This is a genomic window from Nocardia sienata NBRC 100364, assembly GCF_001613205.1.
Lineage (GTDB): Bacteria > Actinomycetota > Actinomycetes > Mycobacteriales > Mycobacteriaceae > Nocardia > Nocardia sienata.
This window is the reverse complement of record NZ_BDBX01000010.1, coordinates 1-57671: the sequence shown is the minus strand read 5'-3', so window position 1 is coordinate 57671 and position 57671 is coordinate 1. Positions and strand designations below refer to the sequence as shown.

The 57671-nt window shown below is 69.4% G+C and carries 50 protein-coding genes (1 of these 50 running past the window's edge); 20 read left to right on the top strand and 30 right to left on the bottom strand.

Translation table 11 applies throughout. From position 1 onward, the window contains the following. Window positions 1–334 carry the 5' portion of a winged helix-turn-helix transcriptional regulator gene (locus NS4_RS09135; RefSeq protein WP_063059085.1) on the bottom strand. 101 nt of this gene lie to the left of the window's left edge, so 334 of the gene's 435 nt are visible here — the first part of the coding sequence; it begins with the start codon at window positions 332–334; its stop codon lies off the left edge, out of view. A 128-nt stretch (window positions 335–462) separates the two neighbouring features. On the opposite strand from NS4_RS09135, the gene NS4_RS09130 reads away from it, so the two are divergent. Further along, window positions 463–1335, top strand: coding sequence for an aldo/keto reductase family oxidoreductase (locus NS4_RS09130; RefSeq protein ID WP_063059169.1), 873 nt, complete (start codon window positions 463–465; stop codon window positions 1333–1335). Between the two features lie 103 nt (window positions 1336–1438). Here NS4_RS09130 and NS4_RS09125 read toward each other — a convergent pair whose 3' ends face one another. After that, a complete protein-coding gene (locus NS4_RS09125) occupies window positions 1439–2458 on the bottom strand; it encodes a polysaccharide deacetylase family protein (RefSeq protein WP_063059084.1) in 1020 nt (339 codons plus the stop codon). A gap of 118 nt (window positions 2459–2576) precedes the next feature. Here NS4_RS09125 and NS4_RS09120 point away from each other — a divergent pair, with 118 nt between their 5' ends. The 3 genes from NS4_RS09120 to NS4_RS09110 all read left to right on the top strand — a co-directional run bounded on the left by NS4_RS09120 (window position 2577) and on the right by NS4_RS09110 (window position 6872). After that, window positions 2577–4169 carry a putative glycoside hydrolase gene (locus NS4_RS09120; RefSeq protein WP_084487044.1) on the top strand — a complete coding sequence of 531 codons (1593 nt, stop codon included), beginning with the start codon at window positions 2577–2579 and terminating at the stop codon, window positions 4167–4169. A 102-nt stretch (window positions 4170–4271) separates the two neighbouring features. Next, the gene (locus NS4_RS09115; protein ID WP_063059083.1) at window positions 4272–6062 is read left to right on the top strand and encodes a cutinase family protein; all 1791 of its coding nucleotides are present in this window, start codon (window positions 4272–4274) and stop codon (window positions 6060–6062) included. A 312-nt stretch (window positions 6063–6374) separates the two neighbouring features. Next, on the top strand, window positions 6375–6872 hold the full coding sequence (locus tag NS4_RS09110; protein WP_063059167.1) for a nucleoside deaminase: 498 nt from the start codon (window positions 6375–6377) through the stop codon (window positions 6870–6872). 13 nt (window positions 6873–6885) lie between these two features. Here the strand turns inward: NS4_RS09110 and NS4_RS09105 are convergent, their stop codons facing one another. The 3 genes from NS4_RS09105 to NS4_RS09095 form a co-directional block, all read right to left on the bottom strand. Next, window positions 6886–7530, bottom strand: coding sequence for a methyltransferase domain-containing protein (locus NS4_RS09105; protein ID WP_063059082.1), 645 nt, complete (start codon window positions 7528–7530; stop codon window positions 6886–6888). Then, window positions 7527–8195, bottom strand: coding sequence for a TIGR04282 family arsenosugar biosynthesis glycosyltransferase (locus tag NS4_RS09100; protein ID WP_063059081.1), 669 nt, complete (start codon window positions 8193–8195; stop codon window positions 7527–7529). Before NS4_RS09100 ends, NS4_RS09105 begins: the two co-directional genes overlap by 4 nt. A gap of 62 nt (window positions 8196–8257) precedes the next feature. Beyond that, window positions 8258–8929, bottom strand: a complete 672-nt coding sequence (locus NS4_RS09095) for a glycosyltransferase family 2 protein (protein ID WP_063059080.1) — start codon at window positions 8927–8929, stop codon at window positions 8258–8260. 113 nt (window positions 8930–9042) lie between these two features. Between NS4_RS09095 and NS4_RS09090 the strand changes: the two genes are divergently transcribed. Genes NS4_RS09090 through NS4_RS09080 form a run of 3 tightly spaced genes read left to right on the top strand, consistent with a single transcriptional unit; the run spans window position 9043 to window position 12137 of the window. After that, window positions 9043–10467: a hypothetical protein gene (locus tag NS4_RS09090; RefSeq protein ID WP_063059079.1), complete on the top strand. Its 1425-nt coding sequence runs from the start codon at window positions 9043–9045 to the stop codon at window positions 10465–10467. Between the two features lie 19 nt (window positions 10468–10486). Then, window positions 10487–11224 carry a histidine kinase dimerization/phospho-acceptor domain-containing protein gene (locus NS4_RS09085; RefSeq protein ID WP_169811744.1) on the top strand — a complete coding sequence of 246 codons (738 nt, stop codon included), beginning with the start codon at window positions 10487–10489 and terminating at the stop codon, window positions 11222–11224. A gap of 4 nt (window positions 11225–11228) precedes the next feature. Further along, window positions 11229–12137, top strand: coding sequence for a polysaccharide deacetylase family protein (locus NS4_RS09080; RefSeq protein ID WP_063059077.1), 909 nt, complete (start codon window positions 11229–11231; stop codon window positions 12135–12137). A 47-nt stretch (window positions 12138–12184) separates the two neighbouring features. Here the strand turns inward: NS4_RS09080 and NS4_RS09075 are convergent, their stop codons facing one another. Next, window positions 12185–13138: a dipeptidase gene (locus NS4_RS09075; RefSeq protein ID WP_245665203.1), complete on the bottom strand. Its 954-nt coding sequence runs from the start codon at window positions 13136–13138 to the stop codon at window positions 12185–12187. Between the two features lie 227 nt (window positions 13139–13365). Further along, entirely contained in the window at window positions 13366–14412 is a 1047-nt protein-coding gene (locus NS4_RS09070) for an NAD-dependent epimerase/dehydratase family protein (protein WP_063059075.1), read from the bottom strand. Between the two features lie 178 nt (window positions 14413–14590). On the opposite strand from NS4_RS09070, the gene NS4_RS09065 reads away from it, so the two are divergent. Next, entirely contained in the window at window positions 14591–15586 is a 996-nt protein-coding gene (locus NS4_RS09065; RefSeq protein WP_063059074.1) for a zinc-binding dehydrogenase, read from the top strand. A gap of 36 nt (window positions 15587–15622) precedes the next feature. On the opposite strand, the gene NS4_RS09060 is transcribed toward NS4_RS09065, so the two are convergent. From NS4_RS09060 to NS4_RS09050, 3 genes are read right to left on the bottom strand one after another with little or no spacing between them, the layout of a single operon-like run. Next, the gene (locus NS4_RS09060) at window positions 15623–16168 is read right to left on the bottom strand and encodes an SRPBCC domain-containing protein (RefSeq protein ID WP_063059073.1); all 546 of its coding nucleotides are present in this window, start codon (window positions 16166–16168) and stop codon (window positions 15623–15625) included. Further along, window positions 16165–16509 carry an ArsR/SmtB family transcription factor gene (locus tag NS4_RS09055; RefSeq protein ID WP_063059072.1) on the bottom strand — a complete coding sequence of 115 codons (345 nt, stop codon included), beginning with the start codon at window positions 16507–16509 and terminating at the stop codon, window positions 16165–16167. The genes NS4_RS09060 and NS4_RS09055 overlap by 4 nt, the downstream gene beginning before the upstream one ends. 49 nt (window positions 16510–16558) lie before the next feature. Then, window positions 16559–17374 carry a nucleotidyltransferase domain-containing protein gene (locus NS4_RS09050; RefSeq protein ID WP_174552078.1) on the bottom strand — a complete coding sequence of 272 codons (816 nt, stop codon included), beginning with the start codon at window positions 17372–17374 and terminating at the stop codon, window positions 16559–16561. Between the two features lie 152 nt (window positions 17375–17526). On the opposite strand from NS4_RS09050, the gene NS4_RS09045 reads away from it, so the two are divergent. Further along, window positions 17527–18288 (top strand): ankyrin repeat domain-containing protein, encoded by a 762-nt coding sequence (locus tag NS4_RS09045; protein ID WP_084487043.1) that lies wholly within the window; start codon window positions 17527–17529, stop codon window positions 18286–18288. Between the two features lie 187 nt (window positions 18289–18475). On the opposite strand, the gene NS4_RS09040 is transcribed toward NS4_RS09045, so the two are convergent. Continuing rightward, window positions 18476–18964, bottom strand: coding sequence for an FBP domain-containing protein (locus NS4_RS09040; RefSeq protein ID WP_063059070.1), 489 nt, complete (start codon window positions 18962–18964; stop codon window positions 18476–18478). Window positions 18965–19212: 248 nt separating this feature from the next. Here NS4_RS09040 and NS4_RS09035 point away from each other — a divergent pair, with 248 nt between their 5' ends. From NS4_RS09035 to NS4_RS09020, 3 genes are all read left to right on the top strand, one after another. Next, window positions 19213–20679, top strand: coding sequence for a flavin-containing monooxygenase (locus tag NS4_RS09035; RefSeq protein WP_063059069.1), 1467 nt, complete (start codon window positions 19213–19215; stop codon window positions 20677–20679). 67 nt (window positions 20680–20746) lie between these two features. Further along, complete coding sequence (gene zapE, locus NS4_RS09030) at window positions 20747–21856, top strand: cell division protein ZapE (protein ID WP_084487042.1); 1110 nt, start codon at window positions 20747–20749, stop codon at window positions 21854–21856. 481 nt (window positions 21857–22337) lie between these two features. Continuing rightward, window positions 22338–23477: a nuclease-related domain-containing protein gene (locus NS4_RS09020; RefSeq protein WP_157105961.1), complete on the top strand. Its 1140-nt coding sequence runs from the start codon at window positions 22338–22340 to the stop codon at window positions 23475–23477. A gap of 23 nt (window positions 23478–23500) precedes the next feature. Here the strand turns inward: NS4_RS09020 and NS4_RS09015 are convergent, their stop codons facing one another. The 3 genes from NS4_RS09015 to NS4_RS09005 all read right to left on the bottom strand — a co-directional run bounded on the left by NS4_RS09015 (window position 23501) and on the right by NS4_RS09005 (window position 27629). Then, window positions 23501–26332, bottom strand: coding sequence for a M48 family metalloprotease (locus NS4_RS09015; protein WP_063059066.1), 2832 nt, complete (start codon window positions 26330–26332; stop codon window positions 23501–23503). Window positions 26333–26359: 27 nt separating this feature from the next. After that, window positions 26360–26923, bottom strand: coding sequence for a hypothetical protein (locus NS4_RS09010; RefSeq protein WP_157105960.1), 564 nt, complete (start codon window positions 26921–26923; stop codon window positions 26360–26362). Window positions 26924–27113: 190 nt separating this feature from the next. After that, window positions 27114–27629: an MmpS family transport accessory protein gene (locus NS4_RS09005; protein WP_063059064.1), complete on the bottom strand. Its 516-nt coding sequence runs from the start codon at window positions 27627–27629 to the stop codon at window positions 27114–27116. Between the two features lie 266 nt (window positions 27630–27895). Here NS4_RS09005 and NS4_RS09000 point away from each other — a divergent pair, with 266 nt between their 5' ends. Then, window positions 27896–30064 (top strand): elongation factor G-like protein EF-G2, encoded by a 2169-nt coding sequence (locus NS4_RS09000; RefSeq protein WP_063059063.1) that lies wholly within the window; start codon window positions 27896–27898, stop codon window positions 30062–30064. Window positions 30065–30153: 89 nt separating this feature from the next. On the opposite strand, the gene NS4_RS08995 is transcribed toward NS4_RS09000, so the two are convergent. From NS4_RS08995 to NS4_RS08985, 3 genes are all read right to left on the bottom strand, one after another. Continuing rightward, window positions 30154–30780: a lysophospholipid acyltransferase family protein gene (locus NS4_RS08995; RefSeq protein ID WP_245665201.1), complete on the bottom strand. Its 627-nt coding sequence runs from the start codon at window positions 30778–30780 to the stop codon at window positions 30154–30156. Between the two features lie 172 nt (window positions 30781–30952). Further along, on the bottom strand, window positions 30953–32251 hold the full coding sequence (locus NS4_RS08990; protein WP_063059062.1) for an RNA polymerase sigma factor: 1299 nt from the start codon (window positions 32249–32251) through the stop codon (window positions 30953–30955). Between the two features lie 9 nt (window positions 32252–32260). Further along, entirely contained in the window at window positions 32261–32680 is a 420-nt protein-coding gene (locus NS4_RS08985) for a YciI family protein (RefSeq protein ID WP_063059061.1), read from the bottom strand. A gap of 376 nt (window positions 32681–33056) precedes the next feature. Here NS4_RS08985 and NS4_RS08980 point away from each other — a divergent pair, with 376 nt between their 5' ends. Then, window positions 33057–33407 carry a DUF7144 family membrane protein gene (locus NS4_RS08980; protein WP_157105971.1) on the top strand — a complete coding sequence of 117 codons (351 nt, stop codon included), beginning with the start codon at window positions 33057–33059 and terminating at the stop codon, window positions 33405–33407. Window positions 33408–33754: 347 nt separating this feature from the next. On the opposite strand, the gene NS4_RS08975 is transcribed toward NS4_RS08980, so the two are convergent. Next, window positions 33755–34606, bottom strand: coding sequence for an alpha/beta fold hydrolase (locus NS4_RS08975; RefSeq protein WP_063059059.1), 852 nt, complete (start codon window positions 34604–34606; stop codon window positions 33755–33757). Between the two features lie 53 nt (window positions 34607–34659). Between NS4_RS08975 and NS4_RS08970 the strand changes: the two genes are divergently transcribed. After that, window positions 34660–35283, top strand: coding sequence for a TetR/AcrR family transcriptional regulator (locus NS4_RS08970; protein ID WP_245665199.1), 624 nt, complete (start codon window positions 34660–34662; stop codon window positions 35281–35283). Window positions 35284–35299: 16 nt separating this feature from the next. Here NS4_RS08970 and NS4_RS08965 read toward each other — a convergent pair whose 3' ends face one another. The 5 genes from NS4_RS08965 to aztA form a co-directional block, all read right to left on the bottom strand. Further along, window positions 35300–38638 (bottom strand): acetyl-CoA carboxylase family protein, encoded by a 3339-nt coding sequence (locus NS4_RS08965; RefSeq protein WP_063059058.1) that lies wholly within the window; start codon window positions 38636–38638, stop codon window positions 35300–35302. Window positions 38639–38734: 96 nt separating this feature from the next. After that, complete coding sequence (locus NS4_RS08960; protein WP_063059057.1) at window positions 38735–40021, bottom strand: acyl-CoA dehydrogenase family protein; 1287 nt, start codon at window positions 40019–40021, stop codon at window positions 38735–38737. Between the two features lie 8 nt (window positions 40022–40029). Further along, window positions 40030–41031 carry a phosphotransferase family protein gene (locus NS4_RS08955; RefSeq protein WP_063059056.1) on the bottom strand — a complete coding sequence of 334 codons (1002 nt, stop codon included), beginning with the start codon at window positions 41029–41031 and terminating at the stop codon, window positions 40030–40032. Then, window positions 41028–41324 (bottom strand): DUF6285 domain-containing protein, encoded by a 297-nt coding sequence (locus NS4_RS08950; RefSeq protein ID WP_063059055.1) that lies wholly within the window; start codon window positions 41322–41324, stop codon window positions 41028–41030. Before NS4_RS08950 ends, NS4_RS08955 begins: the two co-directional genes overlap by 4 nt. 234 nt (window positions 41325–41558) lie before the next feature. After that, a complete protein-coding gene (aztA, locus tag NS4_RS08945) occupies window positions 41559–42230 on the bottom strand; it encodes a zinc ABC transporter ATP-binding protein AztA (protein WP_063059054.1) in 672 nt (223 codons plus the stop codon). 71 nt (window positions 42231–42301) lie between these two features. Here aztA and aztB point away from each other — a divergent pair, with 71 nt between their 5' ends. The 5 genes from aztB (at window position 42302) to NS4_RS08920 (ending at window position 48889) form a co-directional block, all read left to right on the top strand. Continuing rightward, the gene (gene aztB / locus NS4_RS08940; protein WP_245665197.1) at window positions 42302–44329 is read left to right on the top strand and encodes a zinc ABC transporter permease AztB; all 2028 of its coding nucleotides are present in this window, start codon (window positions 42302–42304) and stop codon (window positions 44327–44329) included. Continuing rightward, on the top strand, window positions 44326–45243 hold the full coding sequence (gene aztC / locus NS4_RS08935) for a zinc ABC transporter substrate-binding protein AztC (protein WP_063059052.1): 918 nt from the start codon (window positions 44326–44328) through the stop codon (window positions 45241–45243). The genes aztB and aztC overlap by 4 nt, the downstream gene beginning before the upstream one ends. 57 nt (window positions 45244–45300) lie before the next feature. After that, a complete protein-coding gene (aztD, locus tag NS4_RS08930) occupies window positions 45301–46455 on the top strand; it encodes a zinc metallochaperone AztD (protein ID WP_063059051.1) in 1155 nt (384 codons plus the stop codon). A gap of 218 nt (window positions 46456–46673) precedes the next feature. Further along, window positions 46674–47984 (top strand): TerD family protein, encoded by a 1311-nt coding sequence (locus tag NS4_RS08925; protein WP_169811743.1) that lies wholly within the window; start codon window positions 46674–46676, stop codon window positions 47982–47984. A gap of 140 nt (window positions 47985–48124) precedes the next feature. Then, the gene (locus NS4_RS08920; RefSeq protein ID WP_245665195.1) at window positions 48125–48889 is read left to right on the top strand and encodes a FadR/GntR family transcriptional regulator; all 765 of its coding nucleotides are present in this window, start codon (window positions 48125–48127) and stop codon (window positions 48887–48889) included. Here the strand turns inward: NS4_RS08920 and NS4_RS08915 are convergent, their stop codons facing one another. From NS4_RS08915 to NS4_RS08885, 7 genes are all read right to left on the bottom strand, one after another. Then, window positions 48890–49795: an acyl-CoA thioesterase gene (locus tag NS4_RS08915; protein WP_245665193.1), complete on the bottom strand. Its 906-nt coding sequence runs from the start codon at window positions 49793–49795 to the stop codon at window positions 48890–48892. After that, window positions 49792–50187, bottom strand: a complete 396-nt coding sequence (locus NS4_RS08910; RefSeq protein ID WP_063059048.1) for a DUF427 domain-containing protein — start codon at window positions 50185–50187, stop codon at window positions 49792–49794. Before NS4_RS08910 ends, NS4_RS08915 begins: the two co-directional genes overlap by 4 nt. 158 nt (window positions 50188–50345) lie before the next feature. Beyond that, window positions 50346–51782: an aldehyde dehydrogenase family protein gene (locus tag NS4_RS08905; RefSeq protein WP_063059047.1), complete on the bottom strand. Its 1437-nt coding sequence runs from the start codon at window positions 51780–51782 to the stop codon at window positions 50346–50348. Beyond that, a complete protein-coding gene (locus NS4_RS08900; protein ID WP_063059046.1) occupies window positions 51782–53488 on the bottom strand; it encodes a thiamine pyrophosphate-binding protein in 1707 nt (568 codons plus the stop codon). Before NS4_RS08900 ends, NS4_RS08905 begins: the two co-directional genes overlap by 1 nt. A gap of 2 nt (window positions 53489–53490) precedes the next feature. Then, entirely contained in the window at window positions 53491–54405 is a 915-nt protein-coding gene (locus NS4_RS08895; RefSeq protein ID WP_063059045.1) for an SDR family NAD(P)-dependent oxidoreductase, read from the bottom strand. Between the two features lie 29 nt (window positions 54406–54434). Further along, entirely contained in the window at window positions 54435–56258 is a 1824-nt protein-coding gene (locus tag NS4_RS08890) for a flavin-containing monooxygenase (protein WP_063059044.1), read from the bottom strand. 40 nt (window positions 56259–56298) lie between these two features. Beyond that, window positions 56299–57618 (bottom strand): aromatic ring-hydroxylating oxygenase subunit alpha, encoded by a 1320-nt coding sequence (locus tag NS4_RS08885; protein WP_063059162.1) that lies wholly within the window; start codon window positions 57616–57618, stop codon window positions 56299–56301. Between the last annotated feature and the right edge of the window lie 53 nt (window positions 57619–57671).

Sequence of the window (57671 nt, the reverse complement as noted above, 5' to 3'; positions counted from 1 at the left end):
GGCCGAGATCGGTCAGCTCGTAGGAGACGGTGACAGGGACAGTCGGGGTCACGGTGCGGGTGAGCAGGCCATCACGCTCCAGTGATCGCAGCGTCTGGGTCAGCATCTTCTGGCTGACCCCCGACAGCCGGCGAGAGAGCTCGGAGTAACGCAGCGCCCGCGCAGCGTCGGAGGCATCGGGCCCACCGGAACTGTCGCCACCCAGCGCGCACAGAATCAGTACGACCCACTTGTCCGAGATCCGGTCGAGCAGCCGGCGGCTCGGGCATGCCGCCAGAAATGCGTTGAACTCCGTCTTCGCCTGCGCCCGCTCGGCATCCTTCGTCGTCGGCACTGACCTCACACCTCACCTGTAGACGGGTTACGCACTCTCGAGTGCCTACTTCCCATGAGGAAGTAGCTCTCCAATAATCGTGCGGACAGGCCGGAAGCGCCACCCGCTGCACGATGAAGGGCACCACCATGAACACATCCATCACCTCCCTCCCCGGCGGTACCCGGGCCCTGGGAGACTGCACCGTCACCCGGTTCGGGTACGGCGCGATGCAACTCGCGGGGCCCGGGGTCATGGGACCGCCCGCCGACCGCGACGAAGCCCTGGCCGTGCTGCGGGAGGCCGTCGACCTCGGCATCACCCATATCGACACCAGCGACGCCTATGGGCCTTACATCACCAACGAGCTGATCCGCGAGGCACTGCACCCATACCCCGAGTCGCTGTTCATCGCCACCAAGGTGGGCGCGTACCGGGATGCCCGGGGCGGCTGGCCCCCGGCACGGCGCCCCGAAGAGCTACGCGAGCAGGTCCACCAGAACCTCGAGCACCTCGGTGTCGAAGCACTCGACCTGGTCAACCTGCGCATGGGCGACGCCGAAGGTCGCCGGCCCGGGTCGCTCGCCGAAGCATTCGCAACACTCGCCGAACTCCGGCAGCAGGGCCTGATCCGTCACCTCGGGGTCAGCAACGTAACCGAGGAGCAGGTCGCCGAGGCGCGGACCATCGCTCCGATCGTCTGCGTGCAGAACATGTACAACCTCGCCCACCGTCACGACGACGATATCGTCGACCGCCTCGCCGCCGACGATATCGCCTACGTGCCGTTCTTCCCGCTCGGCGGCTTCACACCACTGCAGTCGGAAACGCTCGCGAAGGTCGCCTCCCGGCTGGGAGCCGCACCGATGTCGGTCGCACTGGCCTGGTTGCTGCAGCGCTCACCGAACATCCTGCTCATCCCCGGCACCTCATCGACAGCGCATCTACACGAGAACATCGTCGGCGCGCGGCTCGTGCTCTCCGATGAGGACGTGGCCGAACTGAACAGCATCGGCCGCTGAACGACACGACTTCACCGGCGGCGGGCAATCCCGAGCGCGGACGCCGATCGCAACAGGGCCCGTGCCCGGGCGTACACGCTCGAGGGGCGCACCCACCGTCCCGTCAGTACGGGGTGGCCCGCTCGGCCCAGCGCGGGGCGAGGTCACCGGCCGCAGTACGGGGGAACGAGATCCGCTGCGGGTCGCCGTCGGAAGTGAACCGTGCCTCGGGGTTCGCCGCGAGTTCGTCGAGCCAGTAGGCGGAGTCGAACGGCACCCGGCCGAGACCGGACCGGATCCGCGGCACCGCGGCGGGGTCCACCGCGCCGAACGGTGAGGGGGCGGGGTTCGCGCCGACCAGCATCGCGGCCTCGAACCGGTAGCCGGTTCCGCCCGAGCTCCCCGCGAGAGCCAGGGCGGGATCGGCCGGGGACGAGCCCAACGGCAGGGCCATGGTGCGCACCTCGGTACCCGGGGCGGCGGCCGCGATCGTCCGCACGTTCTGCGCCAGTTCCCGTTGCACACCGGCGGCATCCAGCGAGCCGAGGTCTTGATGGGTCGCGGTGTGCGCGCCGATCTCGTAGCCGCGGCCGGCCAGCCACGGCAGGGCGCGCGGATCACCGCCGAAGGGATCGTCGGTGACGTAGAAGGTGGCGCGGGCGGGAAAGTCCGGATGCCGGGCCGCGAATTCCTCCAGGACGGCCACCGCGCAATCCGGAGCGGGTACGCCGTCGGGGGTGAACCGCAGCTGGCTGGTGGTGGAATCGTCGAAGGTGAGCACCACCGGATGGGTTCCGGCCGGGATGTCCACCGTTCCCGCGGCGTACTGCGCGGCGGTGATCGGCCGGTATCCCTCCCGGTACAGCCGGTCGAGTTCGGCGCGGAACTCGGCGGGCGTCTGGTCGTATTCGCCGCCCGGTCGTGGCGAGAGCTGGTGGTACATCAGTATCGGGACCACGCCGAGTTCGTCGGCACCGACGGCCGCCGGGTCCGGCCGAGGTGGGGTGGTCACCGCCGGCGACGGGACCGCCGGGATGGTCTGCGGCGGTTGCGCACCGGGTGTCACCTCGCAGGCCGTGGCCGCCGCGCACACCACCGCCACCGCCGCGACCGCCCGTACGACTGTTCCCGGGAACCGCACCATCGCCCGAATGTTACGTGCCGGCAACGATTTACGTTTCGTCTCCGGCAAAGAGATTGAGCGGCGCGTGATCTGTCCATATTGACGGGACAGTGTTCGTGGGAGTTGATGCGTTGTGCTCATGCGGTTCCGGGCAGCCGATCGTAAACGATTGGTGATCTCGGTTTTCGGTGTTGTCCTGGCAGTTCTGTTGGTCGCGGTCGGCGTCGGAGCCGGCCGCTCGCCGGCACCGGCACTACCCCTGAGCGGCCTACCGCCGGGCCCGGTCGGCGCCGCCGCTCTCCCGGATCTGGTGCTGCGCGTGGATGCCAGCGGGCACGACCCGCGGGCGGTGGTACTCGCCGTGGACGGCGGGACGGTCAACGGCACGGTGGAGGGCGAGACGGTGCTCTACCGCCCGGAGGGCCTGGCCGACGGCGAGCACAGCTTCACCGCGCGGATCCCGGCCGGTGGGCCACTCGGGTGGTTGCGCGCCGAACCCGCCGTGTCGGCGACGTTCACCGTCGACACCACCGCCCCGGCCCTGGAGATAGCGCCACCGCCCGCCGTGGACTCCTACCGCGACCCCGTCACGGTGCGCGGGCGGGCGCCCGACGCCGTGCGCGTCTCGATCGGCACCCGGCAGGTCACCCCCGCACCCGACGGCAGCTTCGAGACCGAGCTGCCGCATCATCCCTCCGGCGCCGCGGTGGTCGCGGTCGACGCCGCGGGTAACGAGACGAGCCGGCCGCTGGCCGCGGGTATCGATCTGCCACGGATGCGCGCGGTCCACGTCACCGCCCATGCCTGGTCGCACGACGGGATGCGCGAATCGGTGCTGGACATGGCCAGGCAGGGCCGGATCGATACCGTCCAGCTCGATATCAAGGACGAGGACGGCGTAGTCGGCTACGACTCGCGGGTCCCGCTGGCCCGCAACACCGGCGCCGCCACCCCGATCTACCGGCCCCGCGACGCGCTGCGGCAACTGCACGATATGGGGGTCCAGGTGGTCGGCCGGATCGTGGCCTTCCGCGATCCCACCCTGGCCGACTGGGCCTGGCACCACCGGCGGCCCGACTGGGTGGTGCAGAATCCGGCCGGTCAACCCTATTCCAGCCACTACGGCGCCATCGCGTTCACCAATTTCGCCCATCCCGAAGTGCGCGCCTACAACATCGCGCTGGCCGTCGAGGCCGCCGAACTGGGCTTCGACGGAATCATATACGACTACGTCCGCCGGCCCGACGGCAGTCTGTCCAGTATGAGATTCCCCGGGCTCACCGGACCGGCGACCCACGCCGTCGCCGGATTCCTGGCGCAGGCCCGGGAACCGGTGCACACCGCCGGTGCTCACCTCAGCGCGGCGGTCTACGGTATCGCCGCCTCCCGGCCCGACCAGATCGCCCAGGACATCCCGCTCATCGCCGAACAGGTGGATTTCGTGGCGCCGATGATCTACCCCTCGCATTGGAACACCGGGGAGTACGGAGTCGCCGACCCGAACAACCAGCCCTACGACATCGTGGCGGCAGCGCTGCGCGACTTCCAATCCGTGACCAAGGGCACGAACGCGAAGGTGATCCCGTGGCTGCAGGACTTCAGCCTCGGGGCGGACTACGGAGATGCCCAGGTCAGAGCGCAGATCGACGCGACCTACCGGACCGGTATCGACAGCTTCTTCCTGTGGAGTCCGTCGGTGTCGTATCACCAGGGGGCACTGGACCCGAAATGAGACCGTAACGCCGTACAGCCGGGCCGCGACTTCTCCGGTGACGCAATGGCCCGTCGGGGGGCCTGTCCGTCCATTTACCAGCAGTCGAATGGAGCTCGGGACATGGCTTTCCGAAGTGATCACCTGGTGCGCGCCCGCACCTACCTGGCACAACACCGGCTCGCCGCGGCGATCGCGGCCCCCGCCGGTCTCGGCGTGGCGGCGGCGGTGGCGGCGGCCTACTCGGTGACCGCACCGGCCCAGCACGCCGATACGCAACTGAAGGCGTCGGTCACCGAATGCCACGATATGGTCACCATCTCGGTCGCCGGCCGTGGCGACACCCCGGCCGAGGGCACCACGAAACTGCTGGTGGACGCCAACGGCAACCCGCTGCCCGCGGCGCTGTCGGGCGACCACAGCAGCGAATGGGTCGACCCGGTGGTCAACGCGCCCGCCGATGATGTGGATCCCGGCTCGTATGCCGCCGTCTACATCGCCTACCCCGCGAACATGGCCACCTACGAGGACGCCGTCACCACCGGTGTCGCCAACACCCAGCAGGTGATGCGGGAGATCGCCCAGGCCTGCCCGGATACCCAGTTCGCGATCGTGGGATACAGCGAGGGTGCCGATGTGGTCCGGCGGGTGGCGATGGAGATCGGTCATCAGGAGCAGCAGGACGGCGGCTACGCCATCGTCGACCCCGGCAAGGTCACCGGTGTGGTCATCCTCGCCGATTCCGGCCGCACGGCGGGCGACGGGCCGTTCCCCGGCGCCCAGAACCCGTACGGCAACCCGGATAATTTCGATCAGCTCTACCAGAACGGCGGCACACCCGTCCCCGGTCAGGGCGCGGTGGCCGGGACCAGCGGCGATTTCGGCGCGCTGAACGGCAAGATCGCCTCCTTCTGCTCCGACGGCGACCTCACCTGCGCGGCGCCGGACAATATCGCGCTGCTGCAATTGGTGGTCAATGTGGCACGGCAGATGAACGTCGACGCTCTCGAACGCGAGGGCCTCAACCCTGCCACCGGGCAGGATGTCGCGGTGGTCCTCAGCCGGGTCACGCTGCTGGCACTGGCCGATATCCAGTCGCAGCCCAACTGGATGGCCACCGACGAAACCTTTCTCGAGGTATTGCTGCGGGTCTCGGACCCGGCCTACGAACCCGGTGTGACCACCGCACCGGCGACCCCGGCCGATTCCATCTCGACCGATCAGATGTCCCCGCTCGCCTATCTGCCGCAGAAGGTCCTCAACGAGATCGTGGGCCTGATCGTCACCAATCAGAACACGATCCCGGTGATCCTGTCCGACCCCTACAACCTCACACTCGGTCCCAACGCCACCGGTCACCACTTCGACTACTGGCGCGATGCCGATCCGGGCAACGGTAAGACACTCACCTCTGCCGAATACGCGGCGGCCTGGCTCACCCATCTGGCGAAGCAGGCGCAGGCCGGCGAACCGGTGGACACGAAGTCGGCCCCGACAGCCGAGGACCTCGACGACGCCTACCGGGCGGCAGCGCAGACCACGACCGATCCGACGGCGAGCGCGGCGGCCACCGGCACCATGGCCGCACCGACGACGAGCGGGACCGCCCCGGTGACCACGCAGTCGGCGACCGGTACGCCGACCACCACCGCCCCGACCACCACCGCCCCGGCCACCACGACCGATCCCACGACCACGGCGCCGCCGGCCACCGGGACCACCACCGAACCGCCCGTCACCACACCGGAGGCGACGGAGACCGCCACCGTCGTGGCCACCCCCGAAGCGACGACTCCGCCGGTGGCGACGACCCGTCCCACGCCTCCGCAGGTCGCGGTGAACAACAGCTCGGAGGCGCCCGTCCCGAGTACGACCCCGCAGGAAACCACGACCACGGGCGTACCGGTGCGCTGAGCGGTCTGTGCACGGCCGTGCCCGAGGTTCGATGCCGTCCTTCGGCGCACGGCCGTGCCCAGGGTGCGATGCCGTCCAGCGGCCGACAGCCGGCAGTCACGATGCGCTGACCGGGGCAACAGGCCGGGCCACGGGCGCCGACCCGTGGTCCCACACGATAGGGCCGGGCAGGACGCCGTTCAGTGGTCGGAATCCGCCGCACGGCCCTCGACCACAGTGGCCAGGCGTCGGCACGGATAGCGGTGGGCCGGGTACCGGGTGTCCGGCCCACCGCTACTGCTGTGGCTTGTCGTCATCGGCGAAGATGAGGCCATGACGATTTCCGCGCACGATATGGAGTACCTGCGCCGCTGTGTCGAACTCGCCCGCGAGGCGCTGGCCGCCGGGGACGAGCCGTTCGGGTCGCTCCTGGTCGCCGCCACCGGCGAGGTGCTGTTCGAGGATCGCAACCGCGTGGCCGGCGGTGACAACACCCGGCATCCGGAATTCGAGATCTGCCGCTGGGCGGCCGCCCACCTCGACCCGGCCGACCGCGCGACGGCCACGGTGTACACCTCGGGCGAACACTGCCCGATGTGTTCGGCCGCCCACGGCTGGGTCGGACTCGGCCGCATCGTTTTCGCCACATCCAGTGGACAGCTCGCCGCATGGTTACGTGAATGGGGCGCTCCGGCGGCACCGGTGGCCGCCCTGCCGATCACGCAGGTGGCGCCCGGTGTGGTCGCCGAGGGCCCGGCTCCCGCGTTCGAGCCGCAGATGCGCGCTCTCTACCAGCGGTGTTTCGCCCCGGACGCGCACGCCGCGCAATGATCCGTCGTCCGGCTCAGCGGTGCGCGCCGCTGCGCAACCAGGCGATATGGCGTCCCGAGATATCGGCCGTGGTGAGCAGGTCGAACCCGGTCTCCCCTGCCAGCCCGGCGGCGTGGTCGATACCCGCCTCCGCCCAGGGAAACCAGTCCCCGGCCTCGGTGCGGGTTTCCAGCCGGATCTGCCGGACACCGATTTCCGTCCCGGGACAGGAGAATTCGACCACGGCCAGGCCACCGGGACGAAGCAGGCCGGCGACCCGGCGCAGGATACGATGCGGGTCACCGCCGATACCGATGTTCCCATCGGCCAGTAGCGCGTAATGCCACCGGCCGTCGCCGGGCAGCGGCCCGAAGAGATCGCGGGCCACGGCGGGGGCACCCCGGTGCCGGGTGACCGCGACCGCGGTGGGCGAGACATCGACGCCGAGCGCGATGACACCGCGGCGGCACAGCGCCGCCACCAACCGTCCCGGCCCGCAGCCCAGATCGACCGTCGGTCCGTCACAACACCCGATCAGGGCCGAATCCACCTGCCGGTCGGCGGCGGTGATCCGGGCGCCGCCGAGCCACCGGCGGGTCGGCAGCCGGATGCGATCGCCGTCGGTGGAGCGGATCCAGCAGTCGCGGCCGGTCAGGGCCGGATCGAACCGGCCGATCACCGGCCGGACCGCGCGGCGCCGAGTGCCGCCACCTCCGCGGCGAATCGCCCGGAACAGCCGGCGGCGACCCGCAGGGCGTCGGCGTAGTGATCGACATCGGTGAGGGCGGGCAGTATCCCGACCCGGTATCCGTGGGCGCCCAGCACGCCCCGGGTGCGGTCGCCGGTGACCGCCGTGGACATGGGCACCTCCGTGAGCAGCCGAGCGGCCCGCGGATCGGACAGCCCCAGTCCCCACCAGCCGCCGTCGGTGGCGGGTCCCAGCAAGGCCTCGGCCCCGGAGGCCAGGGTGCGGGCCGCGTGGGTGAGCACTCGTGGGCCGAGCTGCGGTGTGTCCATACCGATCTGCAAGACCGGCAGCCCCGCCCGCGCGGTATCGGCGTGGGCGTTGGCCAGCCGCACCGCGAAATCCGGGCCACGCTGGGGAACCACCTCGAAATCGGTCATTTTCAGCGCTATCTCACCGCCGAGTTCCGCGGCGTCCAGGTCGCCGGTGAACGCGACCACCCGGTGGGCGACCGGGCAGGCGCTCACCGCGTCGAGTGTGTCCAGCAGTGCGGCGGCCGCCAGGCGGGCGGCCTGCACCGGTGTCAGGGGCGGAGTCAGCCGGGTCTTGGCATATCCGGCGACCGGCGCCTTGGCCACCACCAGCAATGCCGCCGGCACCGGCGCGCCACCGGAGCGAGCGCCGCGGTCCGGTCCCGGAGCAGGTGACCGGGCAGCCCGGTTCACCGCAGGACCGCCAGGAAATCACGGGTCGCCCGCAGTGATCCCCGTGCCGTCCCCGATATCTTCGAGCGCCCACCGGCCCGCGCCCGGTAGCTGATATCGACCTCGCGCACGTCCCACTGCGCCGCGGCGGCGCGGACGAGCAATTCCAGGGGATATCCGAAGCGATCGTGCAGTCTTCCCAGCGATTCCAACCGCTCCCGGCCCGCGACGCGCATGGCCCCTATATCGTGCACCGGCAGCCCGTAGCGGCGGCGCAGCCGACCCGCGACGACACGGTTGCCGAGCCGGGTGTGCCACGGCCAGACCCCACCGCTCACCGGCCGGCGGCGGCCCACCGCGAGGTCGGCGCCGGCGCGGATCTCGGCCACCAGCCGGGGCAGCTCCCCGGGGTCCATCGATCCGTCGCCGTCGAGGACGGCGACCAGTTCGGTGCGGGCCGCGGCAATACCGGCCTGCACCGCGGCCCCGTATCCGGGACGCGGTTCGGTGATCACGCGGGCGCCGAATCCGATCGCGACGGCGGCGGTGTCGTCGGTAGACCCGTTGTCGACGACGATCGGCTGATATCCGGGCGGTAGCGCGGCCAGGACCGCCGGCAACGCCTCGGCTTCGTTGCGGCACGGGATCACCACGGTGACACCGGCCGGTTCGCGGTGCTCTGTCGGCATGGGTGCCACGCTAAGCCCGCGGCGGCGGAAATACTGTGACAAAACCATGACGTCGTGTCCGAATCCACTGGTGAATGCGCCGCCACCGACCGGACCGGCCTAGGGTGGCCTCTGTGCCGGAGCTGATCGAGATCGCCGAACCCCGCACCCGGTTCCGGGGCGAGCTGCTCGGCGCCGTGGGCGCGGCGCTGCTGGTGGCGGTCGCGTTCACCGTTCCGCAACTGGCGAGCGAATCGTGGCGGCGCAGTCTCTTCGCCGCGGCCGCGCCCATTTTCGGCCACTGGTCGCCGCATATCGGCTGGGGCAGCCTCCCGGCGCTGGTCCTCTCGGCGGCCGTGGTCGCCCGGGGCCCGGCGCTGGCCGGTCGACTCCCCTGGCGGCGGCTGCTCACCGCCGGCTATCTCACCGCGGTGGTGTGGGCGTTCGCACTCGCCCTGGTGGACGGTTGGCGGCGGGGTTTCACCGCGCGGCTCGCCGACGGCCACGAATATCTTGCCGAGGTGCCCGGAGTCACCGATATCCCGGCGATGCTCGACTCGTTCGCCGACCGGATCCTCGACGGGCAACCGGATTCGTGGACCACCCACGTCTCCGGCCATCCGCCCGGCGCGCTCTTGTTTTTCGTCGTGCTCGACCGGCTCGGCCTGGGCGGGCCCACCTGGGCGGGAATCGTCTGTGTCCTGGCGGGATGCAGCGCGCCGATCGCGGTAGCGGTCGCGTTGCGCGCCCTGGGCGCCGAGGACCGTGCCCGCCGGGCACTGCCGTTCCTGGTACTCGCGCCGGCGGCCATCTGGATCGCGGTGTCCGCCGACGCCCTGTTCGCCGGCGTCACGGCGTGGGCGGTGGCGCTACTCGCCGTCGCCGCGGGCGCGCGATCCACCCACCTCGCCGAGAGCTCACCGAGGCCCGCGACCGACCGGCCACCCGATCCGGGATCCACTGTCCCCCTGGCCCGCCGCACCGCGATACCGGTCGCGTTCGCGGCCGGGGTGCTGTTCGGCTGCGGGATCTACCTGAACTACGGCCTGATACTGATGGGACCGCTGGCCGTCGCGGTGCTGCTCGGCGCCCGCACGGTCCGGCCGCTGCTGCCCGCCGTAGTGGGCACGCTGGTCGTGGTGACCGGTTTCGCGGCCGCCGGATTCTGGTGGCTCGACGGCTACCACCTGGTGGTCGAGCGCTACTACCAGGGGATCGCCACCACTCGCCCGTACGGGTACTGGTGGTGGGGCAATCTCGCCGCCACGGTCTGCGCGGTCGGGCTCGCGACGGTGGCGGCGCTCAGCCGGACCCTGGCGCCGTCCCGGCTGCGGACGCTCGATCCGGCCGCGCTGCTGGTCGCCGCCGCCGTCTGCGCGGTCGTCGCCGCCGACCTCAGCGGGTTGAGCAAAGCCGAGACCGAACGGATCTGGCTGCCGTTCGATATGTGGCTGCTGGCGGCGACGGCGTTCCTGCCGCGCGGACACATTCGCCCCTGGCTCGCCGTCCAGGCGACGGGGGCCCTGCTACTGGTCCATCTGCTGCTGACGAATTGGTGAGGCATCCATGTGCATACTCGTGCTCGATGACCTGCCGGAAATCATCGGCCACACACTGGCCTGCGCACTGCCGGTGGTGGCAGCGGGCGCCTTGATCCTGCGCGCGCTCCGCGACCGTTCGCTCACCGCGAGTGCGGCGGTGCTGGTCCTCATCCCGACCCTGGCCGCATTGGCCGGTATCACCGGGGCGAACGGGCTGAGGGCCACCACCGAGTCCGGGCGTACCGCCATCGTATTGCTGCTGGTCGGTGCGGTCACCGTGCCGGCCGCCGTACTACTGGGCAGGGAATGTTCCCGGAAAAGAGCACTGGAGAATCGAATGCGCGAACAAGCCCGCGCCGCCGAACGATCACGGCGCGCACTGCTGGCCTGGGTGAGCCACGACATGCGGACCCCGCTCGCCGGGCTCCGGGCCGTGACCGCGGCACTCGACCACGGGGCGGCGACCGACCCGGCCGATATCGCCCGGTACGCCGAGCGGATCGGCCGGGCGACCCGGCGGCTGTCCCGGATGGTCGACGATCTGTCCGAGATAGCGAAGAGCTCGCCGGACGCCCAGCGGCTCGACCTCGAACCGCTGGACCTGCACGAACTCATCGACGAGATCTACGCCGCCCAGCGCACCTCCGCCGATCGCGCCGGAATCGGTTCCCCCGAGCCTCGTCCCGGCGCCGCCGACGAGCCGGCCCCGGAACGCGACCGGCGGTTCCGGCCGCAACCGTACGACGGCGTGGCACCGACCACCGGAAGGAGTTGATCCGATGAACAAGAAAATTCAGGTGGCCCTCGGCATCGATGTCGATTCCTGCGCCGGCTGGCTCGGTTCCTACGGCGGCCAGGATTCCCCCAACGATATGCAACGGGGCGTGTTCGCCGGCGAGGTCGGTGTGCCGCGGATGCTGCGGCTGTTCGAGCGCCGCGGTATCCGGACCACCTGGTTCTGGCCCGGACATTCCATCGAGACCTTTCCCGCGCAGGCACGCCGGTGTGTCGAGGCGGGACACGAGATCGGCGCCCATGGGTACAGCCACGAGAATCCGCGGGCACTCACGCCACAGCAGGAACGCGATGTCATGTCCAAGTGTGTAGACCTCATCGAACAACTCAGTGGCCGCCGGCCGCTGGGCTATGTCGCGCCGTGGTGGGAGATGAGCGAGCACACCGCGTCCATTCTCGCCGACTACGGGTTCTCCTACGACCATTCGCAGAACTACAACGATTTCGTGCCCTTCTACGCCCGCGTCGGTGACACCTGGACGCCCATCGACACCTCCGGTCCCGCCGCGCACTGGATGAAACCACTCGTGCACGGACACGAGATCGACCTGGTCGAATTCTGTGGCAACTGGTACGTCGACGACCTGCCGCCGATGATGTTCATCAAGGCACATCCCAACTCGCACGGATTCGTCGCGCCGCGCGCGATCGAGCAGATGTGGAACGACCAGTTCGACTGGGTGTACCGGGAGTTGGACTACGCCGTCATCCCGGTGACCCTGCATCCCGACGTATCGGGGCGGCCGCAGGTTTTGCTCGTGCTGGAACGCCTGCTGGACCGCTGGGCCGGCTTCGACGGCGTCGAGTTCGTCACGATGGCGCAGGCGGCGGCGGAATTCCGCGCGCGCTATCCGTTCGAGCGCCCGGACCGGCCGGAATGCATCGGCCGCTGAGCCCCCGTAGGTCACCCAACAGCATTCTGCCCCCGTCCATAGTTGATTCAATCCCGCCACACCTGCCGGGCCACGCGCGCGAAGTTGCCGCCGAAGACCGCGGCCAGTTCGTCCTCGGCGAAGCCGCGCCGGGCCAGCACGTCGTGCAAGCCGGGTACGTCCGAAAGACCGAGGAAGTCCTCCGGTGGGGTCCAGCACAACTGGCCGTGGCGGGTGTACTCCTCGGAGAACAGCTCCGGATTTGCGGCCAGCATATCGTTGAAGTCGTCCGCGTCGAAGGAATAGTCGGAACTGACACCGATATGGTCCAGGCCGACCAACTCCACGCCGTAAACGATGTGATCGGCCATGGCAGCTACGCGTTCGGCGTGTTCGTCTTTCCCGTTGGGGCCCAGAAAGATTCCCACGCCGTTGATACCTATCACACCGCCGGTTGCCGCGCAGGCCCGCGCCTGGTCGTCGGTGAGGTTCCGCGGATGTTCCCACACCGCCCGGAAATTGGAGTGGCTGTAGATCATCGGCGCGCTCGTGATCTCTGCGATGTCCAACCCGGTCTGCACCGAGCAGTGCGATCCGTCGGCGAACACACCGGACTCGTTCAGCTTACGGATCAGATCGCGGCCGTAGGCCGTGAGCCCGGTGTCCTCGGTGTCGAGACATCCACAACCTGAGGCGTTGGCCTGGTTATAGGTCGGCAGCAGCGACCGCAGCCCCAGGTCGTGGAATATGTCGACATTGTCGAGATTGCCCTCGAGCGGGGCGGAGTCTTCCAGATCGAAGGCCAGCGCAATGAATTCGTTCGCGTCCACCGACCCCGGTTCCGGCCAGGCGTCGGCGAAGCTCTTCACCAGCCGGAATCGACCATCCGCCAGAGCCTCCCGGCGGAATATATCAAGTAGTTCCAGCACTTCCCGGGTGGACTGGGGCGAATATCCGACGTTCACCGACAGATACGAGCCCAGCGGATAACGCCCCAGTTCGGCGACGTCCGCTGTCGGCACCAGGGGCAGGCAACAGTGTTGTTCCCACAGTCGTGGCCTGTCTGCCACGGGACCTCCTGGAACTGGATCGGCATCGAATCAGCAATGCTACTGATCATCAGGATCGGGACGTGGATGCGCTGTACGGCACCGTTTCGACCCATGTCATCTGCCTGGTGCGCGCCGCTGCGCTACGCGTAGCGGCCCACGGCCGAGCTGCCGCAGTAGCTCGCCGCCGCGGCCGGTCATCAGCCGATCGTGGCGCCCGCCGCGACCGGACGCAAGGGGGCGCGGGCGAATTCCGCCAGCCCGGCGGCCGGGCCGATACGCGCGGTGAACCCGAGCACCTGCCGGGCGCGCGCCGGATCGGCGACGATATGGCGCACATCTCCCGATCGTACCGCACCGGTGACCACAGGCTCCGGCCCTCCATGGGCCGCCGCCAGGGTTCGTGCGACATCACCGATGGTGATCGGATGCCCGGAGCAGATGTTCAACGGCTCGAACCCGGGCAGCGCGGCCTCGACAGCGGCCACATTCGCCGCGGCGATATCGGTGACGTGCACGAAATCCCGCGTCTGCCGGCCGTCCTCGAACACCTGCGGTGCCCGACCTGCCGCCAGCGCCGATCGGAATATCGCCGCGACACCGGAATACGGTGTGTCTCTGGGCATTCCGGGGCCATAGACGTTGTGGTAGCGCAGTGCGGTCACCGTACCGCCGGTGGCCGCGGCCCAGGCGGTCGCGTAGTGCTCCTGCGCCACCTTGCTCGCCGCGTACAGACTCCGGGGCCGCGACGGCGTGTTCTCGGGAACCGGGGCCCAGGTGAGCGCTTCGCCGTGACGACGGTGTTCGAACCGGCCGGCCGCGAGGTCTTCGGGCCGGCGCCCCGCCACTTCCACGATCCCGTCCGGCCCCCGATAGAGTCCCTCGCCGTACACCACCATCGAGGAAGCCAGGACCAGCCGGCCGCACCCGGCACGGTCCATGGCGGCCAGCAGTACCGCGGTGCCGAGATCGTTGTGCCCGGCATAGGCGGGCGCGTCCTGGACATCGACACCGGCACCCACCACGGCGGCCTGATGGCACACCACGTCGACCCCGGGGAGCAGCCGGTCGAGCCCGGCGGCGTCGCGGACATCCACCTGCCGTACCCCCTCCGGCGGCTTCGCCCCGGGCCCGTGCGCCGCGGGCAGCATCAGGTCGACCGCCACCACGTCGTGGCCGCGGGTCGCCAACGCGGGGTGGATATGGGAACCGATGAATCCGGCCGCGCCGGTCAGCAGTACTCGCATACCCCGATCCTGCCTGTCCGCGGGCGCCGGACCGGGCAGGCGGGCGCGGATGTCACGGTTTCGTCGTTCCCGGCCGCGCGCCTCGGCTCGGCCGCTCCACGACGCCCCCTTGACCTCAACCTATCTAGAGGTTTCAGACTGATCGAGTTCACCGGTTGTCGAACCCGAGGAGTGCATCGTGCAGGCAGTACAGGTAAAGGAATTCGGCGGGCCGAGCGTGCTCGAGGTGCGCGAGCTGCCGACCCCGGAACCGGAAGCCGGTCAGGTCCTGATACGCGTCGCCGCGGCGGATGTGATGTTCCTCGATACCCGGCTGCGGTCGGGATGGGGCACCGATTTCTTCCCCGTGCAGCCGCCCTACGTACCCGGCGGCGCGGTCGGCGGGGTCGTCACGGCCGTGGGATCGGACGTCGACCCCGCACTGCTGGGCACCCGGGTGACCGCACGGACCGTGGCCAGCGGCATCGGTGGCGGTCTGCCCATCGGCGGCTACGCCGAACAGGCGCTCGCCGCTGCCGAGCAATTGAACCGGATACCGGACGGCGTGAGTGTCGACCGAGCGACGGCGGTGGTCCACGACGGCCATACCGCGCTCGCGGCCTTCGAGCGCGCCGGTATCCGGCCAGGGCAGCGGGTGCTGGTCACGGCCGCCGCCGGTGGTCTCGGCACGCTTCTCACCCAGCTCGCCCACCGGGCGGGAGCACAGGTGATCGCCGCCGCCCGTGGGGAGGCCAAACTCGCGCTCGCCCGGCGGCTGGGGGCCGAGACCGCGATCGATTACTCCGAGGCCGGCTGGACGGATCGAGCCCTGGCCGCGACCGGCGGCCGCGGGCCCGATGTGGTATTCGACGGCGCGGGCGGCGACCCGGGCGATGCGGCGCTGCGGATCGTGCCCGGCGGTGGCCTCTTCATCGGATACGGGGCAGCAGCCGGCGAATTCGCCGGCACGGAAGCCGAAAGCGCTCGTGGGCGAGGGGTCGAGGTCCTGAGCCTGTACGACCTGAACACCGGCAACGACGGCCGGGCCCGCTACGCCGGCCGGATACTCGAGTTGCTCGCCACCGAGCAACTCGAGGTCGTCATCGGACAGACCTTCCCGCTCGCCGATGCCGCCGCGGCCCACGCCGCCATCGAGAACCGCTCCGCACTCGGCCGCACCATGCTGCGGGTCTGACACTCCGCCGCCAAATAGCCTGCGATCGTCGCCGATTCAGCCGATGACCTCGGCGTATCGGCGCTCGAGCGCGAGGATCAGCGCCCGGTCCGGCGCGCCACTCGCGCCGGTATCGAGCGATTCCACCAGCGCGTCCAGGCAGACGTGGTATCCGGCGGCGGTCCCCGATACCCCGTGCGGCCCCGGGGTACCGAACCAGACCGTGCACAGCAACCGGGACCCGGCACCGTCGGGCACGATCTCGAACAGCAGATGCTCGTCGTCCCAGAGGAATTCGAAAAGCCGCGGTGGTTCCCAGGTCAGGATACGACCCGGCAGTACCGGATCCTCCGGTGCGATCCCTGCTTCGGTCAGTTCATCACCTGCCCGCTCGACCGCCTCCGGCCAGAAGCGGAACCGCACCTCGGCACCCGAACGGCGCTCACCGATGATGTCCGCGGGGAACCAGTGCCGTAGATGCTCGGATTCGGTGAGCGCCCGCCAGACCTTCTCCGGTGGATGCGCCAGGGTGCGTTCGTAGCGGGTGCCCATGCGATCGCCGTCGCGCAGGACTTCACCGAGACGCCGGGTCGCGTCGGTCATTTCACTCCTCTGGGTTCGTCGGGTCCTTCGTCGTCGGGCACCGTGTCCAGATACCGCTCGAATTCGTCGAGGCGATCGGCCCAGATCTCCCGGAACGGCGCCAGCCACATATCGATCTCCCGCAGCCGGCCGGGCGCGAGACCGTAGTGCCGGCGCGGACCGTCCACTCGCACGCGCACCAGCGCCGCCGCGTCGAGCATGCGCAGATGTTTCGACACATTGGGCTGGGCCGTGCCGAGCGCACCCACCAGCTCACCGACGGTGCGCTCACCGTCGCGCAGTAGATCGAGAATCCGCCGCCGGGTGGGGTCGGCCAGTACCTCGAAGACATCGCGTACCACCCGAAATATATATCGCTCGGGGAATATTCCTGTCAAGGCATAATGGACTTCAGCGGTGGGCGGACCTTCCGGCGACCTCGCGCCGTACAGTCGCGGCCACCGTCCGGCCCGCCCAGGCCGAGAATTCACCGACCTGCGCCGCGGGCAGCTCCGCCGACCGCTCCCGAGGCCGCTCGAAACTGCGCAGCGCCTCGCCCACCAGCCCACCGAAACCGTCCCCGGCCGCGACCATCGCCCGCCCGGCTTCCCGTTTGGCCACCCAATGGCCGGTACGGCAGAAGTACACGGCCCGGCAGCCGTTGAGCACCCGATTGTCGGTGAGGTGCCCGGCCCCGGACGCGTGCTCGTCGACCGAGGCCGCCACCGCGGCGAGCAGATCGAACCGGCGCGGGGCGGCGAGAACCTCGCGCACCGGCCGCCCGAACAGCGGTAGCCCGCTCTGGTGGGCGACCGCGCGATCGATGACATACCAGAACGCCGGCGCCCCGGCGGCTTCGAAATCCGCGACCGCGGGCAGCAGCGGGCCGGTGTTCAGGTTCAGCAGATAGCCGGCTTCCGGCGCCCCCGACGCCGCGAAATCCGCGTCGTAGACCACCAGCTCCAGTCCGGCGGCAGGGCAATCGAACGCGGGGTGGGCCAGCACTTCGGCAAGGTCGTGGACCAGCCGCTCGGGCCCGTCGGGGGCCACGACCACCGTGATATCGATATCGCTGCGACCGTGCCGGTAGTCCCCGAGCGCCAGGGACCCCACCGCGAACACACTGAGGAGCCGATCGCCGTAGACGGCGCGGGTCCGCCGGACCAGCTCGGCCAGATACGGCCTTACCTCGGCCGGGATCGTCCGGGAAGCGCCGGAGCCGGTCACAGGTGGTGCGGGAAGCGTCCGGTTACGCGGAACACTCCTCGGCGTCGATCGGTCATACCGCCCAGGCTAAACCGTCGCCGCCCGCGGCCGGCGCGATGCCCGGGCCGACCCGAGCCGCGATATCCGGTTGACCCACCGGCTCTAATGGATACGTGACAGATCTTGTAGCGGCCGTCTCGTCGGCGGGCACGGGGCGCGTGCGAGAACTGCTGGAAGCCGGGGCGGACCCCGACGAGCCGGACGAATACGGAACCACTCCCCTTTACCGAGCAGCGGTACAGGGCGCCACCGAAGCGGTACGCCTGCTGCTGGCACACGGCGCCGATCCACATCTCTGCGGCGGGGGCGACGACGAAGGACTGCCGTTGTGCGCCGCCGCGTGCTGGAACCATACCGGTGTCGTCGCGGCACTGCTGGCCGCCGGAGCCGACCCGAACGCACCCGAGCCACCACATCCACAACAGACCGGGCCGGGAACACCGCCGCTGCTGTGGGCGGTCCGCAACGGGCACCGCGAGACAGTGGAACTTCTGCTGGCAGCGGGAGCCGACCCGAATATCGCGGGCACCCCGCTGACGATCGCCGCCCAAGGGGGCCGCTCTGGGATCGTGCGGTCACTGCTGGCCCACGGCGCGGATCCGGCTCGCGCGGACACACAGGGCCGCACTCCCCTGGCCATCGCGACCGACCTCATGTCCGCCGACCTGGTGGGACTGCTCGCGCGGCAGTGGGCCCGGCCCGATCGCGAGTACACCGTGCACCGCCATCCCGCGGGGGACGGCACCGACGTGATCACACTGCGTTACGGGGAGCCGGGCCAGGGCGGGGAGACATCGATGCAGGACGGGCACGCGGCGATCGCCGAACTGCTCGGTGCCCTCGGCGACCGGCACGGATCTATCGACCCGGGGTGATCTCCCCGGGCGCCTCCTCCCCGGCCGAGGCGGTCCGGCCGTGCCGGACCGCCTCGGCCGGGGAGGAGGCGGGAGGATCCGGATTCCGCTGTCGTAATGCGGGGTCCGGAACGCTTCCCGGGCGGGGTCTCGAGTATCGGCGCACAGCCACTACCTCTTTCTCGTCGAGCGGAATCCACCGCGATGATCAGCCGCGAACCCGGGTCAGGAACGCGGTGATGTTCTCCCGGATCTGTTCGATCCGGTACTCGGCATCGAAATCGTCGCGATAGGCGCGGCCCAGCGCGGGCGTTTTCTTCCGGCGGGCGTACAGCGAGCACGCCAGATCGTCACACATGTAGGTCCCGGTCGAGTTGCCGCGCCGACCGGCCTCCCCGGCCTTACGTGCCGTCATCAGCACCACGCCGCCGTTGGTGTGTGTGGTGGAGCAGATCGTGCACATCTGCGAACGCCGCGGCCCACCGGTTTCATAACGCAACGCGATACCGGCCGGGCCGCGCTCCTCGGGTATCACGAGATAGGCGCGGCCGGCGGCTCCGGGATCGGACCAGCCCAGGAAGTCCAGGTCGTCCCAGGGGCGGTCGGCCAGGTCGGTGGGTATCGACAGACGTTTGGCGTCGCCTTTCGAGCAATTGACGAACGACGCTCTGATCTCGCGTTCGGTCAGGGGTTCCATGACACTGCGTCTCCTTCGATATCCGGGATGGACAAACCGCGACAAACTATCGGCCATGCAGTCGGCGGGCAACCGGTTTTTCCGGCCGTGGCCGATGCGTCCCGGTCGGCGTCCGGTGCCGCGCGCGACGGTCCCACGCGGCCGCGGGCGGCCCGGTTTCGGCGGGGAAACGTTTGGCCGGAAGTGCCGATCCGGACCACGGGCACCGTCCTAGAGTGAGGGAGACCACAGCGGCGACAGGAGTATCTATGAGCGCGCGACCTCCGGTCTCGATCCTGATCATCGGCGCCGGGTTCGGTGGTATCGGCGTGGCGATCGAGTTGTGCCGGCATGGATTCGACGACATCACAATCCTCGAGAAGGCCGACGACCTCGGTGGCGTGTGGCGGGAGAACACCTACCCCGGCGCGGCCTGCGATGTGCCGTCTCCGCTGTACTCCTACTCCTTCGAGCGGAAGCCCGATTGGCCACAGCGGTACTCCGGTCAGGCCGCCATCCACGACTATCTGCGCGGCGTGACCCGCCGGCACGGCCTGCTGGAGCGGATCGAATTCGGCGTCGCGGTCACCGACGCGGTGTTCGACGAGCAGGCCGGCACCTGGACGGTGCACACCGCCGACGGCGGCCGGCGGAGCGCGCAGGTGCTCATCTCCGCCGTCGGCCAGCTGTCCCGCCCGCAACTGCCCGCCATCCCGGGCATCGACAGTTTCGCGGGCCCCGCTTTCCATTCGGCCCTGTGGGATCACGAGATCGACCTCACCGGGAAACGGGTGGCCTGTATCGGCACCGGCGCGAGTGCCATCCAGTACGTTCCGCAGATCCAGCCGGTGGTCGAACAGCTGACCCTGTTCCAGCGCACCGCCGCCTGGGTGCTGCCCAAGTTCGATACCGAATACTCCCCGATCCAGCACAAGCTGTTCGCCAAGATCCCCGGCATGCTGCTGGTGGAGCGGCTGGGCTGGTGGCTCACCGCCGAGATCACCTCGCTGGGTCTGGTGGAACTGCCGATCATCAGCCGTCTCGTCGCACGGATCGCCGCGCGGAACCTGACCGAGAACGTGGACGATCCCGAACTGCGGGCCGCCCTCACCCCCGACTATCCGATCGCCTGTAAACGCGTTCTGTTCTCCAGCGACTACTATCCGACGCTCACCCGGCCCAATGTGGAAGTGACCACCTCCGGCATCACCGAGATCACCCCGCGGGGTGTGCGGACCGCCGACGGCACCCTGCACGAAGCCGATGTGATCATCTACGGCACCGGGTTCAAGGGCACCGAGTTCCTGTGGCCGATGCGTATCACCGGCCGCGGCGGGCGCGAGCTGGCCGACGTGTGGTCCGCGGGCGCGCACGCCTACTACGGGATGACGGTGCCCGAATTCCCGAACCTGTTCATGGTCTACGGACCCAATACCAATCTGGGCGTCGGGTCGATCATCTACATGATCGAATCGCAATCCCGCTATATCCGGCAGGCGGTCCAACTGCTCGCCCGCAAGCCCGGTCATGTCCTCGAGGTACGCGCCGAAACCGAACGCGCCTTCAACGACGCCCTGCAGAAACGCCTCGAACGCACCCCGTGGAACTTCTGCTCGAGCTGGTACCGCAATGCGGCCGGCAAGATCACCAACAACTGGCCGGGTACGGTCACCCGGTACCGTCGCCGCGTCCGCAGACTCGAACCACGGGATTACACGCTGACGCCCGCGGCATGACAGCACCCGCGCGATCATCCTCACATGTGCTCCTGATCTCTGGGCTCGAGAGTGTCGTCCTGCCAGGATGACCTCCGGGATCGAGGAGGTGGCGAAGGTGGCCGCAACACAACGCGGTTGGACACCGGACGTTTTCGAGGCGGCCGCCCGGACGGCCGGTTTCGGCCTGGACGCTTCCCAGCACGCGGCCGCCGCCCGGCTGGTACAGCTCGGCGACGAGATAGCGCGCCGCCGTCGTTTCTTCGGCTCGGCGCCGCGCGGCGTGTACGTCTGGGGACCGGTGGGGCGCGGTAAGAGCTGGCTGACCGATACCTTCTACTCGGCGGTGCCCATCCCCGGGAAACGGCGCATGCACTTCCACGAGTTCTTCCGCGAATTCCACACCCGCTACGCCGCCCACCGCCACGAGAAACACGCCGGCGACCGCGCTGTCCGCGAACTACTCGGCGACTGCCGGCTGGTGTGTTTCGACGAATTCCATGTCCACGATCCCGGTGACGCCACCATCATGGCCCGAGTCGTGCAATCGCTTCTCGCCCAGCGGATCACACTGGTCGCCACCTCGAACTATCCGCCGTCCGGTCTGCTGCCGAACCCGCTGTTCCATCATCTGATCGAACCGCTGGCCGCGACCCTGTACAGCTCGCTGGATATTGTCGAGGTCGCCGGCCCCCGCGACTACCGGCGGGTCCGCCGACCGGGAACAGCCGCCACGGAGTTCGAACGCGGCGGCTACCTCTGGCCCGGTACCGCCGCCCGCCTGGCGCAAGCCGGCCTGGTGCCGCCGGCCCCGGACGAACGGCAGCGCCTTCGGATCGGTGCTCGTACGGTCATCGCCCGGGCGGTGCGCGGCGACTCGGTCTGGTTCGATTTCACCGATCTCTGCGATGGCCCGTACTCGACCATCGACTATCTGAGCCTGGCCGACCGGTTCCAGGACTGGACGCTGTCGGGTCTGCCCCTGCCGGCCACCATGGGCCGCGACGCCGCGCAACGTTTCGCCAACCTGGTGGACGTGCTGTACGACCGGGACCGCCGCCTGTATCTCGTCGCCGCCGGGCCAGTCACCGAATCCCTGACCGGTGAGCACCTGCCGCCCGATATCCACCGCACGGCCAGCCGCCTGGCGCTCCTACCGCAGATCGGCGGCGTACCGGTCGCCGTGGCCGATCAGTAGTCGGGGAAGAGCCGGAGTTGCTGCGCCGCCGGCGAGGACCGCCGGATGGGTGCCGGTATCGGACAGCGCTGCGGCCACGATGTTCACCGGCACCAGGGCCCGGGTGCGGCGTGGCGGCCGAATTCATAAGCCCCAGCGTGAGATCGACGCGGGCCGGCCGCTGATCGTGCCGCCGCCGTGGTCCTCACCCGCGAGCAGCGAGGTCCAGCCGAGTTCGGCGCCGCGGCGCCAGTAATCGGCGGTGGACCCGTGGTCGTCGCCGCGGAGCCGGCGAAGCCGGCGAAGCCGATCCGCCGGGGACCGGGTGGTGTAGACGTACGGAGGCCGCGCCCGCAATAGCCTGGGCCGATGTTACAGGTAGGAGGCCCGGCCGGCCGGACGCGCCGGGGATGAAGGCGCTCTGTGGCAAAGGGTTTCGCGTCCGGCTGCGCGACTAGCGATATCGTATCCACATCACCGGCGACAGGGAGGGGTGATCGGGATGCTCGTCATCGCCGATAAGCTCAGATCAGGCGCGGAGAAACGGGTTGTCGGCTGGCTCCGGAAGTGGGAGGGGGACTACCGGGTTCCCGGAGTCGCTATCACGAACTGCTTCATCTCCGGACAGGAGGTGGACCTGGTCATCATCACCCCGTACACGACCGTGGTCGGAGAGGTCAAAGGTATCGACCCCGAGGTCACCGGCAGTGTCCTGCAGTGCACCACCAACAGCCGCTGGCGGGTTCCGGGCTCCGAGGGCGACCCGGTCAGTGTGCGGGACAACGACACCACTCCCTATGACCAGGTTCGCGACGGGGTGTTCAAGCTGAAGGCCGCCGCCGGGCAGGTGGGCGGCAGCGCGTTCGTCACCGGTCTCGTGGTGGTGCTCCCGCCGCGCGGATCGACCATGCGGCTCGAGAAGAAGTCGGCGCCGCCGCCGGGCTGCGATGTGCTGCTGTGCAACACGCAGAATCCGCTGCGCGCCTGGTTTCATCGGGCCCATCACCGCAGCGCCGTCGTCTGGACCGCGGAGCAGGCCTACGCGGTGATCGAAGCGCTCGAATACGGGGACCGCACGACGATCGCCGAACTGGCCGAGGCGGGATTCCCGCTGGATTCGGCCCTTCCCGCGATCGAACCGATTCCGCTTCCGCCCTCCGCACCGGACCCGGTACCGGCTCCTGCCCGTACCGTCGCGCCGCCGCCGTCCGCACCGGCCCGCGAATCGGTTCCGCCGCCCGCGGCCGGGGCGGACAGCCCGTCCGCGGCCGCCCCGGCCGGCCCTGCCCGGCTGCCGGAACGACCGGCTGCCCCACCACCGCCACCGCTCGAACCGCAACCGCAGCCCCGGCCGGCGACCGGACCGCTCCCGGAGCCGGAAACCACCGATCGGCGCCGGGCCCACTGGCAGACCGCGGCGGCGTTCGCGGTGATCGCCGTTCTCGGCGGCGGATTGTGGCTGGTGGCCCGTGGCGGTGGCGATGCTCCCGCACCCCGGGAAACCGGGAATCAGCAACAGACCAGCTCCGTCGCGGAGGTACCCGCTGCCCCGCCGCAGCCCGCGGCGGGAATCCCGCAACCGCCGCCGCGGCCCGCAGCGCCACCGACGCCGGTCTGCTACCCGTTCCAGCCGAGGTGCTGACCCCGCGCACGGGCCGGGCCAGGTCACCCCTCGTTCGCCTGAGCTCCGAGCGCCTCGAGTCGCTGGACGAGCGCATTGTAGGCAGTGACGGCCGCGCTGCTCTCGGCCATCGACGCGTCGAACTGCGCTTCGCCACCGTCGTTTTCGAAGCTTTCCCGGCACTCGGCACCCGCCCGCGCGGTGGCGGCGAGCGCTGCCGCCCAGTCCGTTTGCGCACGCTCATCGGGTATCGGAACAAATGCCGCCGCATCCTCGGCGACGCGAACCATCTCGGTGCAGACCGGCACGAACACCGCACGCTCGAGCCGAACCGTCGGCAACCCCTCGCTCGCGCGGAGCGCGTCGGTGACGGCGGCCTTCATCTGCCCGAAGATCGCGTGCAGAGCCGAGACCTTCGCGTCGCCGCCGACGTGCCACCAGCTCTGCACGAATCGGGCGGTCATCTCCTCGGTGCGGGCCGGCTCGTAGCCGACGGACCCGGCGACTTCACCCTCCAGGTCGTCCCGGTTGTAGTAGTTCAGGCCGGTGTCGGTGACCAGGGCGAGCACCACAGCACAGACGACGGCCACCAGCGCTCTGCGGCGTGCCGGCGACCCGGGCTTCCGCCAGGTCACCGTGTCCGGCGGCGTGGTCGTCCGGTGCCGTGCAGCGATCCGCCGGACACCATCGGCGACGAGCGCGGCGATCAAGGCCGCGGCCGCGGCGAGGTGTATCCCGATACCCAGGACGAACGGCACCTGGAGCAGCACCATCAGACGCGCCGCATCCGGACGCCACGCGCAGGTGTAGGCCATGACCTGCATCGACTCCAGGCAGCCGTCGGTGGCGGCGAAGAGGAACAGGCCGAGTAATCCGAACAGCCCGGCCCCGGCCGCCGCGGCCGGCGCCATCACCGACCGGTACCGGCCGGCGGCCGCGGCGACCGCGCCGGCCGTCAGCACGGCAGCGGCGCCCAGGCCGGCCGTCAACCACATCGGATAGGCGTTGACCCACGCCGGAGTGAGCCCGCCGGCCGGGCGGCCCGGGTGCAGTCGGTACATCACCAGCGCTACGGCCCCGCAGGACAGCAGCCCGCCGAGGGCGGCGCCGACGACGGCAGGTCGCAGCGATACGGCGGCGGGGGACAGCGCGTGCTCTCCGGGATCGCCGGCGCCCATGCGCTCGATCCAGGCCGGTGTCCGGGACGGCGGTCTGCGCACCAGCGCGAGCAACGGGAACACCCACAGACAGGTGGAACCGATGAGGACCAGCGGCCGGTTGGCGAGATCCGCGACGAACCCGTACCAGAAGGGCAGACCGGGCAGTGACAGCTCCGCGGAATGCAGGGGTCCGCGCAGGAACAGGAACGGCCCGCTCATCCAGTAGCCGTACCAGGTTCCGAAGACGACGAGGGCGGCACCGAGCCCGAGAAGCCGCACCGCGCGGATCGAGTGACCCCGGCAGCCGCGTATCCACAGTTGCGCGCATTGGGTCATCCACCAGGCGAACACCGCCCCGGCGAGGACGAAGACCAGCAGGATCGCGGGGTCCTCGGGCAGCAGCCGGGGTCCGGCCGAGCGGAAGGACATCAGCTCGCCCACCGCCATCCCGGCGCCGAGCCAGATGCCGGCACGCCGGCCGGAGGGCACCGGGGCACCGGAGACGACAGCGTGCCCCACCGCTCGCCAGAGGGCGTAACCGGCGATGCCGACCACGAGCCCGGCGGTCACCCAGGTGGACAGCAGCTCGCCGAGCCGTGTGTTCACCGCGACGCCGAAGCCGTCGGCCGCGAGGGGTACAGCCAGGTTCGCCACCTGTGCGGTGACCCCGGTGAGGAACATCATGAGTGCCGTGACACCGAACAGCGACCCGGAACCGTGCAGTGCCCCCAGCCGTTCCGGCCGGCCCGGATGAGTACGCCACAATCCGAGGAACCGGTCCCACCGGGGGTGTTTCGGCGCAGTACCTTCGTCCTGCCAGGCGAATGCGTCCGCCCCGGCCCGGTAGGCGGCCTCCAGGTCGGCATGGACCTCCCGGGTGCGCAGGATGTCGGCCCGCACCAGATAGGTCAGTGCCACCAGTACCACCACTCGGATGATGCCGCGCAGCGACAACTGCCATTCGTCCCACCACAACTGCGGGTTCGTGACCACCGAAATGCCCTGCCCGATCAGGTAGGGAACCAGCGCGCAGACGAGGAAGGCCCGCCACAGGGCAACCGTGGCGTAGGTGATGTCGACATCGCGGTTACGGAGATGCGCGAGTTCGTGCAGAATCACATCCCGCAACACCTCGGGTGCGGTACCGCTGCGGGCGACCAGCCCGCCGTCCAGGCATACCGTGTACCTGCCCAGCCGCCCGAAGACGACGGCGCCGACGGTCTCGGCCCGCGGATCGATCACGAAATCCGGCGTCCGGCGCAGACCGGCCACCGCGACCAGTTCGCGCAGCCGGACGGCCAATTCGTCGGGCCCGCTCGTGTCCACCGGAAGCAACCGCCCCGGCCGGCGCCGCCACACCGGCGATCCCAGGTAGATCACCGCCGCGACGAGCAATATCGCCACCGACCCGGCGATCATCCACTCCACCGGTGCGCGGGCGACACCATGAGAGTCCTCGCAGGACCGGATGAACTCGGCGTGGGTGAGCGCCCCGCCGGGAATGTAGGAGCTCTGCCACGGGTCGTAGCCGACCGCGAGCCGACAGGACTGGTACCAGCTCTGATCGTGGGAACGGAATTGCGAGGTGACCGCCGACAGCAACGACAGACTGTCCACCGCGACGAACGCCAGCAACAGCGCGAACCGGATCGCGGTCCCCGCGGTGAAAGCTCTGGCCTGCACCGGTACCGCGTTCGTCCCCGTCTCCGCACCCATGGCACGCCCCCTTCCCGCACCAGCCGATCAGTTCGGCGCGGCGCTGCCCTCTTCCGAACCGTGTACCGCCTGTCCGGCCGGGCCGCCGGGCTCTGGGGGTCGCTCCGGAGCAGCACGCGCCGCGAGGGCGAGTCGGCCCGCCACGGCATCGGCGACGATCGCGGCGCGGTCGGCGTCCATACCGCTACGCAGCGCCGAATCCAGGACCTGCGCGCGGATTTCGGCGATCTGGTCGCCGTCCAGCGGAGGAATCTCCTGCTCCACCGGGCCGCGGCGCAACAGTCTGCGTAGACCCGACCGCGCCGCCCGGCCGCCGCCGGTGATCGCGCTGTCGGTGAAACGCGCGACCGCCTCGCTCACCACGATCCACACCACCGGGCTCGCCAGCACGACGATCTCATCGATACCGAAGCCGAGCAGATCGCGGGAGCGTTTGCGACGCGAAAGAATTCGCACCGCCGCGCGGTCACCGAGCGGACGCAGACGGTCCACCATGGGGAGCTCTTCCGGGGCGACCTGCGCGATCACATCGCGGACCACATCACCGACCCGACCAGGGGCGTCGGACGGGTCGGTGTCCACCGCATTCATCGACATGTCCTCCGACGCCTCATCCGCCCCCGGGCGTACGCGTTGCGCCGCCCGCACCCCCAGTGCCTTCTCCGGAGCTTGCCGCAAAAGATCGTCGGTCGTCAACAGAAGCGCTGCCGCGCAGATTATTTCGATTCACCGTTAGCCGGCGGATCGACACGGTGACCGACCGCACGGCCCCCGCGCTCGGCTACTCTCCCCCGGCGTTTCCCGAACACCCCGCCGACGCGTACGGACCGGTGGAGGTCTGTTCGGAGACGAGCCGGCCGCCGATCAGTATCCGGCAGGTCACCTCCCCGCCGTCGGCATCGTTGACCGCGATCAGCGAGACCATGGTGCCGAAGCTCTCGATGAGCACATCCCGCCGCCAGGGCAGTCCGGCCACCATCTCCCGGGCCATGCCGAGGTCGTGGCCGAGATAGGTGATCGAGACATCGCCGGCCGTGCCCTCGACCTCGTAGCTCACCGCGACCTCGTGATCGGGGTCCTCACCGACCTCGTTCGCGATCCCCGCCACCACCGCGACGCACCCTCCGACCAGGCAGAGGACCGCCAGGACCAGCCCCGCGGCGAACCACGGCCATCGGGGCCGCCCGCGCGGGGATCGGCGGCCGGCGGGCGAGGATCCGGCGTGCGGGTCCTGCCGGTACGCGGATGCCGGGGGCTTCCCGGAGCGGCGCCGCTGCTCGCCGGACGGGTCGATCAATGTGAACTCCTCGGGTCGGGGGACGGCCGGCGCACCACCAGGAGTGTGGATCACATTTGGACGAACTAATGTTACATAGCTATTTGTGCTGCTCAAAATCCCTTTCCGGGACCGTCGGGGGCATACCCCGCAGCCCCCTGCCGACCGCCTCGGGGCTCACACACAGGCCGCGCGGGAAGAACCGGGCCGAAGAGACCGTGGACCACGGGCGGCACCGGTGGGAAGCTCATAGATGACCGCATGCCGATTGCCGAGGACGGTGAGTCATGGGTGTCAGAGCGAACGGGGTGACGAGCCCGCAGAACATCCGGAACGTAGCGCTCGTCGGAAGTAGCGGCTCGGGTAAGACCACTCTGGTGGAGGCGCTGGCGCTGGCCACCGGCACGGTGAACCGGGCGGGCCGGGTCGAGGACGGGACTTCCCTGTCGGACTACGACGAGATCGAGCAGCGAAAACACCGTTCCGTGCAGTTGTCGGTGGTGCCGGTCCGGTGGAACGGAGTGAAGATCAACCTCCTCGACACCCCGGGCTACGCGGATTTCGTCGGCGAACTGCGTGCCGGACTGCGGGCGGCCGACGCCACACTGTTCGTGGTGTCGGCGGCCGACGGCGTGGAAGGCGTCGGCGGGGCGACCCGGGCCCTGTGGGAGGAATGCGCGAGCGTCGGAATGCCGCGGGCGATCGTGCTGACCCATCTGGACACCGCGCGGGCGGATTTCGAGGAGCTACGCCGCACCTGCCAGGCGCTGCTCGGCGGCGGGTCCGCGGAGAACGTGCTGGCACTCCATCTGCCCGTGTACGGGCCGGCGAGCGCGGACGGGCACCGCCCGGCCACCGGCCTGATGGAACTTCTCGAGCAGCGGGTGGCCGACTACTCGGGCGGCGAGCGGACCTGGGTCGATCCGGCGCCCGCCGATCGGGCCCTTGCCGAACAGGCGCGGGAGCGGCTGATCGAGGGCATCATCGCCGAAAGCGAGGACGAGACCCTCATGGACCGCTACCTGGGCGGCGAGGCGATCGAGCTCGCCACCCTGGTCACCGATCTCGAGCGCGCGGTGGCACGGGGTAGTTTCCATCCGGTTCTGTTCGCGGCGCCGGCCACCGCCGACGGGCGGTACGGCCTGGGCACCATCGAACTGCTCGACCTGATCACCGCGGGGTTCCCCGGCCCGGCCGAGCACGCGGTACCGGCCCGGCGGCTCGCCGACGGGTCCGCAACGATCACCCTGCGCTGTGATCCCGCGGCCGATCTGGCCGCCGAGGTGGTCCGGACATCGTCGGACCCGTACGTCGGGCGGGTCTCGCTGGTCCGCGTTTTCTCCGGCACGCTGCGCGCCGACGATACAGTCCACATCTGCGGGCACGGCTCGGGCGCCGAGCACGACGACGACGAACGGATCGGCGGACTCACTGCCCCGTTCGGCCGGGAACAGCGGCCGATGAGCGAGGCAGTGGCCGGCGATATCGCCTACGTGACCAAACTCGCCCACGCCCGGACCGGCGACACCCTCTCCGCCACCGGCGACCCGCTGCTCATCGATCCCTGGCCGATGCCGGACCCACTACTGCCCACGGCCATCCGCGCCCACGGTAAGACCGACGAGGACAAACTCCCGCAGGGGCTGGCACGGCTGGTCGCCGAAGATCCCGCCCTGCGGGTGGAGAACAACGAGCGAACCCATCAGCTGGTGTTGTGGTCTCTGGGGGAAGCACAACGCGATGTCGCGCTGGAACGGTTGCGTAGCCGATTCGGCGTCGAGGTCGATGTGGAGGAGACCCGCGTCCCCCTACGGGAAACGTTCGCGGAGAAGGCCGGTGGGCGTGGCCGGCATGTGAAACAGTCCGGCGGGCACGGTCAGTACGCGGTCTGCGAGATCCAGGTGGAACCGCTCGCCGAGGGATCCGGGATCGAGTTCGTGGACAAGGTCATCGGCGGCGCGGTGCCGCGGCAGTTCATCACCTCGGTGGAGAAGGGCGTGCGCGCCCAGGCCGAACGCGGGGTGAGCAGCGACAATCCACTGGTCGATGTGCGGGTCACCCTGCTCGACGGTAAAGCGCATTCGGTCGACTCCTCCGACGCCGCGTTCCAGACCGCCGGAGCCCTGGCGCTGCGCGACGCGGCGGCGGGCAGCCGGATGGCGCTGCTCGAGCCCATCGCACTGGTGGAGGTCCGGGTTCCCGACGACCAGCTGGGCGCGGCGCTGACCGATCTGTCGGTGCGCCGTGCCCGGATACTGGGTACCGAACCGGCCGATCCGGCGCGCACGCTCATCCGCGCCCAGGTACCGGAATCCGAACTCGTGCGCTACGCCACCGACCTGCGCTCGCTCACCCACGGTGTCGCCCAGTTCACCCGCGAATATCTCCGGCACGACCCGATGCCCGCCCAGCTGGCGGAGAAGGTCCGCGACAGGTCGCCCGCGGCCCGCGCCTGACCCTGTCGTATGCGGGACCCGGCCGTCCGACCGGGCCCCCACCACTGGTGTGTCCTCGCCTCTCCCGCTCCGCCACAACGCGGCAACGGCTACCCCGACTCAGGCGCCGCGCACAACTCCTCGATCCGCTGCCGCAGCTGTTCGAGGAACTGCTCCGGGTGCGTGAAACCCGTTGCATCGAGCGGGGTTCCGAAACGAACGGTCACCCGGCGCCGCCGGTCGAAGGCCGGGCGGTCGCCGCGCAGCCGCCGCATCGGCATGACCTCGTCCGTGCCGACTGTCCCCACGGGGACGACCGGGACTCCGGTCGCCAGAGCCAGTTTCGCCACTCCGGGCTTGTACGGTTCCACCTCGTCCGGCGCGACCAGCCGGCCCTCCGGGTAGATGAGGAGAACTCCCCCGTGGCGTAGGATCTGCTCGCCCTGGGCCAGCGCGGACCGGCCGGATGCGCTGTCGCGGCGCACCACCGGGATCTGCCCGAGTCGTCGAACCAACCACCCCACGACCGGCCACGACCAGAGTTCGGCCATGGCGATGGCCACCGCCCGCCGGCGCAGGGCGCCCCACAGGAACACCGCGTCCAGCATGGAGATGTGATTGCTCGCCACGATCACCGGACCGCTGCGGGGTACCAGGTCCCGCCCGATCACGGTGACGTGGACCAACTTCGACCACGCCAGTGCCCGCAGTACCCGCCGGACCAGTTTCGTGGTCACCTACGCGCGCTTACCGAGACCTCTGGGCCGTCCGGCGTTGCTCTCCATATCCAGCCCGTCACTCGCTGCCGCCGCGCCCCGCGCGCCGCTACGGATCCATCATCGTCGCGCGGTGCGGCGCAGCGGAACCGGGAAACTACTCACTCCCGGCTCCCGGCTCCCGCTAGGACGGCTACCCCCGCATACCGGAATCCAGCGACTCGATCTTGCGTTCGAGCACGAGACGTTCGCCCGCGTTGGCGCAGCGTGCCACCGCCCGTTCCAGTTCGGCACGTGCCTCGGCGCTCCGGCCCAACCGGATGAGCAGTTCGCCGCGCACGCTGGGCAGCAGATGCGTGTTCGCTAGTTCGCCCGCCGCCTCCAGTTCGTCCACGATCGGGAGGGCGGCCGCCGGCCCACTCGCCATGGCGACCGCCACCGCGCGGTTCACCTCGACGACCGGCGAAGGTGCCAGACGGCCCAGCGCTTCGTAGAGCAGGACGATCCGATGCCAATCGGTGTCCTCGACCGACAGCGCGACCGCGTGGCACTCGGCGATCGCCGCCTGCAACCCGTAGAAGCCCAGCCCGCGCCGGGCCCGTTCGGCGCGGGCCAGGGCGGCTCGTCCACGGCGGATCGCCGAACGGTCCCAGCGCCGGCGATCCTGATCCTCCAGCAGGACCGGCCCCCCGTCGGGCCCGATGCGCGCCGGGAAACGGGCCGCGGTCAACTCCAGGAGCGCCAGCAGGCTGTGCGCTTCGGGCTCGTCCGGAACCAACCGGCTCAGCACGCGGGCCAGCCGCTGGGCCTCGGCGGCCAGGTCGAATCGGATGAGATCGGCCCCGGAGCCGGTCGAGGACCCTTCGGTGAAGATCACGTAGATCACCCGCAGCACCGAGACCAGGCGGGCCGAGCGGTCGGCGGCCTGCGGGATCTCGAACGGGACCCGCGCCGCGGCCAGGGTTTTCTTGGCCCGGGTGATCCGCGCCTGGACCGTGGCCGTCGGGACCAGGAAGGCCCGGGCGATTTCGTCGCTGGTCAGACCACCGATCACCCGGAGGGTGAGCGCCACCCGCGCCTCCGGGGAGAGCACCGGATGGCAGGCGACGAACATCAGGGCGAGCACATCGTCGTCGATGCGATCCGGATCCCACAGCATCTGCTCACCCCGCGCCGGGTCCGCCGGATCGCTGCCCGCGGCGACGCCACCCTCACCCAGGTCCCGGGCGAGAGCGGCGTACCGATCGTCGAGGGCGGCGCACCGCCGGAATCCGTCTACGGCGCGCCGGCGGCCGACGGTGAGGAGCCAGCCCGCGGGATTGCGGGGCACCCCGTCACGCGGCCAGGTCACCAGGGCCTGCGCCAGGGCTTCCTGGGCGAGATCCTCGGCGAGGCCGAAGTCACCGGTGTAGCGGGCGAGCGCGCCGACGATCCGCGCCGATTCGATCCGCCACACCGCGGCCACCGCGGCCCGGCCCTCGTGCACTGTCACAGCCGCCGGTCAGAGCTGGCCGGTGGCTTCACGCCAGGCCCGCTCCTTCTGGATCCAGATGTTGTCCTGGGGGAATTCGTCGATGGCGGGGACCCGGCGGATCTCGGTCTTGAAACCCGCCCCTGTCATCGGCATCCGTTTGGCCCATTCCACGGCCTCTTCCTTGGATGCGACGTTCAGGATGTAGTACCCGTTGAACAGTTCCTTGGTCTCCCCGTACGGCCCGTCGGTCACCACCGGATCTGCCGACGAATAGTCGACAACGACCCCCTCGGCGGCGTCTTCGAGGCCTTCCGCGGCGAGCAGCACCCCGGCCCGGATCAGTTCGTCGTTGAACTTGCCGACCGTCTCCAGCATGTCGGTGAAGTCGATATCGCCCATCGCGGCGAAGGCTTCGTCGGTGGCGCGCATGATCAGCATGTATTTCACGGTCCGGTCTCCTTGTCTCGGGGCCCCTCCTGGACCCTTTCACCCATAGGTCGAACGAGGTGGCCGGCGAATCGACAACCCGCCGGATATTTTTTCGCCGAAAGTCGCGACTCGGTTCCGTTTCGTCGTCGAACCGGTTCGAACGCGGTGGCCGGTGGCATACTTTTCGATCAGGACAAAGGAATCGAAGTGTGGCGTATGAGGGCGTCACCGGCGATCAGTTCTCGAGGTCCGGTGTGGCCCCTCCCATCCGAAGGGAGTTGTTGTGACCACCGACCCCGCAGCATCGACGTCCGGAAGACCCGGGACCACCGGGGCCCATGCGGCCTCGACCGCCGATAATTCCACCAAACAGGCCGTCGCGACCGGCACCTCCATCGCGGCGGCGGCGCTGCTGCTCGTCGCCGGGTTCATCACCCTGTTCCAGGGCATCTCGGCGGCCGCCAACGACGATGTGTTCGTCGCCGGGCCCAACTATGTCTACGAACTCGACCTGACCAGCTGGGGCTGGATCCATATCGTGTTCGGCATCCTGCTGATCCTGGCCGGCCTGGCGCTGATGACCGGGGCACTGTGGGCGCGGATCGTCGCGATCGGCCTGGCTGCTCTGTCCATCATCGTCAACTTCCTGTGGATCCCCTGGTATCCGCTGTGGTCGATCCTGATCATCGCCATCGATATCGTGATCATCTGGGCCATCGCCACCTGGCGGCCCGAACGGGTCTGACTCGATAGCGCCCGGACCGGCGCCGCAGCGCGCCGGTCCGGGAACCGTTCGGCCCGAAACGACAGCCGCTCGCCCCGTGGGCGCGCGGGCCGGTCGGCGCGATCCTGGGCCTGGCGCCCGGCGGCCGAGCGGCCGGCCGAAGCGTTGGAGATCATCTCGATGTTCGCCGCGAACGCACCACCTTCGCGGGCGACCGGCTCGCCGAACGCGCCGCGCAGGGTTTCGACGCGGTGGTCTTCATGGTCGGGGCGAAGCAGGTCGCGGCGATGATGGAACTGTTCGCCACCGAGGTGGATCCGCGGATCCCGGTTCTGAGCGGTGACGGGCGGCCCGCAGCCCGGCGCCGGTCACCGCCCGCTTCCGGCCCGGTCGGCGGTGAGGAAGTCGGCCATTGCCGCCGCGACGGCCTCGGGCCGGTCCAGCATGGACAGCACATAGGCATCGGATATCTCGACCAGCCGGGCGCGGGGGATAAGTTCCGCGAGGCGGCGGCCGTGCTCGCGGGGCATGACCTTACCGGCCGAGGACCAGAGGATCAGGGCGTCGCCGGTGAAGCGGCGCAGCGCCTCGGTGTCGGCGATCAGTTCGCAGGCGTGGAAACCGGACCGCGTATAGGCGAGCAGGTCCCGGCGGATGCGACGGTCCCGCAGGCCCGGCTCGGTCCAGCCGCGCACGAGTTCGTCCGGCAGCGGTTCACGAGCCATCCACCCGAAGAGCAGCGGCAGGCTGCGCAGCCGGCGAATCCGTAGCTGCCGCAGGGCGAGGACGACGCCGCCGGGCAGGCGGGTCGCGATCGTCGCCGTCTTGCCCGGCAGGCCGGGCGGGAAGTTGTCGAACGCCTCGCAGGGCAGCACGATCATCCGGCCGATCCGGTCGTCGTGGCCGTAGGCGGTGAGGAACAGGGCCCCACCCCAGTCGCTGTGCACCAAAACCACATCGTCGAGGTCCAGTGCCGCGAGGAAATCGGCGATGAGCCGGTTCAACCCGCGCAGGCTCAGGTCGGTTCCCGGTTCGAGCGGGATCGGATGCGCGCCCAACGGCAAATCGGGCCGGATGTACCGGAAACCGGGTGGTAGCAGGTCGAGCACCGCGTCCCACACGGTGTGGTTCATCAGCAAGCCGTGCAGGAGCACCACCGGTGGCCCCTCTCCTTGCTCTACATAGTGCACCCGACCTGCGGGGATCTGTACCGTCGGCATCCGCTGACCCCTTTCGAGCGATCGCTCTAGAGTGATTGCTCTAGTCTGGAACCGTGACCGAGAAGATGTCAACCAGCACCAGCGACCGGTTGATCACCGCCACCGTCGAACTGCTGCGCACCCGCGGCTACAGCGGGACCGGCGTCAAACAGATCACCGTCTCGGCGGGTGTGCCGATGGGATCGCTCTACCACCATTTCCCCGGCGGTAAGCCCGAACTCGCCGCCGCCGCGCTGCGGGCGGCCGGCACCGCCCACGGCGAACTGATCCCGCTGCTGCTCACCCCCTACCCGGATCTGCGCGACGCCCTTCCGGCCGCTTTCGCCGCGGCGGCCGAGCAGATCGAGCAAACCGGATGGATCAATATGTGCCCGGTGGGGACGGTCGCCGGGGAGATCGCCGATGCCGAGCCCGCGCTACGGGAGGTGCTCGCCGAGATCATCGACGACTGGATCAGCGGCGGTACAGCGTATTTCACCGAGCGTGGACTGCCGCCGGGGACCGCGCGCGAGCTGATCATCGGTATCGTCACCGCGCTCGAAGGGGCTTTCGTCCTGAGTCGCACCCTGCGGTCCACCGAACCGCTGCTGGCCGCGGGACGCGCCATGAGTGCGCGGCTCGCGGAGTTGCTCTCCACCCCGCAACACTTCGGAGCCGTCGACGCCGGGCCGGGGTAGGAGCCCGGCACACCGTTCACCAGGTGTCGATGCCTGTACTGCGCCTGCTGTTACGCCAGCCGTCGCGTGGTGGACCCGGCTGCGCGAGTAGCGCCGCAGCCAGTACGGCACGCGTATCGGCCGGGTCGATGACATCGTCGATCTCCAGATGGGCGGCGGTGTTCACCGCGCTGCCCTGCGCGTAGGCCAGGGCGACGAGTTCATCGAAGCGACGGGCCCGTTCGTCCGGATCGGCGATAGCGGCCAGCGCATCCCGGGACGCCAGGTGCACCGCCCCTTCCAACCCCATGCCGCCGAATTCGCCGGTGGGCCAGGCGACGATCATATCGGTGTTGTGGAAGCCGCCGCCGGCCATCGCCAGCGCGCCGAGACCGTACCCCTTGCGCAGGACGACCGTCACCAGCGGCACACTCAGGTGTCCGCCGAGTACGAAAAGACGCGGGAAATGCCGAACGGCGGCCTGGCGTTCCGAATCAGGTCCGACCATGAAACCCGGTGTGTCGCACAGTGATACGACCGGCAGCCCGTAGGTATCGCACAGCTGGAGAAAACGCGCCAGTTTATCGGCGCCGGCCGCGTCGACGGCGCCGCCCAGCACCGCCGGGTTGTTGGCCATGACGGCGACCGGGACACCGTCGATCCGGGCGAGGGCGGTGATGACGGTCGGCGCGAAATCGCGGCGCAGTTCGAGTACGGAGCCGATATCGAAAACGGTGTCGATCACCGTCCGGATGTCGTATACGCGTTTACGGTCCTCCGGCACGAGCTGCCGCAGCCGCCGCTGGTCGGCGACCTCGTATGCGGGCACCTTCCCCTGGAAGTACGCCAGATAGCGGCGGGCGACCTCGGTAGCCTGCGCTTCGTCGGCGACGACGATATCCACGACACCGTTGGCCCGCTGCACCTCGATCGGGCCGACCTCTTCCGGCGCGTACACGCCCAGTCCGCCGCCCTCGATCATCGCCGGACCCGCCATACCGATGGTCGAGTTCTCGGTGGCGATCACGACATCGCAGGTGCCCAGCAGGGCCGCGTTACCGGCGAAGCAGCGCCCGGCGGCGATACCGATGGTCGGCACCACGCCGCTGAGCGCGCCCATGGTGACGAAAGTCGGATAGTGCAGACCCGCCACCATCGGCGGATCACTGTCCCCCGGCCGTCCACCGCCGCCTTCGGCGAACAGGACGACCGGATAGCGCCGGGTCCGGGCGAGGTCGAGCAACCGGTCGGTCTTCTGGTGACTGAAATAGCCCTGGGTGCCCGCCAGCACGGTGTAGTCGTAGGCGAGCACGGCGCAGGTGCTGCGCTCGGCGCCGAACAGATCGCCGTTGATCCGCCCGAGGCCGGTGACGATACCGTCCGCCGGGGTGCGGGCCTCCAGGTCGGCGAGGTCGCGGCGGGCCCGCTGGGCGGCGACGGCGAAACCGCCGTACTCGACGAGCAATCCGTCGTCGGTGAGCGCGGCGATGTTCTCCCGGGCGGTGCGCATACCGAGCCGATGGCGTTTGGCGACCGCCTCGGGACGCGCGTCGTCGCAGAGACGGGCGCGGCGCTCGCGCAGTGCGGCGAGGTCGGGGCGGATACGGTCCGGGTCGGTCGCGGCCTCGGTGGTCGCCGTGATCGTTTCGTCGCCCGCGACCGGGCTCACCAGAACAAGTGCCGCGCCCTCGGTGACATGGTCACCGACCCGTACGGCGATCGCCTCGACCGTCCCCGCCCACTCGGTGCGGACCGGGTAGTGCATTTTCATCGCCTCGACCACGGCCACGGTCGTCCCGGAGGCGACGACCCGGCCCGCTTCGGCCTCGATCGATACGACCACCCCGGCGGTACCGGTGCGCACCACATGCCCGGTGCGGCCGGCGAACCCGAGCGATCCGGGGGGATCGGTGGCCCGCTCGCCGCCGGTGTATCCGGCGAAGGCACTCTGCCCGGCGCCGGGCCGGGCGGGCGGCTCGCCGGCGCCGGGCGCCAGGTTCCGGGCGTGGGCGAGCAGCCGTTCGAGCTCACGGTCGACCCGCGTGGTGTCGTAGTCGCCGGCCGCGAACGCGGGGTCGGTGAGCAGCGCGCGCTGGAACGCCAGATTCGTCGGCACACCGGTGATCGTGGTTTCGGCCAGCGCCCGCAGCGCCAACCGGTGCGCGGCGGGAAAACCGTCGCGGTGGTGCACCACGATCTTCGCCAGCAGCGTGTCGAAACGTGGATCCACCGGGGCGCCCGGGCGCCCGGCCGTATCCACCCGGACCCCGGCGCCGGTGGGCATCTCGAATCCGGAGACGGTGCCCGCGGCGGGCACCGGCGTGCCGTCGGGGCGCTGGGTTTCGGCGTTGACCCGAATCTGGATCGCGGTGCCGAGCGGTTCGGCGATCCGGTCGAGCCCGAGGTCGGCGAGCGTGGCGCCGGTCGCCAGACGCAGCTGGGTGAGTACCAGATCCACCCCGGTGATCTGTTCGGTGACGGTGTGTTCCACCTGCAGGCGCGGATTGACCTCCAGGAAGTAGAAGGTCCCGTCGGGCAGTGCGAGGAATTCCACTGTCGCCAATCCGCGCAGCCCGGCGGCGCGGCCCAGCCGGACCGCCGCGGCCAGCATGCGCGCGCGGGCGTCGGTGGGTAGCGCCGCACTCGGCGCGAATTCCACGAGTTTCTGGTGGCGGCGTTGTACGGTGCAGTCCCGGTCCCAGAGATGGCAGACCGCCCCCGTACCGTCGCCCACCAGCTGGACTTCCAGGTGCCGGGCGCCGGTGAGAAGCCGCTCGGCGTACAGATCGTCGACGCCGAACGCGCCCTGCGCCTCGGCCCGGCACCGCGCGAACGCGTCCGGCAGTTCCGCGGCCGACCGGACCACCCGGGTACCGCGTCCGCCACCACCCGCGAGTGCCTTCACCATGATCGGCGCGTTCTGGCTGGCCAGAAAATCGGTCATCCGTGCCAGGGTGGTCGGCCCGCTGGTGCCGGGCAGGACCGGCACCTGCTGTTCCGCGGCCAGCTGTCGCGCCCGGCCCTTGTCGCCGAAGAGTTCCAGCGTCGCGGCGTCGGGGCCGACGAAGGTGATTTCCGCGGCCGCGCACGCACGTGCGAAGTCGGCGCGCTCGGAGAGGAATCCGTAGCCGGGGTGGATCGCGGTCGCATCGGTCGAGCCGGCCGCGGCGAGAATCGCGTCGATATCCAGATACGCCGCCGGACCGGAACCGGGCAGCACCACGAGTTCGTCGCACCGGGTCGCGTGCGGGGCGCCGGCCTCGTCGCGCGCCCGCAGTCCCACCGTCTCGATGCCCAGCGCCTGCGCCGCCCGCAAGACTCGCACCGCGACCTCACCGCGATTGGCGACCAGGACCTTCTTCGGCTGCGCGCTCATCGGTGCTCCTACCTCCACTCCGGCCCGGCAGTCCACCCGGAACGCGGACGACGCTACGTCGCCGTCCCGCCGCGGTACCACCGGGTGCCCGCCTCGTTATCCCCGCTCGGACTCCCGGGACCCGACACCCTTCACCACGGCACGGTCCATGAATCCGAACAGGTAGCCCGCCACCCGCCGCATCTGGATCTCCTCCGCGCCCTCGGTGATGCGGTACCGGCGGTGGTGACGGTAGATGTGCTCGAACGGGGTGTAGCGCGAATAGCCGAGTCCGCCGTGCACCTGCATGGCGCGGTCGGCGGCCTCACAGCACAGCCGGTTGGCCCAGTAGTTGCACATCGACACCTGCTCCGACACCGCGAACGTCCCGGAGGTGTCCATGGACCACGCGGTCTTGTGCACCAGCGCCCGCAGCATCTCGCACTGGGTGTGCAGTTCCACCAGCTGGAACTGGATGGCCTGATTCGACGACAGCGGTTTGCCGAACGGTTTGCGCTCATTGGCGTAGGCCACCGCGCGATCCACGCAGTACTGGGCGGCACCGAGGCTGGACGCGGCCTGCCGGATGCGGTTCTCGTTGAAGAAATGCTGGACCACGGCCAGCCCGCGGCCCTCCCGCCCGAAGATCGCCGAGTCGGGGACGCGCACGTCGGTGAGCGAGACGCGGGCGTGGTCGGTGGGCATATTGAAGGTCCACAGGTATTCCTCGACCCGGAATCCCGCGCTATCGGTGGGCACCAGGAACGCCGTGATTCCCCGGCCGTCGCCCGCGGCGCCGGAGGTGCGGGCGAAGATGAGATCGGCGTCGGCGACGTGTACGCCGGTGTTCCAGGTCTTGGTGCCGTTGATAACCCACTCGTCGCCGTCGCGTACGGCGGTGGTCTCCATATGGGTGGCGTCGGAGCCGTGTTCGGGTTCGGTGATACCGAAGGCGAAGAACCGGGTGCCCGCGGCCAGGCCGTCCACCCACTGCTGCTTCTGTTCCTCGGTGCCGTACTCCAGCATCAGCAGCAGACCGACATTGTTCGCGACGATCGCGTGCTCGTTCTGCAGATCGCAGTGCAGGCCGAGGCCACGGCGTGCCAGATGCTCCCGAATGACGGCCATCCCCAGATTGGTGCCGTCCCGGCCGCCGAACTCCTTCGGGAAGGCGTAGCGGTAATGGCCTGCGGCGTCGGCCCGGCGCCGGGATTCGGCCAGCAGCGCCTCCCAGTCCTCGGTGGGCAGGCCGTCGCGCTCCCAATCGGTGCGGGCGTCCTCGCGGCGATGGTCGAAGAACCGGATGTTGTCGTCGGTCTGTTCGAGCGGCCGGATCTCGCGTTCGATGAACTCGTCGAGTTCGGTGAGATAGGCGGACAGGTCGGCGGGCAACTCGAAATCCACGGTTTCTCCTAAGCTTTCACGCGGGGACGTATCTGCATGAGCAGATCCCATTCGATTTCCGATACGCGGCGCCCGCTGGCGGCCATGACGATGTCGCGGACGGTGCCGTCGAGGTGGGCGGCCGCCTGCTGGGCCAGCCCGACCCCCCAGTACAGCGTGCCCATGACCTTCCACCAGCGGTACCGGTCGAGATCGAAGATCCCGCCCGCCTCCTCATAGGCACCCACGAAGGTCTCGCGGTCGGCGAAACCGCCGAACTCCCGCGCGTCCTCCCGGAAACGCCACATCCGCAGCGCGGGCCAGGCGACATCGCGCATGGGGTCGCCGAAACGCTGGGTTCCCTCCCAGTCCAGTACCGCGCGCAATCCGTCGGCGTCGATGATCAGGTTGCCGTTGCGCATATCGGTGTGGACGAGCGCGGGCGCCGGCGGCGGTCCGGGCAGCCGCTTCTCCAGCCAGCGCAGGGCCAGGGAGAAGACAGGACGGTCGGCGAGCAGCACGCGGGCGGCGGCCTCGACCTCGGCCAGGTGTTCGGCGGCCGGGTCGGCGCCGGCGGCCGGTACCGACTCCGGCGCGGCGGCGGGGTCGATACTGTGCAACCGGGCCATGGCCGCGCCCCACTGGCGGGCGGTCCGCGCCGCGTTGCCGGACGCCGAGAGCGTTCGTAACACCTTGCGCGGCACCGTTTCTCCGTCGATGTGCTCGGAGACGACGAACGGTTCGCCGACGTAGCGCGTATCGGTGCAGACCGCGACCACCGCGGGTACCGGTACGCCGTGCGCGCGGGCCAGCTCGCGGACCCCGGCCTCGCCGTCGACCGGCATCAGCTCGACGGCGGGCGGCACGATGGTCGCCACCAGCCGCCGCGGCGTCTGCGCGACGGTGGCGGTGAAGGCGATATTGCGGCGGCGCGCTCCGGCGGAGAGGAACTGGAAATCGGTGATCGTGACCGGACCGCCCAGCGTGCCGGTCAAATAGTCGGTCAGTCCCCCGACCGGATCGGCGCTCATTCGCCCTCCCAGCTGTCGTAGCCGGGTTTGGCTATCGCGAGATCGGCCCGGACCACCTCGGTGAGCGCCTGCCACAGCGCGTCGTCGTCACCGACCGGGACCGCCGCGAGCAGTTCCTGTTCCCGGGCCGCCGCCGCGGGCCCGAGTTCGGCCTCACGACCGAGGATGCGGGCCAGGTTCGCGCCGACGCGCGCCCGGTGCTGCAGGTCCGGCGGTAGGGCCGGCAGCAGCGTGTCCTCCAGCAGTTCGGCGAGTGATTCCAGCAGCTCGGCTGCCGTCGGGCGGTTCTGCACTACGGCTCCCCTCGGTCGGTTGCGGCTCGCGGGGACGGGGCCGGTGGCGGCGCGCAGCGCTGACGAGCGATCACGATCCGACCTCCTTGTCGTCGCTCCGGGCGAGCGATGAGACAAACAGTAGAGGATGTTCTCATCGTCGCACCAGGGATCCGGCTCGTGCGCAGAGCGGCCGCTGCATGGTGGATCGCCACGGACGCCGGCACCAGCCGCGGCGCGTCATGCGCCGCGAGTTCAGGCGGCTGCGGCCAGGACTGCCAGGGGTTCCCCTTCTTCCACCACGTGTCCGTCCCGCAAGAGCACGCAGTGATCGGCGTCCCGGGCCGCGGCCGGGTCGTGGGTGGCGTGCACCACCGTGACCCCGGCGTCGGCGGCCTGCCGGATCGCCGCGCCGATCGCCGCGCGCGCGGCGGCGTCCAACCCGGTACCGGGTTCGTCCAGCAGTAGTAGCTCGGACTGCTGCGCCAGCGCGCGGGCGAGCAGTACACGCTGGCGCTGCCCGCCGGACAGGGTGTCCAGGCGACGTCCGGCCAGATCGGTGATATCCATCCTGGCCAGACAGTCCGCCACGATCGCCCGATCGGCCCGGGTGACCCGGCGCCACAGACCCCGGTACGCCCAGCGCCCCATGGCGACCGTTTCACCGACCGTGATGGGCAGCGTGGCCGGGACCATCTGTTGCTGGACGACCAGCGCCGGACGCGATCCACCGATCCCGGTGACCGTGCCGGCGGTCGGCGCGACGATACCGCCGAGGACGCCGAGCAGGGTGGATTTCCCGGAGCCGTTGGGGCCCAGCAGCGCGGTGACCTGCCCGCCCGGCATTACCGCGGTGACCTCGTGCAATACCCGGTTTCCCTGGTAACCCGCGGACAAGCCGGTGATCTCTATTCCCGCCGTGCGCATTCTGTGACTCCCGCAACCTACTTGTAATGACAATCGTTATCAGTTTAATGTCTTTGTCCATGGATTGGCTGATGGCCCCGTTCGAAGTCACCTTCGTACAACGAGCTCTGTGGGGCGGACTGCTGGTCTCCTGCTTGTGCGCGCTGGCCGGAACGTGGGTTGTGGTGCGCGGCATGGCCTTCCTCGGTGAAGCCATGGCACACGGCATGCTGCCGGGAGTCGCCGTCGCGGCCCTGCTCGGCGGTAACCTCCTGCTGGGCGCGGTGGTGAGCGCCTCCGCCATGGCGGCCGGCGTCTCGGTACTGAGCCGGAACCGGCGGCTGTCCACCGATACCGGTATCGGCCTGCTGTTCGTGGGCATGCTCGCGATCGGGGTCATCCTGATATCGCGCTCCCGATCCTTCGCGGTGGACCTGACCGGCTTCCTCTTCGGAGATGTGCTCGCGACCCGTCCCGGTGATCTGCTCTTCCTGCTGACGGCACTGGGCGCGGCTCTGGTGATCACGATCCTCGGGCACCGGGCCTTCCTCGCCCTCGCCTTCGATCCGCGCACCGCGCAGACTCTCGGGTTGCATCCCCGCCGGGCACAGATCGCACTACTGGCCCTGCTGACGCTGGCGATCGCCGCGTCGTTCCACGTCGTGGGGACCTTGCTGGTCTTCGGACTCCTGGTCGCGCCCCCCGCGGCCGCCACCTATTGCACCCACCGCATTCCGCGGATCATGCTGCTGGCAGCAGGTTTCGGCGCCCTGGCCACCATCACCGGCCTGATCATCTCCTGGCACGCGGGTACCGCCGCGGGCGCGACCATCGCCGCGACGGCGGTGGGTATCTTCTTCGCGACAGCGACCGGCGCCCGGCTGCGCGCCGCGCTGCGCGACAGGCCCTCCGGCGGGCCGGGCGCCGGGCGCGCCTCCCGCTGGATGAGCACTACCAAGAACCGGGTCGGCCGGACAGTCGGAGTGGCCTCCGCGGCACTGCTGCTCGTTCCGGTCGCCGCTTGCGGTGGTGAAACCGGCGCGGCGCCGGCCGAATCGGTGCCGCACGGCTATATCGAGGGTGCCGAGGAGAGCGCGAGCGCCCAGCCCCGGCTGGTGCTCGCCGACCGGTCCGCGGGCGCGGTGCGCATCCTCGACCTGGTGACCGAGGAAGTCCTCACCCAGAACCCGGTGCCGGGCATCACCCATCTCGCCGACGACGGCCGCTACGCATATCTGGCGACGGCCGGCGAGACCACCGTCCTCGACAGCGGCAGCTGGGTGGTCGATCACGGCGATCATGTGCACTACTACCGGACCCAGCCGCGCCGGGCCGGCGCACTGCCGGGATCGGTGCGGTCGGCGCACAGCGATACCGTCGTCGCCGCGGCGGTGCGGCAGGACGGTTCCACCGTTCTGGTGGACCGTGCGGCACTCGACGACGGCACTTTCACGCCCGGTCCGGGGCTCGACGGGCCCGCCCTCCCCTACGGCGGTCACCTCCTCGTACCGGACGCCGGGCGCATCCAGGTGCGCGACCGGGAGAACGGACCGGTTCAGACCCTGGAACCACGCTGCGAACAGCCGGGCGGGCAGACGGTGACCCGCCGCGGCGCCGTGTTCTCCTGCGCAGACGGTGCGCTGGTGGTCACCGAACGCGATGACCGGTTCACCGCGGAGAAGCTGCCCTACCCGCCGGGTACGACCGGCAGCGCGGGGCAGTTCTTCCACCGCAGGGGCAGCGATGTACTGGTGGCCGTGCGGGATTCACGGGCCCTGGTCCTCGATATCGCCCACCGCGCCTGGCGGCCGATCGGCCCCGGTCCCGTCGTCGCGGCGACCACGGCGGGCGCGGGCACCGATGTCCTGACGCTGGACGCCGGTGGGGTCCTGCGCTCCTACGATCCGAAGACCGGGGCCGAGACCGGGCACCGTGCGCTCCCATCGGGGCCCGTGGAGCCCGCGACGCCACCGGTCCTGCTCGTCGACGCGGAGCGCGCCTATGTCAACGATCCGGCCGGCCGGCGGATCCACGAGATCGACTACGCCGACGGACTGCGCATCGCCCGCACCTTCGATCTCGACATCACCCCCGACCTGATGGTGGAGACCGGACGATGAATACCGCACTGCGACTCTGTGTCGCACTGTTCGTCGCGATGCTGCCCGTTGCCGGATGCGGCGTCACGAACTCCGGTGGCGGCGGAATCGTCGTCACCACCGATATTCTCGGCGATATCACCCGGACGGTGGTCGGTGACACGGCACCGGTCACGGTCCTGATGCCGCCGAATTCCGACCCGCACTCCTTTGCCCTCTCGGCGCAGGAGGCCGCCGTCCTCGACGACGCCGACCTCATCATCGAGAACGGCCTGGGCCTGGAAGAAGGATTGGCCCGTCATGTGACGGCGGCCGCGGACGCCGGGGTCGCGACCCTGCCGGTGGGCGCCGAAATCGATCCCCTCCCCTATCGCGGCGGGGACGCCGCGGGTCGGCCCGACCCGCATTTCTGGACCGACCCGCAGCGGGTGCACCGCGCGGTCGAGGTGATCCGCGACCGGGTGATCGACACGGTTCCCGGGATCGACGCCGAGACCGTGCGCGCCCGCGCGGACCGCTACCTCACCGAACTCGACCGGTTGCAGCAGTGGATGGCGGACCGGTTCGCCGGTATCGCGCCCGAGCGCCGCAAACTGGTCACCAATCACCACGTGTTCGGTTATCTCGCCGCCCGGTTCGACTTCGAGGTGGTCGGTGCCGTCATCCCCGGCGGGACGACCCTCGCCTCGCCGAGCGCCGCCGATCTCGCGGAGCTGGCCGCGGCCGTGCGCAATACCGGAGTACCGGCGATCTTCGTCGATTCCGCCCGGCCGGACCGACTGACCCGCGCCCTCGCCGAACAGGCGGGTGTACAGGTGCGCATCGTCGGTCTGCACTCGGAATCACTGACCGCGCCCGGTGCCGGCGCGGCCACCTACCTGGAAATGATGCGCGCCAACACCACCGCGATGGTCGAGGGTCTGGCTTCCGCGTAACCGGGAACGCTGCGATATCTCGCTGCCGCAGCCAGCAGAAAAGAATGAGGGAGCGTTATGCACATTCGGACCGGCCCGATCCGGGCCGCGGCCCTGACCGGCCTGCTCACCGCCGTCGTCGCCGCGAGCGGCTGTGGTACCGGCACCACCGAGGAGACGGCGATCGCCGATCCGCTGGCCGTCACCTACGACGGTGGTATCCATCTTCTGGACGGCAACACACTGGTGCGCGGCGGCGGAGTCGAACTCGCGGGATTCAACCGGGTCAATCCGGCCGGCGACGACCGGCACATCATCGTGTCGACCTCCGCGGGCTTCCGGGTGTTCGACGCCGTCGGCGGAAAGTTCACCGATATCGAGTTCCCCGGGCCGAAACCGGGACATGTCGTACGGCACGCCGGTCGCACGGTCCTGTTCACCGACGGTACCGGCACCGTGACCTCGTTCGACCCGGCCGACCTGGCCGAGGGCGCACCGCAGACCACCGAATACCAGGCCGCCCAGGCGCATCACGGGGTGGCGGTGGAACTGGAGAGCGGCGAACTGGCCGTCACGCTCGGTACCGAGGAGAAGCGGGTCGGGCTGGCGATTCTGGACGCCGCCCGCAAGGAGGTCACCCGCAGCGAGCAATGCCCGGGAGTGCACGGCGAGGCCACCGCGGCCGGCGATACGCTGGTCGTCGGCTGCCAGAACGGGGTCCTGGTCTACCGCGACGGCAAACTCACCAAGATAACCAGCCCGGACTCCTACGGGCGGATCGGCAACCAGGCCGGTAGCGACGAGTCGCCGATCGTGCTCGGTGACTACAAGAAGGACGAGCACGCGGAACTGGAACGTCCCGAACAGATCTCGCTGATCGATACCGAGGCCGGCACCATCCGTCTGGTCGATATCGGCACCAGCTACACCTTCCGGTCGCTGGCCCGCGGCCCCGAGGGCGAGGCGCTCGTCCTGGGCACCGACGGCGGGCTGCGGGTCATCGACCCGGTGACGGGCAAGGTCGAACGGACGATCGATGTCCTCGACCCGTGGCAGGAACCGATCGACTGGCAGCAGCCGCGCCCGGCGCTGTTCGTCCGGGACGGTATCGCCTATGTCAGCGATACGGCGGCCAAGCAGGTCCACCGGATCGATCTGGCCTCCGGCACGGTGACCGCGTCGGTGACCCTGGCGGAAACTCCCAACGAGATCAGCGGCGTCGTCACCTCCTGATCGGGGCACGGAGGTCCGCCCGGCACGGCATGAGGGGCCGGGCGGGCCCCTGTCACAGGCGCTCGGGATCGGGACCGCCTACGACTCGGGCGGTGTGGTCGAGTGCCACGGATGGGCAGCCGCGCGGCCGCCGCCGCATCGGGGCCACGAAGCCGGACCCGGGGCGGGCGCCGGGACCTAGGCTGGACGGACCACCGAGGCGAGCGACCGGAGTACAGATGTCCCGAGTGATCAGCAAAGGCGGCAACGTCGTCGTAGCGGGCGGCCGGTTGCGGATCTCCGCGGCGCCGGCCGGTATCGACCTGACTGTGCTCTGTTTGCGTGCGGACGGCAAGGTCGGCAGCGACGACGATTTCGTCTTCTACAACCAGCCGGTCTCCCCGGACGGCGCCGTCCGGCTGGCCGGTGCCGCGATCGAGATAGATTTGCCGGGAGTCGCCACGAGCACGGACCGGCTCGTGGTCGCCGCCTCGGTGGACACCGGATCCTTCGGCGGCATTGCGCTGAACGTGGCGATCGCCGAGCGCGACGGCGAAACCTACGATTTACCCATCACCGGGCTGCGCACCGAGACGACCGTCATCCTCGCCGAGGTGTACCGGCGGGCAGGCGCCTGGAAGATCCGCAATGTGGGCCAGGGCTACGCCGACGGACTGGCCGGACTGGCCACCGATTTCGGTATCACCGTGGACGACGACGCACCGGTCCCGGCTTCCGTACAGGTCGGCGCGCCGCCCCCGGCGGCGCCTCGCGCCACCCCGGCGCCCGGATACCCACCGCAGCTCGCTTCGCCTGCGCAGACCACACCATCGGCACAGCCTCCGGCCCCGTCCACGGCACAGTTCGCCGCGCCGGCGCCGGGCCCCGCCCGGTATCCCACGCCCGCCGCACCGCCGGCACCCGGGGTGAATTTCTCCAAGGGCACAATCACTCTCACCAAGGGCGCGCCGCCGGTACTTCTCGAGAAGGCGCCGCTGGTCCGGTTGCGGGTGGCCTGGGCCAGCGGTACCGACTACGAGGCCTACGCGCTGATCGTCCTGGCCGACGGGAACACGGTGCACGTCGCGACTTTCCCGGCCGCCGGTATACCGGCGAATCCGCGGTACGGCGATCTGGTGCGCCATCTCGGGGATCGCGGCCGCGGTGATATCCGGCGCGGCGGCGGACAGACCGAGGAGATCATCGAGGTACGGCTCGCCCCGGAGATCGCGGCGGTGATCCCGGTGGCGTATTCGGCGATCAACAACGGCACCGGATCGTTCCACAAGTACCGGGTGACGCTGTCGATCGAGAACGGCGCCGACAGTGTGTCGATTCCGGCCGATCAGGCCAAGAAATCCAGCTGGATCTTCACCTGTGTGCCCGGCATCGTCTACAACCGTCCCGAGGGTGTGCTGATCGAGCGGCTCGAGCTCTACAGCCGGCGGTTCTCCGAGCACCGGCCCGCCGCCGTCCTGCAACCGGACGGGCGGGTGGAAGTACGGATGGACAAGGGCCCGGTGAACCAGTTCAAAAAGGACAATACCTGAGCGGGCCCTTGTCCTTATAACTATTGCAATCTTTAAAGAGCTCATAGGTTCACTGATAAACTCGCGCTCATGGTGCATCTTCGCGACCGGCAGCGGTCCTCGTGACGGCCCCACGGCGGGGACGGGTCACCCAGCATCGGGTGGCCCAAACCGTGGCGGACGAACTGCGGACCCGGATCCTCAACGGCACCGACGACTACCGGCTGCCGACCCAGGATCAACTGGTCCAGGAGTTCGGCGTCTCCTATCCCTCGATCCGGGAGGCCATCCGCATCCTGGAAACCGAGGGCCTGGTCACTGTGCGGCGCGGAAATGTCGGCGGCGCGGAAGTCCACCGGCCCGACGAGACCTCGGCCGCCTACCATCTCGGGCTGGCCCTGCAGGGCGGCCGGGTGACGCTGCGGGATCTGGCCACCGGCCTGCAGATGCTCGAACCCATGTGCGCCGCGGAATGCGCGCGCCGCGAGGACCGGCTCGAGGTGGTGGTTCCGGCGCTCACCGCGAATATCGAGAAATCCGCGGAGCTGATCGAAGACGGGGTGGCCTTCACCCAGACCGCCCGCGAATTCCACGATCTCGTGGTGTCCTTCACCCCGAACGCGACGGTGCGCTACGTGGTGAGCAGTCTGGTCGCCCTGTGGTCGGCGCAGGAGGAGGCCTGGGCCGAAGCTCTGACCGGCCGGGGTGAATATCCGTCACCGGAGCAGGCCCGGGATTCGGTGCGTACCCACCAGAAGATCGTCGACGATATCGCCGCCGGGCAGGCGTCGGCGGCCGAGCACATGGCCTGCGCGCATCTGGCCGCCACCCAGGCACTGCTGCTGACCCGGTTCGACGACGGCATCGTCAACGCGTCGTCGACGCCGGCCCAGCAGGCGATCCGGTCCGGTTCGGGTCGGCGCTGACTACAGCCGCGCCGCGCCGGGAATCTCGGTTACCGATCCGGTGCCGAACGCACGGATCATCGCGTCCTGTGCGAACGACGCGATGAGTGTTCCGGTGCGGGTGCTGATCTGACCCCGGATATATGCCGTGCCCGCACCGACGAAGGTCGCTTCGTGGTGGTAGCGCAACCAGTCGTCCCATTGCACCGGATCGTGGAAGGTGATCGCGATACCCATGGGCGCGGTCGACAGGGTGTGATGGGCCTGCGCCGTACCCAGACCGGGATGCGGCCGCAGCGCGGTGGAGATTCCGAGATGACCGGTGAAATGGGCGAGCAACGCGCGACGGAGTTCGTCGGCGGCGGGCACCTCGTCGTAGCGCAGCCACGCGTCGATCACGGGCGGGCCCACCTCGTCCGGGTCGTTGATATCGGCACAGTCGAGGATGCGCACCTCACGGCCCGGCAGCGCCAGAATCCTCTCCGGACCGGCGGCTTCGGGTCCGGCGACCGACGGTCGGTCGGGCGTATCCCGCCGCACCAGATCCGGTTGCGGGGCGTCCAGCGCAACGGTGCAGTGGGTCCGGATCTTCGCCCCCTGCCGCACGCCGACCGTGGCGCCGGCGAAACTCCGGCCCACCCGGATCGGGGTGACGGTGAACTCGAGCGGCACATCGGGGTCGGCCGCCGAGACGAACAGCGCGTGCGCGGTGCGCACCGTCCGGCCGGGCAGGGTCCTGGCCGCGGCGACGATGCTTTGCCCGAGTATCTGGCTGCCGTCCACCACCCTTCTGGTGCCACCATCGCTGTCGCCGCGGAAGCCCCCGGGGACGGCGGGGTCGGCTCGCACATCGAAGATGTCGATCATGCGCGCCATGGACGACTCCCGCACGTCCGCACCGGCCGATCCGGCCGGATCCGCGCTCACGAGCGGACTCCCGTATAACGCCCGGCACCGATCGTCACGGTGACGGCGCTCTGGTCGAACGCGATATAACCGGCCAGCCGGGCGACCGGTGGGTGCGGCTGCGGATAGGTCCAGGCGATCCAGGGACGATCGCCGCCGGGCAGATTCCAATAGGACGCCTCGCCTTTGTACGGGCATACGGTGTGCAGGTCGACGGGCTCGAGCCGGGTCAGGTCCACCGCGGCGGGCGGGAAATACACGACCAGGCCGTGATCCTGTTCGTCCACCAGCAGGCACGCGTCGCTCGATGCCAGCTGCCGGTCACCGACTGCCGCGGTGAACGAATTGGTGCGGGCCAACAGGTCCACGCGGTAGTCGGGGCGCTGCCGGTAACCGGAGGGTAGTTCACTCATCACTGCTCCGAATCTTCGCGGTGCCGGGTCCGCACCGGTTGCCGGCAAAAGCAGTTCCGGCGCGTCGATCCCACTGTGGCACCGCGGGTACGGTGCGAGGCCGGACTCGGGACGCGGCCGGAGATGCGCAGGGCCATGGCGCACATCGCGTGGGCAGCCTATGCTCCGGCCGCAACGGGTGCGTACCCGAGGATGCCCTTGAGTTCCAGGTACTCCTCGAAACCCGCAGCGCCCCATTCGCGCCCGTTACCGCTCTTCTTGTACCCGCCGAACGGGGCGGCGAAGTCGAAACCGCCGTTGATGGCGATCGACCCCGCTCGCAGCCGCCGGGCGACGGCCCGCGCCCGCTGCAGATCGCGGCCCGCCACGAATCCGGCAAGGCCGTATTCGGTGTCGTTGGCGATATCGATCGCGTCGTCGATGTCTTCGTAGCCGATGATCACCAGGACCGGGCCGAAGATCTCTTCGCGAGCGATGGTCATATCGTTGGTGACGTCGGCGAACACCGTGGGCCGGACATAGAAGCCCCGGTCCAGGCCGTCCGGCCGGCCGGGGCCGCCGGCCACGACCGTGGCGCCTTCCTCGATCCCCTTCTGGATCAGTGCCTGGACACGGTCGAACTGCGATCCGGCGACCACCGGACCGACGGCGGCGGAGCCGGTGGGGTCGCCGACGGTGATGCCCTCGGTGGCGGCCCGCGCGGCGGCCACGGCCTCGGCCATCCGGGCGATGGGTACGAGCATCCGCGACGGCGCGCTGCAGGTCTGGCCGGAATTGCCCATCATATCGGCGACGCCCCGGCCCACATTGCCGGCGAGATCCTCGTCGTCGAGGATGATGTTGGGACCCTTGCCGCCGAGTTCCTGGGTGACCCGCTTCACGGTGGTCGCGGCGTTGCGGGCGATATCTATCCCCGCGCGGGTGGATCCGGTGAAGGAGACCATATCGACCTCCGGATGCGACGACAGCGGGACACCCACACTCGTCCCGTCGCCCTGCACCAGGTTGAACACACCGGCCGGAACCCCGGCCGCGTCCAGCACCTCGGCGAAGATCTGCCCGGTGAACGGGGACCGTTCGGAGGGCTTGAGCACCATGGCGCAGCCGGTGGCCAAGGCGGGGAAGACCTTCACCGCGATCTGGTTCATCGGCCAGTTCCACGGGGTGATGAGACCGCAGACACCGATGGGTTCCTTGACGAGAAGGGTCGCCCCGCGTTGCTCCTCGAAGCGGTAGTTACGCAGTATCTCGGTCGCGGTCTGTAGATGTCCGGCGGCGAGGTCGACCTGGAATCCGTTGGCCAGCCACGATGGAGCGCCCATCTCCTCGGTGAGCGCCGCCGCGAGATCACCGGCGCGCTTCCGATACTCCGCGCCGATGGCACCGAACAGATCCAGCCGCTCGCCGACAGTGCTCGCGGCCCAGCCGGGAAATGCGGCGCGGGCCGCGGCGACGGCGGCGTCCACATCCGCGGCCGAGCCGAGCGCGACGGTCCCGCAGACTTCCTCGGTGGCGGGGTTGATCACCTCGAAGGTCTGATCACCCGCGGGGTCGACCCAGCGGCCGTCGATATAGAACTTCCGGTAATCGCGCATCACTGCATCCCTTCCGCGTACCAGGTGCGGAACTCCTCGTAGCTGGGCATTTCCTCGGAGTTCGCCTTCGGGTCCACGGCCACGTGGATGACGCCGGGTCTACCGCTGGCGAAGGCGCGTTTGACGGCGGGCGCGATATCGGCGTCGGATTCGACGTATTCGCCATAGCAACCGAACCCCTCGGCGACCTTGTCCAGCCGGGTGTCCTTGCTCCAGTGCACCGCGGTCTCGCGGGATCCGTGCCCGAAAGTGCGCTTGTAGACGCCGACCTCGAGGCCCCAGGCGTAGTCCACGGCGACCACACAGACCAGCGGCAGATTCAGCCTCGCCGCGGTTTCCAGTTCGGCGATCTGGAACTGGAACGAGGAATCGCCGGTGATCATCAGCACCGGACGCTTCCCGCCGTCGGCGACCGAGGCGCCCACCGCGTAGGGCAGGCCGGTGCCGAGATGGCCGAAGTTCTGGTTCCAGATCACGTCGTGCGGTTTGCACTGGGTGTAGGTCCAGCCGAAGATCGTGGTGGCGCCGCCGTCGCGGACCAGGATCCCGTCGGCCGGGAAATCCTTGGTGGCCTCCACGACCAACCGGGCCGGATGTACCGGAGTGCCACCGGTGGGCGCGTTCTCGGCGAGCTCGGCGAGCCGGGCAGCATCCTGTTCGATCCACTGCGCGAGTTCGGCCGTCGCGGTGCGCGGGGTGTTCTTCAGGGCCGCGGTGAGCTGCGGGACGATCGCGCGCAGGTCGCCGACCAGCGGTACGTCGATCGGCCGGTTCACGCCGATGGCGGTGGGGTCCTGTTCGATCAGGACCCACTTACGGTTCTGCTCCCCCCCGACCCAGTGCCGGCCGCGCCCGTAGTGCACCGGCTCGCCCAGTTCGGTACCGATGGCCAGGCACAGATCGGATTTCACCACCGCGTCCACCGCCGAGGGCGAGAACCCGTAGGGAAAGGTGCGGTCCTCGAGACCCTCGATGAACGAGGTGCCACCGGAGGTCTGCACGACCGGACAGGCCATGAGATCGGCCAGCGCCTTCACCGCCGCGCCGGCCCGCGCGGTGTGCACACCGTGCCCGACCAGCAGGATCGGCTGCCGCGCCCGCCGGATGAGTTCCGCGGCCGCGTCCACCTTGTCCTGGCCCGCGGTCTGGCCCACCAGCCGGTAGCGCTCCGGCGGCAGCGGCGGGGGGACGTCGAGTTCCTCCTGGATCACATGGGAGGGGTATTCGATGTAGACCGGGCCGGGCGTTCCGGACAGCGCCTTGCGCAGACCTTCGCGGATGACCTCGTCGGTCTGGTCGGCGTATTCGATACTGGCCGCGTATTTCACCGAGGGCTCGAACAGGCCGGACTGTTTCACGAACTGGATCCGGCCGCGGCGGACCCGCTGTTCGGTGATCCGGGCGCGCTGACCGCCCAGGAAGATCACCGGTGAGTTCTCCACCTTGGCGCACATCATGGCGCCGGCCATATTGGCCACACCGGGACCGAGGGTGCCGATGCATACGGCGGCCCGGCCGGTCATCCGGGAGACGGCCTCGGCCATGAATCCCGCGGATTCCTCGTGGTGCGGGGCCACCACGTTCCAGCCCCGTTCGTCGGCGAGGTGGAACAGGTGCACGAAATTCGGGTCCGGGATACCGAAGATGGTGTTGATTCCCTCGGCCTCGAAGAGATCCAGAATCCGTTCGTAGACTTTGACCGCCATACTCACTTTCCTCCCATGGCCATTGCGAAACTCCGGCCGATATGGTCGCTGTGGGCCGAGGGAACGACCGGCAGCAGCCACGACTCCGCCGTGTCGCGTATTTCCTGGATGCGGGCCCCGACGTCCTCGATACTCCATTCCGGTTGGTAGACACCCGGTGTCTCCGCGATATAGGCCCGCGCCACCCGGCCCGCCAGCGCCACCAGCATTTCGCCACTGACCGAACACGATTCGTGGGCCAGCCAGCCCACCGCGGGGGCCACCAACTCCGGTTCCATCGGCGGATATTTCGACGTGTCCAGGCCGTCGGCGAGCCTGGTGACCGCCGCGGGCACGATCACATTGGATTTCACACCGCATTCGGCGCCCTCGAGCGCCACCACATTGGACAGCCCGATCAGGCCTGCTTTGGCGACGGCATAATTGGCGACGTTCCGATTGCCGTACAGCCCACCGATGGACGAGGTCAGTACGACCCGACCGTACCCGGCCTCCCGCATCACCGGAAAGGCCGCGCGCACCACATGGAACGCCCCGCGCAGGTGCACGTCGAGTACGGAATCGAAATCCTCGTAACTCATTTCGGCGAGGGGCGCATAGCGCACATTGCCCGCGTTGTGCACGACTACATCGATCCGGCCGTAGGTCTCGAGCGCGGTGTCCACGATCGCTCGGCCACCGACCGGCGTGGCCACCGAATCGGCATTGGCCACCGCCTGTCCACCGGCGGCGACGATCTCCTCGGCCACCGCACCCGCGACCCCGATATCGCTGTCCCCGCCCGCAATACCGCCGCCCACATCGTTCACCACGACCCGGGCGCCCCGGGCGGCCAGCAACAGGGCATAAGCCCGGCCCAGACCGCGTCCCGCCCCGGTGATCACCACGACCCGTCCGTCGAACCGCATCTCCGACACCGCTTCTCCCCGCTCTTCGCCGCCGCCTGTCATCGACCGAGCGCCAGACCCTCCAGCCGGCCGGTTTCGCGCCAGCTCTGCAGAATGTCCTCGAGGGCGTAGAAACCCGGCCAGTACGGTTCGCCGAGATGGGAGCGGATGCTCTGTTCGCCTTCGTTGTTGTAGTAGCCCGGGGTGCATTCGCGCTGGAAATTGCTGTTGTCCACGGCGGTTTCCCGAATGGTGGCGCACCAGCGGGCCACGGCCTCGGGGGTCGGTTCCACTGTCCGGGCACCCCGGTTCAGCGCCTCGCCGATGATGTAGGCGGCATGGGTGGCCTGCTGATCGAACATATCGGTGGTGCTGGCGGTCACACCGCCCTGGATGAACCCGGTGAAGAAGATATTCGGGAAACCGTCGCTGGTGAGCCCGTGCAGGGTCCGGTAGCCCGTCGACCAGTGGTCGTAGAGCGAGCGCCCGTCACGACCGGCGAAGGGATGGATACCGTAGCGCCGATCGAGTTCGGTGGTGATCTCGAAACCGCTGGCGAAGACGATGCAGTCGACCTCGTGTTCCACACCGGCGGCGATGATCCCCTTCGCGGTGATGCGTTCGACGCCCTTGGTGGCCGAGACATCGATCAGGGTGACGTTGTCGCGATTGAAGGTGGGCAGGTATTCGTCGTTGAAACACGGTCGCTTGCACAGGAACCGGTAATACGGTTTGAGCGCCGCGGCGGTCGCGGGGTCCACGACGATCTCGTCGACCCGCTGCCGGACCCGTTCCATCGCGCGGTAATCCTGGATCTCCCGGATCTCGACGAATTTCTCCGGTGTCACCTCCGCCCAGAGGTTGTTCTCGTCGAGATAGGACTGCACATTACGGCTGACCTCGGTCCAGCCGTCACACACCAGGTCCGGCTGGCCGGGTGCGAACGCCTCGAAGGCGGCGGTGTGGAAATTGCGGCGGCGCTGCGACTGCCAGCCCGGCTGCAGCGATTTCACCCATTCCGGATCGGTGGGGACGTTACCGCGCTCGTTGATGTAGGACGGTGTGCGCTGGAAGACGTAGAGGTGCTCGGCCGACCGGGCGATATGCGGGATGACCTGGATCCCGCTGGCCCCGGTGCCGATCACCGCGACCTTCTTGTCCTCGAGGCCGGTGAGCCCGCCGCGCATATCGCCGCCGGTGTAGGAGTAGTCCCAGCGGGCGGAATGGAACATATGGCCGGTGAAATCGGTGAGGCCCGCAATGCCCGGCAGTTTCGGCTTGTTGAACGGTCCCTGCGCCATCACCACGAACCGGGCGCGGATATCGTCGTCCCGGTTGGTCCCGATCCGCCACCGGCCGATGGCTTCGTCCCATTCCATGGACTTCACCAGGGTGGAGAAGATCGCCTTCTCGTACAGCCCGAAGTGTTTTCCGATTCGCTGCGCGTGCTCGAAACATTCGTCGCCGTAGGCGTATTTCTGGGTCGGGATGTACCCGGTTTCCTCCAGCAACGGAAGATAGCAGTAGGCGTCGGAATCACATTGGATGCCCGGATACCGGTTCCAGTACCAGGCACCGCCGAAATCACCGGCGAGTTCGATGATCCGGAAGTCTTCCACCCCGGCCTGGGTCAGCCGCGCGCCCGCGGTGAGCCCGGCCCAGCCGGCGCCGAGCACCGCGACATCGATGTCCTCCGAGAAGGGTTCCCGCGGGGCGACCGGGGTGTAGGGGTCGCCTTCGAAGAAGTCGGTGAACCCGTCCTCGGTCATCACGTACTGCTGCTGGCCCTCCGGCCGCAGCCGCTTATCGCGTTCGGCCAGATACTTGGCCCGCAGCGCGGCGTGGTCGACCTCGGGGGTCTGCGTGGGTGCGCAGTTGTTCATTCGAAATCCTCGATGCGTGTATCGGGCCGGTGAGACCGGATCAGGTGAGGTCACGGGGTGCGCCGGTGCCCAGGTATTTCGCCAGGTTGTGGTGCAGGTTCACGACACTGCGCTCGCGATACGGATTGGGTTTGGGGCCGGAGAAACCGAGGGTCTTCATGCCCTGCTGGACCGCGGCCATATTGTCGAAGTCCTGCGGCAGCACGGTCCGCCAGGCCGGATCATCCTGCGGAGTGTGGATCCACTCCGTCTGCGGCGCCTCGCCTTCGGGGAACAGTTCGTAGACCGCGGCCTCGAAAACGCATTTGTCGGGGTCGTAGCCGTAGGGGCGCGCGCTGTAGCAGAGCATATTGTTCACCGCGTGCCCGATCTGGAAGTTCGGGAAGATCTGCCACGCGGTCCCGGCGGCCGCGACATCGGCCGGGGTGACGGTGGGCCAGACGACACCGCGCTTCTCGTCATCGGCGCGGGCCGAGGCCAGCCAGTGCGCCATCACCTCCGGCGCCGGGGTGCCCTCGGGCAGTTCGTCGGTGAGCCGCCGCGCCGCTTCCACCATGGTCCAGGTGGTGTTGGTATTGGCGTTCTCCCAGGTGAAGTTCTGCAGTTCGATGGTGGATTTCCGGGCGTCGGGGCCGTGGCCGAGGCGGATCTTGCCCTGGCTTTCCTCCATCCCCTTCGGCGCGTCGTATCCGATATTGCTGTGCTTGCCCTGCGCCCGCGCCCAGCCCAGGAACATGCCGAAATTCATGAACTCCGGATGGGTGTAGGGCACGTGGTAGGTCTCCATGAAGGCCTCCAGCGCGACCTTCCAGTTGCAGTCGAACACCAGCCAGCGCCGCCACCGGTACCGCATGTTCTGCAGCTGGAACGGATCGAGCAGGGTCGCGGCCGGTTCCAGATACTCCAGCAGCGTTTCCGACGGGTTCGGATCCAGGTTGATCCAGACCCAGCCGCCCCAGGTATCGACGCGCACGTCGACCAGTCCGTCGTTACGTTCGGTCAGGCCGCACGGCCAGTCCTCGCGTTCGGGGACGAAGGTGTTGCGGCCCTCGAGGTCGTAGCGCCAGCCGTGGAAACCGCAGACGAACTGCTTCCTGCGCCCCTTGGCATTGCGCTCCCCCGCCGGGGTGTCCACCAGGCGGCGGCCGCGGTGTGCGCACACATTGTGGTAGGCGCGGATCGTGTCCTGCGCGGTGCGCACGACGATGATCGAATCGTCGAGGATCTCGTAGGTCAGATAGTCACCGACCTTCGGGATCTCCTCGACCCGCCCCACCTGCTGCCACACCTTGCGCCACAGTTTGTCGCGTTCGGCCTTCACATACTCGGGGCTGAGGTAGGCCTCCACCCCGATCGTCATCGGGGCGGACAGCGGATCGGTGTGCGTGGCGATATCGTCGTCGGTCTCGCTCA

What these genes read in the sequence shown, in the direction of transcription:
- NS4_RS08910 (WP_063059048.1), bottom strand. Translation starts at nt 50,187, where the DNA reads ATGAGTGAACTACCCTCCGGTTACCGGCAGCGCCCCGACTACCGCGTG.
- NS4_RS09000 (WP_063059063.1), top strand. Translation starts at nt 27,896, where the DNA reads ATGGGTGTCAGAGCGAACGGGGTGACGAGCCCGCAGAACATCCGGAAC.
- NS4_RS09010 (WP_157105960.1), bottom strand. Translation starts at nt 26,923, where the DNA reads ATGAATGCGGTGGACACCGACCCGTCCGACGCCCCTGGTCGGGTCGGT.
- NS4_RS08955 (WP_063059056.1), bottom strand. Translation starts at nt 41,031, where the DNA reads ATGAGCGCCGATCCGGTCGGGGGACTGACCGACTATTTGACCGGCACG.
- aztA (WP_063059054.1), bottom strand. Translation starts at nt 42,230, where the DNA reads ATGCGCACGGCGGGAATAGAGATCACCGGCTTGTCCGCGGGTTACCAG.
- NS4_RS09070 (WP_063059075.1), bottom strand. Translation starts at nt 14,412, where the DNA reads ATGCGAGTACTGCTGACCGGCGCGGCCGGATTCATCGGTTCCCATATC.
- NS4_RS09120 (WP_084487044.1), top strand. Translation starts at nt 2,577, where the DNA reads ATGCGGTTCCGGGCAGCCGATCGTAAACGATTGGTGATCTCGGTTTTC.
- aztC (WP_063059052.1), top strand. Translation starts at nt 44,326, where the DNA reads ATGAATACCGCACTGCGACTCTGTGTCGCACTGTTCGTCGCGATGCTG.
- NS4_RS09125 (WP_063059084.1), bottom strand. Translation starts at nt 2,458, where the DNA reads ATGGTGCGGTTCCCGGGAACAGTCGTACGGGCGGTCGCGGCGGTGGCG.
- NS4_RS09080 (WP_063059077.1), top strand. Translation starts at nt 11,229, where the DNA reads ATGAACAAGAAAATTCAGGTGGCCCTCGGCATCGATGTCGATTCCTGC.
- NS4_RS08900 (WP_063059046.1), bottom strand. Translation starts at nt 53,488, where the DNA reads ATGGCGGTCAAAGTCTACGAACGGATTCTGGATCTCTTCGAGGCCGAG.
- aztB (WP_245665197.1), top strand. Translation starts at nt 42,302, where the DNA reads ATGGCCCCGTTCGAAGTCACCTTCGTACAACGAGCTCTGTGGGGCGGA.
- NS4_RS09130 (WP_063059169.1), top strand. Translation starts at nt 463, where the DNA reads ATGAACACATCCATCACCTCCCTCCCCGGCGGTACCCGGGCCCTGGGA.
- NS4_RS08975 (WP_063059059.1), bottom strand. Translation starts at nt 34,606, where the DNA reads ATGCCGACGGTACAGATCCCCGCAGGTCGGGTGCACTATGTAGAGCAA.
- NS4_RS08965 (WP_063059058.1), bottom strand. Translation starts at nt 38,638, where the DNA reads ATGAGCGCGCAGCCGAAGAAGGTCCTGGTCGCCAATCGCGGTGAGGTC.
- NS4_RS08885 (WP_063059162.1), bottom strand. Translation starts at nt 57,618, where the DNA reads ATGACGATCGGGGTGGAGGCCTACCTCAGCCCCGAGTATGTGAAGGCC.
- NS4_RS09115 (WP_063059083.1), top strand. Translation starts at nt 4,272, where the DNA reads ATGGCTTTCCGAAGTGATCACCTGGTGCGCGCCCGCACCTACCTGGCA.
- NS4_RS09060 (WP_063059073.1), bottom strand. Translation starts at nt 16,168, where the DNA reads ATGACCGACGCGACCCGGCGTCTCGGTGAAGTCCTGCGCGACGGCGAT.
- NS4_RS09095 (WP_063059080.1), bottom strand. Translation starts at nt 8,929, where the DNA reads ATGCCGACAGAGCACCGCGAACCGGCCGGTGTCACCGTGGTGATCCCG.
- NS4_RS08890 (WP_063059044.1), bottom strand. Translation starts at nt 56,258, where the DNA reads ATGAACAACTGCGCACCCACGCAGACCCCCGAGGTCGACCACGCCGCG.
- NS4_RS09015 (WP_063059066.1), bottom strand. Translation starts at nt 26,332, where the DNA reads ATGGGTGCGGAGACGGGGACGAACGCGGTACCGGTGCAGGCCAGAGCT.
- aztD (WP_063059051.1), top strand. Translation starts at nt 45,301, where the DNA reads ATGCACATTCGGACCGGCCCGATCCGGGCCGCGGCCCTGACCGGCCTG.
- NS4_RS08905 (WP_063059047.1), bottom strand. Translation starts at nt 51,782, where the DNA reads ATGCGCGATTACCGGAAGTTCTATATCGACGGCCGCTGGGTCGACCCC.
- NS4_RS09040 (WP_063059070.1), bottom strand. Translation starts at nt 18,964, where the DNA reads ATGGAACCCCTGACCGAACGCGAGATCAGAGCGTCGTTCGTCAATTGC.
- NS4_RS09110 (WP_063059167.1), top strand. Translation starts at nt 6,375, where the DNA reads ATGACGATTTCCGCGCACGATATGGAGTACCTGCGCCGCTGTGTCGAA.
- NS4_RS08925 (WP_169811743.1), top strand. Translation starts at nt 46,674, where the DNA reads ATGTCCCGAGTGATCAGCAAAGGCGGCAACGTCGTCGTAGCGGGCGGC.
- NS4_RS09035 (WP_063059069.1), top strand. Translation starts at nt 19,213, where the DNA reads ATGAGCGCGCGACCTCCGGTCTCGATCCTGATCATCGGCGCCGGGTTC.
- NS4_RS09020 (WP_157105961.1), top strand. Translation starts at nt 22,338, where the DNA reads ATGCTCGTCATCGCCGATAAGCTCAGATCAGGCGCGGAGAAACGGGTT.
- zapE (WP_084487042.1), top strand. Translation starts at nt 20,747, where the DNA reads ATGACCTCCGGGATCGAGGAGGTGGCGAAGGTGGCCGCAACACAACGC.